We start from the raw sequence: 57671 nt of genomic DNA, 5'->3' as shown, positions 1-57671 counted from the left end.
GTCGATGGTCAGTTCGGTGATGCGCTCGCGCCCCAGCGCCGAGTCCAGCCAGGCAAAGAATTCGCACAGTGCTGCGCCGTCCTGTTCCATGGCCTGACGGATGTGTTCGGCATCGGCCAGGCTTTTTTGCGATTTGGCCAGGGTGGTCGGGTTCAGGCCTTCGATCAGTTTCACCCCGCTGTCGAGGTTGTCCAGCAACCCCGCCGTGACCCGCGCCGGATCGACTTGCAGGCTCGCACCGCTCGGTACGGCACGCAGTGCAGTAGCGACTTCACTGTAATCGCGCAAGGTCACCCCGTCCCGTTCGAGGATGGCGCGCAGTTCGGCGCTGACTTTGCTCAAGGCGACAAACAGCGTGGCCTGTTGTTGATTGATCAAGGCGAAAGAAACAAACACCGGGTTGAACGACACGTCGCCGCCACGCAGGTTGAACAGCCAGGCGATATCATCCAGGGTGGCGATGAAATGCCAGTCGGCACCCCGCGCCTGAAGGGTTTCACGTAGTTTGGCAAGTTTTTCGCCACGGCTGACGGTCGCCTGTGGTGGCAAGTGCTGATAGATCGGTTCGTTCGGCAGGCCTGGGCGGTCGCTCCAGACGCCGCTCAGCAGGTCGATGTCGGTGCGCAGGCGAGCGCCACGCTCTTCCAGTTTACCGCCCAGGGTCCGTGCCGAAGCCACGGCCATGACCGCGCCATCGACCGCGACAACGCCACCCTCGGGGGTTTGCTCGGCCAGCCATTCCAGTGGTCCGGGTTGACCCGGTTGCAGCTTGACCAGATCAATGCCGCTGCCGTTGAGTTCCTTGGTCGCCTGCTCCCAATAACGGCTGTCGGCCCAGACGCCGGCAAAATCCGGGGTCACGATCAGGGTGCCGACCGAACCATGGAAACCCGACAACCACTGGCGCCCCTGCCAGTAACCCGGCAGGTATTCGGACAGGTGCGGGTCGGCCGACGGCACCAGCAAGGCGTGAATGCCCTCCCGGCTCATCAGTTCGCGGGTTTGCGCCAGGCGCTGGGGCACCGATCCATTGATCGAAAGCTGCGTATTCATCGTGTCTCCTGCTAACCACTTCATCATTATTGTTGAGTGCCGATCAATGTCGGCGCTTCGTCGCCCTATTGCCAGAATGCCGGAGCACTGGCGCAGGCTGCCTTGATCAGTTGAACCGCCTGGTCGATGTCCTGCTCGGTGGTGAAACGCCCGAGGCTCAAGCGGATGGTGCGACCGGCCGAGCGGGCATCGTGCCCCAGGGCCAGCAGTACATGGGATGGGGTATTGCTCGCGGAATTGCAGGCCGAAGTCGCGGAAAACGCGATCGAGGCCAGCAACGCCGCCGGGTTGAACTCGCCTTCGTCGAAGGTCAGGCTCAGGGTATGGGGAATGCGCCGGGTCGGGCTACCGTTGAGACGCACGCCGGGAACGCTCTGCAATTGCTCGAGCAAACGTTCACGCAAACGCACGATGGTGGCTTTCTCTTCATCGAACGCAGCCGCCGCCAGTGCAAAGGCCGCGCCCATGGCCGCGATCTGATGGGTCGCCAGCGTGCCGGAGCGCAAACCGCCCTCATGCCCGCCGCCATGGATCTGCGCCTGCAAACGCTGTTGTGCACGCGGACCGACGTACAACGCGCCGATGCCCTTGGGGCCGTAGAGCTTGTGCGCGGAAAACGACATCAGGTCCACCGGCCACAGTGCGAGGTCGATCGCCACTTTGCCCGCGCCCTGTGCGGCGTCGACATGGAACAACGCCCCGCGATCACGCACGATCTGACCGATGGCGGGAATGTCGTTGAGGGTGCCCAGTTCGTTGTTGACCAGCATCAGCGACACCAGGAAGGTGTCTTCGCGCATGGCTTCGCTGACTGCTTGCGCCGTGATCAGGCCCTCGGCGTCCGGCACCAGGTAGGTCACCGCGACACCGGCATCCTCCAGTTGCCTGGCGGTATCGAGAATGGCCTTGTGTTCGATCTGGCTGGTGATGATATGGCCCCCGCCAATGCGGCGGGCCTGGGCCACGCCTTTGAGCGCGAGGTTGTTGGATTCGGTGGCGCCTGAGGTCCAGACGATCTGCCCGGGCGTCGCGCCGACCAGCTCGGCGACCTGGCGTCGCGCCTGTTCGACCGATTGCCGGGCCTGCTGGCCGAAAACGTGGGAACTGGAGGCAGGGTTGCCGAAATTGCCGGTAAAGCCCAGGCACTCGACCATCACCTTGATGACCCGCTCATCCACCGGCGTGGTGGCGGCGTAATCGAAATACAACGGACGTTTATTCATAAAAGACTCGCAGAGCGTGTTCCGGGATCAGGAAGCTCGTGACTGCAAACGGCAAAGCGCAGCCTTGTGAGCTGCGCGCGGTTTTCAGAACGTTACCAATACCTGATCGGATGCCGTTAAAGAAGAATTACTTCATTTAAAAGTGCGTAGGAACGCTCCTGAAAAGTCAGCTTAACAGGCATCGGGCAACCGGTTGAAGCAATGCGTCAGCTAAAGCTTTCGAGTATCAGCGGATACAGCGAACCCACAAGCAGCGCGGCCATGCCCCAATTGAACAGGCGCAGCCAGCGGCGATCCTTCAGAACATTGCGCAACAGCGTGCCGCAAGCGGCCCAGACACCCACGCTCGGCAGGTTGATGATCGCAAAGACGGCCGCGATCACGATCACATTCGTGAAGTATCCCTGCATCGGCGTGTAAGTGCTGATAGCGCCAATGGCCATGATCCAGGCCTTGGGATTGACCCACTGGAACGCGGCGGCACCCAGATAGCTGATCGGTTTCGCCTCGCCCTGCTGGCTCTCCGACATTGGCCCGGAATGGGCGATTTTCCACGCCAGATACAGCAAATACGCCGCCCCCACATAACGCAGCACGGTGTAGAGCAAAGGGTAGGTCTGGAACACCGCGCCAAGGCCAAAGCCGACCGCCACCACCAGTATGAAGAAGCCACAAGTGATGCCGAGCATGTGCGGAATCGTGCGGTTGAAGCCGAAGTTCACCCCGGAGGCCAGCAACATGGTGTTGTTCGGGCCGGGCGTGATCGAGGTGACGAGGGCAAACAGGGCGAAGCCCAGCAGCAGGTCGAGTGAGAGCGTCATGGGTGGCAGTCCGTCAGGGTCGGTCAGGTGTTGACCCTATCGCACACCTTCGGCGAAACCCATGGACAGTTACGCGAAACTTGGAGCAGTACAGTTTCGCCTCAGCTCGGACGACCGTGAAGCTGTACAGATCGCCCGACGTTCATTTCACCCTGGTTGTCGAAACCGAACGACTTTTGCGGCTGACCGAGCAGCTCGGCTTTTTTCGCGTGGTACTCGTCGAAGGACAATCCGCGGCGGTTCAGCGCTTCCAGCGCCAGTTCCTTGCTTTCTTCAGCCGTGTAAGGCCGAAGCTCAGGGGAAACATGGCTGGCACATCCGGCGAGTACGGAGACGGCGAGCATCAGCAAAGTGGCGATCATCGGTTTCATTTCTGGCGTCCTGGCGACTGGGTTCGAGGCAATGAACACAGGCTACCCGCGCCTCCCGGGCAGCAGAAATCAACGCTTTCAATAGTGGCTATCAAGAAATGGCGATCATTGCCCTTGTCAGCGCCAGCCCACCAGGCTGCAGTGCAATGCATTGTCGTGGCTGCGCTCCAGGCTGTGCAGGACCTGGAACGAGCCGAAGGTCACGGCCTTCGCCTGATGGGCGCGGATCAACTGCCAGAAATCCTCTTCGCCGTTTTCAAAGGACCGGAACGCAGCCTCCCCGGCTTCGCGGGTTTGCCATTGCAGATAATTGAGTACCCGCCGGCCATCATCGCTGGCCTGGATGCTGGCACTGAGAAAGCCGCGGTGCTGCCGGGCCAGATGTTCGGTCTGTGCCGACAATGCCAATACCAGCGCGGGTAGTTGATGCGGCTCGATCTGGAATTCGATCAGTTGGGTAAAGCTGCGATTCTTCTCTGAGGCTTGCATGAAATGTCCCCCACTCACATGTAAGGCGAATCTTGCGATCCGAAGGTGTGCAGGGTAAAACCTCAAGTTAACTAGAGGTCAAGAGGCAATTTTTAAATGATCACCCCGGAAAACCTGCACAAGGAACTTACCGTCGGCCAAGTCGCGGCGCGCAGCGGTGTGGCGGTCACGGCGCTGCACTTCTATGAGTCCAAGGGGCTGATCAGGAGCAACCGCAATCAAGGCAACCAGCGCCGCTATCCCAGGGAAGTGCTGCGACGGGTGGCCTTGATCAAGGTTGCCCAGCGCCTGGGAATTCCTTTGGCGGAGATCGGCGAAGCCCTCAAGTCGCTGCCCGACAACCGGGCACCGACGGCGGCGGACTGGAAAATGCTGTCGGCGCAATGGAGCCGGGAACTGGATGAACGCATCAACCAACTGACCCTGCTGCGCGATCGCCTCAACGGCTGTATCGGGTGTGGTTGCCTGTCGATGGAGGCTTGTCCATTGCGCAACGCAGGTGATGTGCTGGGAGAGCGCGGTCCGGGAGCGCACTGGTTGGAGCCAACTTGATGGCACTTGAATGGCGCTGCTGCTCGTCGGGCACTCGGTGAGGCGAAAGAGGCTGGCCTATATTTATTCGGTCGTACAACGGCACAGGTACTTTCCATTCACAAAACAACAACAGGGAGTTCCATCATGAGCGTCAAACCCATTCCAGAGGGGTATCACAGCGTCACCCCCTATCTGGGCATCAACAAAGCCGCCGAAGCCATCGCCTTCTACAAAAAAGCCTTCGGCGCCATTGAAATCATGCGACTGGACATGCCCGATGGTGGTGTCGGCCACGCGGAACTGCGTATCGGCGATTGCCCGATCATGCTGGGCACACCATGCGATCAAGGACCGCTGAGCAACCCGGACAATTCGCCGTCCGTGGGTCTGCATTTGTACGTGACGGATGTCGACAAGTCCTACAAACAGGCGATCGATGCCGGCGCAACCGTTGTATCGGAGGTCAAGGATCAGTTTTACGGCGACCGTTCAGGGACCTTGAAAGATCCCTACGGGCACCTGTGGTTCCTGGCCACGCACAAGGAAGACCTGACCCAGGAACAGATCGAACAACGGGCCAAGGAGATGTTTGCCCAGGGTTGAAATCCCTGGTGATGGAGCGGGCCTCTTCGCGAGCAGGCTCGCTCCCACAAGGGTCCCGTCTTCAGCAGCACCGCCGACATGCCAATCACTTGCGCAAGCAAGCCCGCCCGCGACCTGTCGACAATGAGAAACATTTTCTTTCATTTCCCCTTTCGGGATTTCCCCTGCTCATCCGTCCTACTTAGATGCAGTCCTTTCGCGTAGGCAAAAGCCACGACCGGACCTTCTGGGCGCTCATCCCTGCGAAGCCCGCAGCCGAGCTGCCTCTCATCCAGGCAAGACCTCCAACATGTCAAAGAAGTCCCGTTCAAAAATCTGGTTCCTGGTCCATAGCTGGCTGGCATTGCCGATCTGGTTTTTCGTGCTGATCGTCTGTGTAACCGGAACCCTGGCCGTCATCAGTCAGGAGATCGTCTGGCTGGCCAACCCGCCAATGCGCGCCAGTCAGCCCTCGGACGACGCCCCGCTACTCAGTTATCAGCAGGTCATCGAGGCCATCAACAAGGCCGAACCGCAGACCGTGGTGCAGAGCATCAGCCGCCCCGACGAGTCGCATTTCGCCCTGGATGTCGAAGTCAGCTACCCCGACGGGCGCTCGGTGGTGATTTATGTCAATCCGTACAGCGGCGTGATCCAGGGTGTCGCGCCGGAGTTCAACTTCCGCGCCTTCACCCGGGCGCTGCACGGCTGGTGGCTGGTGCCGTTCACCAACGGTTACAGCTGGGGCTGGTACCTGGTGTCGTTTCTCGGCTTGCCGCTACTGGCGTCGCTGGTCACCGGGCTGGTGGTCTACAAACGCTTCTGGAAAGGCTTTTTTCGGCCAACCCTGCGTATTCGCCACGGCGCGCGGATTTTCTGGGGCGACTTTCACCGCTTGAGCGGCATCTGGTCGATCTGGTTCATCGCGGTGATTTCCATCACCGGCACCTGGTTCCTGATCCAGGCATTGCTGTTCGATAACCAGATTTCCATTTCCACGGAAAAGATCATCCCGGCGATGTCCCGCGAATCGGTGCCGCTGTCAGCCGATGGCTCGCCCCCGCCGCGTATCGACCTTGATCGCGCAATTGAAATCGCCACGCAGAAAATCTCCGGGCTGGAGGCCAGCTTTGTCAGCTTGCCGGGCAATGCCTACAGCCACCTGGATGTCGGCGGACGCGGTTGGTATCCGTTGATGTTCCAGACCGCCACGATCAACCCGTACAACGGCGAAATCGCCGCCTCGCGCCTGATCTCGGACCGTTCGACCCTGGAGTTCGTCACCGAATCCATGCGCCCGCTGCACACCGGCGATTTCGGCGGCCTGTGGATCAAGCTGATCTGGGCATTCTTCGGCCTGTTGCTGAGCATGATGGTGCTCAGCGGTCTGCTGATCTGGACCAAACGCACGGCACTGGCCACGGCCAATGCCTTCAAGCGCAGCAACAAAAAACAGCGTGGCACCGCGGCGCAACCGGTCACGAACAACGAACCCTCGGAGGCCCACCTGTGAGCAAAGTCATTGCGGCCTCGCAACCCTCGCGCCTGCACGTGTTCTGGCACAAATGGCGCTTTCATCTGAACGTCCTGTTACTGCTGATTCCCCTGGGTTTCATGCCCAAGTACTTCGCCGACGAGGCATTGATGCGCGGCGACAGTGGCCTTGGCGAACGGGAGGTCGGCGAAGTCCGGGTCGGTCCCTGGAGCCTGCGCCTGGCGGAATTGCGCAACGCCGCGCCCATGCTCGACGGCCCGGCCGGTTACATGAAGGGTTTCAACGCCGCGTTGTGCGAGGCCTGCATCGGCCAGGTCAAGGCCACTTACCTGCGTATCGGCAAGCCCCGCAGCCTGCGCGCCGCCGGGGTGATTTTCTTCGGCACCCCGTACCGCATGGGCGCCTCGCTGCCCGTCCCGGAAAAGACCACGGCCGACGCCGAACTGTGGATCACCATGGAAGGCTGGGACGGCGCCATGCATCAGGCATCCATTCCTTTGAGCCAGGCCTCCCCCGCCACCATCGCCTGGCTGAACAAACAAGGAGGCAAACCATGATCACCCCTCTTCGCCCGCTCAACGCCGTGTTGCTGGTGCTCTGCGCCGGCTTCAGCGCCGCCGCCCTGGCCCACAATCCAATGTGCGAATGCAAGGCCATCGACGCGGAGCAGATCAAGTGCACCGGCGGTTTTTCCGACGGCAGCGGCGCTCCTGGCGTGACCCTCGATGTGATCGGCTACGACGAAACCATCCTGGTGCCGGGCAAGCTCGGGCCTGATTCGACCCTGACCTTCAAGAAGCCCGGCGCCGAGTTCTATGTACTGTTCGATGCCGGCCCCGGTCACGTCGTGGAAATCGACCAAGCGGACATCGAGGCACCATGAGCACTCCAACGACCCAAGTCGTGCGCCCGGCCGGGGCCGGTCACGAAACCCTCTATGTTCTGCTGCTGTGCCTGACGATCCTGGCGGTGGCCGGCTCGGTGGTGCTCTGGCGCGGTGAATCCCATGAGGTGAGCAGCGTCAGCAGCCATCAACTGGATGCGCGCCGTGACCTCAGTGCATCCGAGCAAGGTATCTACGCCGATTTGCGGGTGACGCTGGACGAGATCCATTTGCTGCGCCAGGAACAGCAAGCGCTGCCGACACCCGAGTTGCTGGCCGAGGAAGGGTTTGCCCCGTTTGCCCGGGACGCCAGCTCCGTCAGCCGGGGTGGCCATGCCTGGCAAATGCTCGACGCCAAGGCCTATTTCGGCCAGAGCCAGAAGCCGACGGTCGCCGGTTCGTTTCTGCTGCGCCTGAGCGCAACCGCCGACGCCGCACCGGACATCTGGCTCAACCGCGCCAGCACGCTCACGGCACCGGCCGACCTCAGCGACGTCGCGCTCGAAAGCGCCGGCTGGCAGCAGGTCATCGCGCAATTCGATGCCGGTGTGACCCGCCAGCACCGGCACTGAACCCTCGCCTTTTTCCGAGAGAAGACCGCTTTCCCATGCCCAATTCATCTCAATGTTCTTTTTTGCGCCTGCTGCTGGTCGGCTTGCTCGCCTGCCTGCTGCCATCCCTGGCCAGCGCCGACGAAGCCAAGCGCCTGCGTATCGGCATCACCCTGCATCCCTACTACAGCTACGTGGCGAACATCGTCGGCGACAAGGCCGAGGTGGTGCCGCTGATTCCGGCCGGGTTCAACCCACATGCCTACGAGCCCCGCGCCGAAGACATCAAGCGCATCAGCGGGCTGGACGTGATTGTGCTCAACGGTGTCGGCCATGACGACTTCGCCGACCGCATGATCGCCGCCAGCGAAACCCCGAACGTGCCGGTAATCGAAGCCAACGAGAACGTACCGCTACTGGCCGCCACCGGCGTGGCCGCACGCGGTGCCGGCAAGGTGGTGAACCCGCACACCTTCCTGTCGATCAGCGCCTCGATTGCCCAGGTCAACAACATTGCCCGGGAGCTAGGCAAGTTCGATCCCGCCAATGCCAAAACCTACACCGAGAACGCCCGCGCCTACGGCAAGCGCCTGCGCAAGATGCGCGCCGACGCCCTGGCCAAACTGACCCAGGCACCGAACGCGGAACTGCGGGTGGCCACGGTACACGCGGCCTACGACTATCTGCTGCGCGAATTCGGCCTCGAAGTCACGGCCGTGGTCGAGCCGGCCCACGGTATCGAGCCAAGCCCGAGCCAGCTGAAAAAAACCATCGATCAACTGCGTGAACTGGACGTGAAGGTGATCTTCTCGGAGATGGACTTTCCTTCCACTTACGTCGACACCATCCAGCGCGAATCCGGCGTGAAGCTGTATCCGCTGTCGCATATTTCCTACGGCGAATACACCGCCGACAAGTACGAAAAGGAAATGACCGGCAACCTCGACACTGTGGTGCGGGCGATTCAGGAGTCCGGCCAATGACATCGATAGAAACCATCCTGGCCGATGCAGAATCCCCACAGGTTTTGGGGCCGACGCTGGATTTTGCCGACGTCAGCCTGACCCTCGGGCGCACGACGATCCTCGACAACGTTACCTTTCAGGTCCGCCCCGGCAGTGTGCACGCACTGGTCGGCCCCAATGGCGGCGGCAAGAGTTCGCTGATCAAGACCCTGCTCGGGCAAATGCCTCACCAGGGCCGCTTGAGCCAGCATTGGCCAGCCGAGCCGGGGACCATCGGCTATGTGCCACAGGCACTGGAGTTCGACCGGGGCCTGCCAATGACCGTCGACGATTTCATGGCCGCCATGTGCCAGCGTCGCCCGGCCTTTCTCGGCTTGAGCAAACACTACGCGACGGCGATTGGCGAGGCGCTGGAGCGGGTCGGTATGCAGGACAAACGCAAGCGCCGCATGGGCGCGCTGTCCGGCGGCGAACGGCAACGGGTGTTGCTGGCCCAGGGGCTGATTCCGCCTCCGCAATTGCTGGTGCTCGACGAACCGATGTCGGCCCTCGATGAGGCCGGTATCCGGGTGTTCGAACGCTTGCTCGGCGACTGGCGAGCGGCGGGCATCACTGTACTGTGGATCGAGCACGACCTGGAAGCCGTCGGGCGCCTGGCCGATCACGTCACCGGGCTCAATCGCCGGGTGCTGTTCGACGCCACGCCGCAACAGGCGCTGACACCGGAGCGTCTGTTGAACCTGTTCTCGACCCACCCACGGAGCCTTGCCTGATGAGTTACGAAGCTTTTCGCCTGATGGTCCAGGGCTGGGCGTCGTCGGGTTATCTGCCCGAGGCGCTGGCCTATGGATTCGTGGTCAACGCCCTGCTCGCCGGCCTGTTGATCGGCCCGGTACTGGGAGGCCTGGGCACGTTGGTGGTGGTCAAGCGCTTCGCGTTTTTCTCCGAGGCGGTCGGTCACGCCGCCCTGACCGGCGTGGCCATCGGCATCCTGCTCGGCGAACCCTACACCGGCCCCTACGGCAGCCTGTTCGGCTACTGCCTGCTGTTCGGCATCCTGCTCAATTACCTGCGCAACCGTACCGGTCTGGCGCCAGATACCTTGATCGGCGTGTTTCTCTCGGTGTCGCTCGCCTTGGGCGCGAGCCTGCTGCTGATTCTGGCGGGCAAGATCAACGTACACATTCTGGAAAACGTGCTGTTCGGCTCGGTGCTGACGGTCAATGGCAATGACCTGCTGGTGCTGGCCATCGTCGGTTCGCTGGTCATGGCCCTGGCCTTGCCTTTGTACAACCGCATCATGCTCGCCAGTTTCAACCCGCAGTTGGCGGCGGTGCGCGGGGTGGCGGTGAAAACCCTGGATTATCTGTTCGTGATTCTGGTGACGCTGATCACCGTTGCCGCCGTGAAGGTCATCGGCGCGATTCTGGTGGGCGCCCTGCTGGTGATTCCGGCCGCCGCGGCACGCCTGCTCAGCCAATCGCTGAAGGGCTTTTTCTGGTGTTCGGTGCTGATCGCCACGGTCAGCACACTGTGCGGGATTCTTGCACCGATTGCCTTCGACCTGCCGATCCCGTCCGGCGCCGCGATCATCCTAGTGGCCGGTATCGCCTTCGCCCTGGCCGCCATCGCGCGCGGCGTCGTCCCCAGCCTGAAAGGGAACCTTGGATAAATGATTTTTTCACTGCGCCAACTGACCCTCGCCATCGCCCTGTGCGGGCTGGCGACAACGACCATGGCCGCCGACAACGGCAAACCGCTGCGTGTGCTGGCCTCCTTGCCGATTACCTATGGCCTGGGTGAGGTCTTGCTCAAGGGCACCGATGTCAGCCTCGAACGCGCGACTCCGGCCAACCTGCCCGGCAGCCGCCAGACCGCCTACTTCACCGGCCGTGGCGCCCCGGCGCTGGCCAAACTGGCAAGCGACGCCGATGCGGTGATCGGCCTGCGCTCACTGTGGCCGGATGACCCGCTGTACCCGATCGCCCGGCGCAGCAATATCCGCATCGTCGAAGTGGACGCCGCTCGCCCCGTGGACGGCGCCCTGCCCGGCATAGCCGTACAGCCCGACAACAAGGTTGACGGGCTGAACAGTCAGCCGTGGTTCTCCAGCAATAACATGGGACGCATGGCCGATGTGATGGCGGCGGACCTGGTGCGCCTGGCCCCCAATGCCAAGCCGAAGATCGACGCCAACCTGGCATCGCTCAAGCAGCGTTTGCTCAAGCTCAGTGCCGACAGCGAAGCGCGGTTGGCCAATGTGGACAACCTCAGTGTGATGAGTCTCAGCGATCACTTCGGCTACCTGATCGGCGGTCTCAATCTGGAGTTGATCGGCCAGGATGCACGCGCCGATGCCGAGTGGACACCGGAGGCGCTGAAGCAATTGGGCGCAACGCTCAAGGACAATGACGTGACGGTGGTGCTGCATCACCGGCAGCCGTCGGATGCGCTGAAAGCGGTGATTGCCGGGTCGGGGAGCCGGTTACTGGTGCTGAGTACCGATGCCGAAGATCCGGTCGCGGAACTGGAGGGGAATGTGGATTTGCTGATCAAGGGGTTGAGCGGCGCGTAATCCTGTAGGAGCTGGCTTGCCAGCGATGGACGTTAACGATGACGAGTACTTAATGGATGAACGCGGTGCCTATGAGTCCATCGCTGGCAAGCCAGCTCCTACAGGTTCTGCGTTACATACACATTTCCTGTGCACAAACTCCAGACCTGAAAAAAGCCCGCTGACTGTCACCAGTCCAGCGGGCTTCTTTTTGCATGACGGATCAGTGCGCCACAACCGCCTGCTCGTCCATTTTCTGCCGCAGGCTCAATGGACGCATGTCGGTCCAGGTTTCTTCGATGTAGGCCAGGCATTCCTTTTTCAGCCCGCTTTTACCCACGGTGCGCCAGCCTTGTGGCACGGCTTTGTAGTCGGGCCAGATCGAGTATTGCTCTTCGTGGTTGACCACGACCTGAAAGAGGATGTCCTCGCGGTCGAATACTGACGTCATGCTGTCTCTCCATCGTTTTCGGGCGGGTTGCGTTGTGCACGCAACCGTTATGTAGAAGGAACGATCCGCAGGGCGGAAAATTTAAGGATTGGCCGTGGCGGCGGCCAGGGCTCGCCCGAAAATCTCGGCCACGCGATCGATTTGCGCAGCGGTAATCACCAGTGGTGGCAGGAAGCGCACCACCGCGCCGTGACGGCCACCGAGTTCCAGGATCAAGCCACGCTTGAGGCATTCGCGCTGCACCAGTGGTGCCAGACGGGCGAACGCCGGTGGATGGCCTTGGGCATCCACCGCGCCCGTCGGGTCCACCAGTTCGACGCCGAGCATCAAGCCACGACCGCGAATGTCCCCCAGTTGCGGGAAGTCCCGCTGCAGGATGCGCAGGTGCTCGGCCAGACGCTCGCCCATCGCGGTGGCATGCTCGCAGACCTTGTGTTCGACCAGATAACGCATCACCGCGCAACCGGCGGCCATGGCCATCTGGTTGCCACGGAACGTCCCGGCATGGGCGCCCGGCAGCCAGGTGTCGAGCCAGTCGCGATAGACCACCACCGCCAGCGGCAGGCTGCCACCGATGGCCTTGGACATCACCACGACATCGGGAATGATCCCGGCATGCTCGAAGGCGAACATCTTGCCGGTGCGGGCGAAGCCACTCTGGATTTCGTCGACGATCAGCGCGACACCCGCCTGTTCAGTGATCCGCCGCACACCGCGCAACCAGTCCAGATCCGCCGGAATCACCCCGCCCTCGCCCTGCACCACTTCCACGATCACCGCCGCCGGCAATTGCACACCAGCCTCGGGATCATTGAGCAGGTTTTCCAGGTAACTCAGGTTGGCTTTGACCCCTTGCGGGCCGCCGAGCCCGAACGGGCAGCGGTAATCGTAGGGGTACGGCATGAACTGCACGCCGCTGCCAAGCAAGGCGCCCAAGGGCTTTTTCGGCCCCAGACTGCCCATCAGGCTCAACGCGCCCTGACTCATGCCGTGATAGCCACCCTGGAACGAGATCACGGTGCTGCGACCAGTGGCGGTACGCACCAGTTTCAGTGCCGCCTCCACGGCGTCGGTGCCGGTCGGGCCGCAAAACTGGATCTTCGCTTCAGCGGCCAGGGCAGGCGGCAGCAGCCCGAACAGATCCTGGACGAACCGGTCCTTGACCGGCGTGGTCAGGTCCAGGGTGTGCAGCGGCAGCTCATCGGCCAGCACTTGCTGGATGGCTTCGATCACCACCGGGTGGTTGTGCCCCAGGGCCAGGGTTCCGGCTCCGGCCAGGCAATCGATGAAGGTGCGGCCTTCGACATCTTCGACGTAGATGCCCTTGGCGCGCTTGAGTGCCAGGGGAATGCGTCGCGGATAGCTGCGGGCGTTGGATTCCTGCTGGCTCTGACGGGCGAGCAATGGCGATTCGTTGAATTGATAAAGCGTCTCGGCGGACGTCGCCGGCTGCTCTTCGATAAGGTTGGTAGCGACTGACATCTCTCGACCCCTCAATAAGGTTTTCCTGTTCTGGAAACGCATCAGCGCTTGAGGGATTTAGGCGGTAACACGGAAACCTTTGCAGGAGCGAGCTCTGCTCGCGATGGACTCAAGAACACCGCGTGCATTCACAAAGCACACGTTATCGTTATCGACCATCGCGAGCAGAGCTCGCTCCTACAGGGGGGTCAGACCGGTTGCAGCGGCATTGTCAGCTCAACCCGCAAGCCGTCCGGTCGGCTATCGAAATGCAGCGTGCAACCGCAACGCTGAACGATGGCCTGCACAATCGCCAGCCCCAGACCACAACCGGTGCTCTGACCGTTGCGCCAGAAGCGCTGGGTCAGGTGTTGCAGATCTTCTTCGGCAATCCCCGGTCCATGGTCGCGCACCACAAACTGCACACGATTGCCGGTGGTTTCCAGGCTCAACTCCACTGCTTTGTCGGCGGGGGTATGGCGCAGTGCGTTGTCGAGCAAGTTGCGCAGCGCGGCAATCGACAGCACGGCGGGCATTTGTACCGGCGCGGCGGAAACCTTGCCCGGCGCCAGAAACCTGATGCGCTGGCGATCGCCGCTTGCCGCGTCCTGAATCGCCAGTTTCGCCACTTGTTCGGCATTGCATTGCACACCGTCGTCGAATGACAGACTGCCCTCGACGCGCGCCAGCAACAGTAATTGTTCGAGGGTCCGGTGCATGCGGTCGGCGCCCTCTTCGGCCCGGGCCAGGGACTGGTCCCGGGCGCTGCCTTGCGTCATCCGCGCCACTTGCAGGTGGGTCTTGATCGCGGTCAGCGGGCTGCGCAGTTCGTGGGCCGCGTCTCCGGTCAGGCGACGTTCGCGCTCGATGGTCTTACCGATGCGCTGGAGCAACTGGTTCTGGGTTTCCAGCAAGGGTTGCAGCTCGCTGGGCAGTGGCTGGATCTGCAAGGGTTCAAGGGAGTCGGCGCTGCGGCGCATCAAGGCATCGCGCATGCGGTTGAGCGGCGCCAGCCCCTGGCCGATGCCCAGCCAGAGTAAACACAGGCAACCGAGCAGCGCCACGCCCACCGGCACCGAAGCGGCCAGCAGGATCGACATGTTCAACGCCTCACGCTCGATCTGCCGGTCAGCGGTGGTGATGCGCAGATCGCCCCGGGCCAACGTGAAACTGCGCCACGGCGCGCCGTCGATCATCTGATCGTGAAACCCGAGTTTCTCGGCCTCCAGGGTCTGCTGCGGATCGGAGTGACTGCGGGCAAGGATTTCACCGCGCAACGAGCTGACCTGGCACGCCATGCCACCCGGAATGTTCAGCTGTTCGGCACTGAAGTGGGTGCCCTCGCCCTTGCTCGGCACGGGCGGCAGTTGCTCCATCAGGCCGGCGACCATGCGTGCCGAGGCCACCAGGCGCTGGTCGAGGGAAAACATCATTTGATTGCGCAGATCGCTGAGCATCCAGGCCGCGGCCAGGGCCCAGATCAAGGCAAATGCGGCGCCGAGCGTCAGACTCAGGCGCAAACGCAGACTCATCACTTCGATTTTTCTCCGCCATCAGCCGGCCCCAGGCGATAGCCCAGGCCGCGCACGGTCTCGACAATGCCGTTGCCGAGCTTGCGCCGCAGGTGATGGATATGGACGTTAAGGGCGTTGCTTTCCAGTTCGTCGTTGAAACCGTAGACGCTGTCCTTGAGTTGCTCGGTGGACAACACACGGCCACGGTTATGCAGCAAGGCTTGCAGCAATGACTGTTCACGGCGCGACAGGTCCACCGGTTGCCCCGCGAGCGTGGTTTCGCGGCTGCTCGGGTCGTAGGTCAGGGCACCATGCTCGATCAGGTTGACGCTGCGCCCCGCCACTCGCCGCAACAGCGTGTGCAAGCGTGCAGCGAGTTCGCGCAAGTCGAACGGTTTGAGCAGATAGTCGTCGGCTCCGGCTTGCAGGCCATCGACGCGATCAGTGACCGAGTCCCGGGCGGTGAGGATCAAAACCGGCAACTCCAGCCCTTGATGGCGCAACTGCTGCAGCAGCTTGAGGCCATCCTCGTCCGGCAACCCAAGGTCGAGCACCATCACGTCGAACTCCGCCACCTTGAGCATCGCCCGGGCGGCGGACGCCGTGGCGACGTGTTCCACGGTCAGGCCCTGGGCGGTCAGGCCGGCGACGATACCGCTGGCGATCAATTCATCGTCTTCGCAAACCAGTACGTGCATGGGAAGCCTCGTAGAAATAAAGCCTATTAAGCCGTTGACCGATTAAGTCGACATTATGCCGCAAGCGCCACCGCCACAAGGCCGGGGCGGTTAATCATCGGTTAATCGCCACCCGCCACTGTGCACCTCATTAGCACAGGACAAAGGCTTATCCATGCGTCGTCTGTTTTTACTTTTTACTCTCTTGATCGTGGGCCTGGCCCAGGCGGGAACCAATCCGTTCGACACCAAACCTGAATTCCTCCCGGTTGATAAAGCCTTCGCGTTTACCTCTGAACGCCTGGAATCCGGTGAAACCCAGCTCTATTGGCAGATCACCGACGGCTATTACCTGTATCAGAAACGCTTGAAGTTCGATGGCTTGCCTGCCGACCAGCATCCTGTGCTACCGGAAGGTGAAGCCCACAGCGACGAGTTTTTCGGTGAACAGCAAGTCTACCGTCAGGGCCTGGAACTGAAAATTCCGGCGGGTGCCAGCGGTCAGGTCAAGGTCAGTTACCAGGGCTGCGCCGATGCCGGTTTGTGTTATCCGCCACAAACCAGAGTCGTGGACCTGGGCAATACCAATGCATTGAATGCGGCCACTGAAGCGCCGGACCAGGCGCTGGCCAGCAGCCTGCAGCAACGGGCGCTGGGCTGGAGCCTTCTGGTGTTCTTCGGCCTGGGCCTGTTGCTGGCCTTCGCGCCATGTTCATTACCGATGCTGCCGATTCTGGCCGGGTTGATCGTCGGCAGTGGCGCCACGCCCAGACGCGGATTCGCCCTGGCCAGCAGTTATGTAGTCAGCATGGCGCTGGTGTATGCGGCGATGGGTGTCCTGGCCGCCTCCCTCGGGGCGAACCTGCAAGCCTGGTTGCAGAACCCTTGGCTGCTGGGCAGTTTCGCGGCGATTTTCGTGCTGCTGGCGCTGCCGATGTTCGGTTTCTTCGAACTGCAACTGCCGGTGGCCGTGCGTGATCGCCTGGAAAACGTCTCGCGCAATCAACGCGGCGGCAGTCTGATCGGCGCCGGGGTGCTGGGGGCGCTGTCCGGTCTGCTGGTTGGTCCCTGCATGACCGCGCCACTGGCCGGCGCCCTGCTCTACATCGCGCAAAGCGGTAACGCGCTGCATGGCGGATTGATTCTGTTTGCCATGGGCATCGGCATCGGTGTGCCTCTGCTGGTGTTGGTGACTGTCGGCAATCGCTTCATGCCCAAGCCTGGCGCCTGGATGAATCTGGTCAAAGGCATTTTCGGCTTCCTGTTCCTCGCCACCGCATTGTTGATGCTGCGTCCGGTGCTCGACGAATCCCTGTGGGTCGGCTTGTGCGGTGCGCTGCTGTTGATCGCGGCCTACAGCGCCTGGAAACAGTCGGAAGGTTTTGGCCGTATCGCGCACCTGTTTGGCGCCAGTTCGTTACTGCTCGGTTTATGGGGTGGCCTGTTGGTGATCGGTGCAGCCGGTGGCGGCGATGATCCGTTCAAGCCATTGCAGGTCTACCGCGCCTCGAACCAGGCTGTGGCCGCCGCGCCGGTTGGCCACGATGCCTTCATCACCATCAAGGATCCGCAGGCACTGCAACGGGAACTCGACGCCGCACAGGCTCAGGGCCAGTGGGTGCTGCTGGACTACTACGCCGACTGGTGCGTGTCGTGCAAGGTCATGGAAAAACAGGTCTTCGGCAAAACCCGTGTCCTCGAAGCCTTGAGCGATGTGCGCTTGCTGCGACTGGACGTCACCGCCGACAATGCCGCCAGCCGTGAACTGCTCGGCCGTTACCAAGTGCCAGGGCCACCGAGCCTGCTGTGGATTGGCGTGGACGGTGAAGAGCGGCGCAGCCAGCGCATCACCGGCGAGGTCGATGCCGATACATTCCTGCAACGCTGGACCACCACCCGAGACGCCCGTTAATGCTGACTTTCACCCTCGGCACCTTTGCCATCGCGCTCAATCACCTGCTGTTGATCAGTGCGCTGGCGCTGGCCACTTTTGTCGGCTGGCGGGTCGCCAAGCGTGGTGGTGAAAACCCTGAGTCGGTGCTGTTCAGCCTGTTTCTGATGGGCATGCTGGCAGCCAGAATCAGTTTCGTGGCGGCCTATTGGGTGCACTATCGCAACGATCCGTGGCAGGTCATCGACCTGCGCGATGGCGGTTTCCTCGCCTGGCCGGGGGTCGTGGTCGTTTTGCTCGCCACGCTGTATCGCGGCTGGCGTCGCCCGGGTCTGCGCCGTCCATTGGGCTTTGGCGTGGCCAGTGGCCTGGCGTTCTGGCTGTTGGCGACGTTCTCCCTGTCGATTTATGAACAAGGCACACGCCTGCCGGAAATCACCCTGCGCAACGCCGCCGGCGAAACCGTGCAACTGGCCGACTACAAGGGAGGCCCGTTGGTGATCAATCTCTGGGCCACCTGGTGCCCGCCGTGCCGCCGGGAAATGCCGGTGCTGGAAAACGCCCAGCAACAACGGCCGGACCTGACGTTCCTGTTCGTCAATCAGTCAGAAAGCATGCAAAGCGTCGCGATCTTTCTGGAAACCCAGGGCCTGAGCCTGTCCAACGTGCTGTTCGACGGCAGTGGGCGTCTGAGCCAGGCCGTCGGTTCCATGGCATTGCCGACTACGCTGTTCTACAACCCCGAGGGTCGCCTGCTGGGCAGCCATCTGGGCGAGTTGTCGGAAGCCAGCCTGGCCCGCGCGCTGGAAAACTTCGACACCGTACCCGCCACCTCTTCAAGGAAACTGCCATGCCCCGCCTCCGCCACCTGCTGACCCTGAGCCTTGGTGCTGCCCTGTTGCACCTGCCATCGGTGCAGGCCGAAGAGTTGCCCGATGCCATCAAGAAAATCGAGGCCAAAGGCGCGAAAATCGTCGGCCAGTTCGACGCCCCCGACGGCTTGCGTGGTTATGCCGCGCAATACCAGAACCGCGGCATGGCGCTGTACCTGACCCCGGATGGCAAACACGTGTTGCTGGGCAACCTGTATGACGCCGAGGGCAATGACCTGAGCAGCGCACCTTTGCAGAAACTGGTGTATGCGCCGATGGCCAAGGAAGTCTGGGCCAAGTTCGAAACCAGCAACTGGATCGGCGACGGCAAGAAGGATGCGCCGCGCGTGGTGTACCTGTTCAGTGACCCGAACTGCCCGTACTGCAACATGTTCTGGGAACAGGCCCGACCGTGGGTCAAGGCCGGCAAAGTGCAGTTGCGCCACATCATGGTGGGCATCATCCGCGAAGACAGCCCCGGAAAATCCGCCGCGCTGCTCGCCGCCAAAGACCCGGAAAAAGCTCTGCAGGATCACGAAGCCGCTGGCAAGGAGAGTTCGCTCAAGGCCTTGAAGGAAGTGCCGCCGGCGATTCAGGCAAAGTTCGCGGCCAACATGCAATTGATGGAAGAGCTGGAGTTGCAGGCGACGCCGGCGATTTTCTACATGGATGACAAGGGCAATCTGCAACAGCAGCAAGGCGCGCCGTCGCCGGACAAACTGGCGAAGATTCTCGGGCCGAAGTGAGTTCAGCGCCCCCATCGCGAGCAAGCTCGCTCCTACAGGGGAAGGTGATCACCTGTGGGAGCGAGCTTGCTCGCGATGGCGTCGGTAGATTCGACTAATTTCTGTCGGCCAAAAATGCCAACAAGGTTTCAGTCACAAACCCTGGGTTCTCCAGATTGGAAATATGCCCCGCCTCCGGCACCAGCACCCACGGGCAGCCAATCAGCTCAGCCATTTCACGGGCTTCACCCGGTGGCCGAGGCTTGTCCTGATCGCCGCACATCACCAGCGTGGTCGCTGCGTCCAGTTCGCCCAGACGCGATAACTGGTCATCGCGCCCAAATGTAATCCGCCCCATCGGCGCGATGCTTTCACGCAGGCGATCCGCGGGTAGAGCCGCGAGGGAAGCACGAAAATTCCGGTAGAGCGCCGACTGCGGATCAATGCCCGGCCGGAAGAAAATCGGCACCACGATATCCAGCAGCGCTGGCGTGATGACACCCGCCTCTTCGATCTGCTTCAACAGTGAAAAGTAGTACTGGCGAGTCGGCTCCGGTTCGGCGCCGGCGTAGGTGTCCATCAGCACCAGTCCGTTGATCCGCTGCGCTGCCGATAAGGCCAGGCGCGCGCCCCACATGCCGCCGACCGACAGGCCGACCAGCGTGACCCGCTCGATGTCCAGATGATCGAGCAGGACCAGGGCCTGACGCGCCAGGTCATCCAGCGACGTCGTACCGACAGGCAACGGCCCGGATTGGCCGTGTCCCCACAGGTCCAGGGCTATCACACGATACTGTTGCGACAGCGCGGCAATCTGCGGCGCCCACATGGCCTGGTCCCACAGGTAACTACCGGCCAGCAGTACCGCCGGGCCGGTACCTTGATCGATGTAGTGGAGGGCTTGTCCGTCTATCGTTACGAAGGGCATCGACTGTCTCCGCGAGCACAAAGGGAGCCCGAAGACTGAGCGGCTGACGGATCGCAGTCAATCGCGAGAATGTATGCGTTTGTACAACCGCCTACGCGGGCAAACCCGCTCCCACAGGGATTTATGCTGATCACAAATGATGTGTTCACCACCACCCACTGTGGGAGCGAGCTTGCTCGCGATGGGGTCAGTACTGACGCCAGGGAATCAAAGCCCCTCCAGCTCCGCCATCAGGTCATTCAAGCGATCCACTTTCTCCTCGGTGAGCTCGCTGGCCGTCAACCCGTCGATGTACCGGGCCAGTTCTTCCACCGTGCTGCATTCGAACATCGCCCGCAGCGGCACATCCCGTTGCAGGGTTTTCTGCACCCGTGACGCGATTTGCGTGGCCAGCAGCGAATGCCCGCCCAACTCGAAGAAGTTGTCGCGAACGCCCACCTTCTCGACCTTCAATACCTCGGCCCAAATGTCTGCCAGGGTCTGCTCCAGCTCATTGCGCGGCGCCTGGTAATCCTGGCTTTGCAATTGACCGATCTCCAGCGTCGGCAGGGCCTTGCGGTCCAGTTTACCGTTGGCGTTGAGCGGCAGCTTGTCCAGCCATAACCAGTGCAGCGGCACCATGTATTCCGGCAACTCGACACGCAGGCGTTGCTTGATGCACTCCAGGCGTTCAGCCGGATCGAGCGCAACATCCGCCGCGACCAGATAGCCCACCAGGTGCTTGCCGTTCGCCCCTTCCTGCACACCCACCGCCGCATCGCGGACTTGCGGTTGTTCGTGCAGGCGAGCTTCGATTTCACCGAGCTCGATGCGGTAACCGCGGATCTTCACCTGATGGTCGACCCGGCCGACATATTCCAGAACGCCGTCACTGCGACGGCGGGCCAGGTCGCCGGTGCGATACAGGCGCTCACCCGGTGCGCCGAACGGGTTCGGCACAAACACCGGTGCCGTGCGCAGCGGATCGCTGACATAGCCGCGACCGACCCCGGTCCCCGCCACGCACAGTTCACCCACCGCACCCAGCGGCACCAGTTCCAGCGCTCCGTCGAGCAGGTACAATTTGTTGTTGTCAGTCGGCGTACCAATCGGCAGGTAACTGCCGCGAGTCGACGCCATATCGACGCGGAAGAACGCCACGTCATCCGAGCACTCCGCCGGGCCATAGGCGTTGACCAGACCGATCTGCGGATAGCGCAGCAACCATTGATGCGCCAGTTCCGGCGGCATCGCCTCCCCCGTCGGCAACATCCAGCGCAAGCCGTCGAGGCTCATGCGTTCCTGGGCGAGCATGCCCTGGATCAGCGAAGGCACGCTTTCCAGCACGGTGATGCCCTGGCTTTGCACATGGGCCAGCAAACCCTGGGGATCGTGGGCAATGGTGTTCGGCACGATGTCCACCCGTGCGCCGAATAACGGCGCGGCGAGGAACTGCCAGACTGAAATATCGAAGCTTTGCGAAGCGGTTTGCGCGATCACGTCGGCGTCGCTCAGGTTCAGGTACGGCACCTTGCTCAATTGGTTGTTGAGCATGCCGCGCTGTTCGACCATCACACCTTTTGGCAAACCGGTGGAGCCAGAGGTGTAGATCACATAGGCGAGGTTGTCCGGACCACTGTAGACACCAGGATTGTCCGCCGACAGCGCAAGGGCCTGGACTTCCTCCCAGACCAGCAGCCGTGGCCGGCTGGAGCAGCCGAACTCCTCGAGCAAGGCTTGCGCCTGCTCACGACAGGCTTGCGTGCACACCAGCAATGGCGTGCGGCTCAGATCGATGATCCGGCTCAGACGCTGACTCGGCAAACCCGGATCCAGCGGCAGGTAGCCCGCCCCTGCCTTGAAGCTGCCGATGATCATGCCCAGCAAGTCGAGGCTGCGTTCGGCCAGCAAGGCCACCGGTTGATCGCGCCCGACACCGGCGGCGATCAATGCATGAGCGAGGCGGTTGCTGCGCTGGTTCAGCTCCAGATAACTGTATTGCCGGTCCAGACAACTGGCGGCAATTCGCAGTGGGTGCCGGGCGACCTGCGTTTCGAACAATGAAACGTAGCTCTGCTCCAGCGGGTAATCGTGTTCGCTCTGGTTGCAGCCATGGATGAGGAAGTCCTGCTCCTCAGTCCCCAGCAACGGCAGGTCGGCCATGTCGCCATGGAAACCTTCCACCAATGCCAGCAGCAGACGCTTGAACTCAGCGAGCATGCGCTCGACCGTGGCCTCATCGAAGTAGCGTTGGTCGTAGGACAGGTGCAAGCCCAGGTCATCGCCCGGATAGCACACGGCCGTGAGCGGGAAGTTGGTATGGGTTCGGCCCGAGTCCGAGGTCGCGTTGAGGCTCTGCGCACGGTCGAGCACCGAGACTTCCACCGGGGCGTTTTCGAACACGAACAGGCTGTCGAACAGCGGCTGGCCTTTGGGCAGTTCGCTTTGCTCCTGGATGTTCACCAGTGGCAGGTATTCGTATTCACGCAGTTGCATATTGTTGTCGAGCAGACCGGTGAGCCACTGGCGCACGCTGCATCGCTGGCCGTCCTCAGGCATTTTCACCCGCAGCGCGATGCTGTTGATGAACAGGCCAACGGTGCGCTGCATCTGCGGCATGTCCACCGGACGCCCGGCCACGGTGACGCCGAACAGCACGTCGCGATCACCGCTCAAGCGCCGCAGCACCAGCGCCCACGCCGCCTGGGCAAAGGTGTTGATGGTCAACTGATGGGCCTGGGCCAGTTCGCGCAATTGCGCACCGTCACGGGCATCGAGCCTTGCATAGCGGTCGCCGACGATCATGCCGCCGCTGTCGCCGGCATGTTCACGCAGCAATGGCCGGTCGCTCGGGATCGGCGTGGTCCGTTCGAAACCCTGCAGGTTGGTTTTCCACCACTGCCGTGCTTCGGCCAGGCTCTGATGCTGCAGCCAACCGATGTAGTCGCGATAACGTGGTGGCACCTCCAGCTGCGCTTCCCGGCCTTCGCCGAGGGCGCTGTAGATCTCGAAGAAATCATTCATCAGCAGCGAACGGCACCAGGCATCGATGAGGATGTGGTGGTTGCTCATCATGAACCAGTAGCGCGCCGCGCCCACACGGATCAATCGCAAGTGGAACGGCGCCTGGTTGAGCAGATCGAACCCGGCCTCGCGTTCGGTCTTGAGCAGGGTTTGCAGCTTCGGCTCTTGCTCGACTTCGGCGAGATTGCTCCAGTCGAGGTATTCGATCGGCGTGCTGCCCGGTTTGTGGATCACTTGCAGCATGTCTTCGCCGACGTTCCAGCAGAACGACGCGCGCAATGCTTCGTGGCGGGCGATCACTGCTTGCCAGGCCTGGGCGAAACGCTGCGGGTCCAGTTCGCTGTTGATGCGGTAGCGGTCCTGCATGTAGTACAGGCCGGTGCCCGGCTCCAGCAAGGTGTGCAACAGCATGCCTTCCTGCATCGGGGTCAGCGGGTAGACGTCTTCGATGACGGCGGCCGGGACCGGCAGCGCATCCAGTTGAGTCTGGCTGAGATTCGCCAGCGGGAAGTCCGACGGCGTCAGGCCACCCGCGTCGTCGCGCAGGCAATGCTCGATCAGGCTGTTCAACTCACCGAGGTAGGCATCGGCCAACTCGTCGATGGTTTGCCCATCGAAGCGTTCGGCGCTGAAAGTCCAGCGCAGTACCAGTTCACCGCCATACACCTGACCGTCGACGCTCAGCTCGTTGGGCAACGGGGCATTGGCATCGTGGGCCGCGCCAATGGCTTCATCCAGTGGATGGAACAGCGCGTCTGCCCCGAAGCTCTGGTCGAACTGGCCGAGGTAGTTGAAGGTGATCGGCGCCACCGGCAACTGCGCCATGCTGTGACGGCTCAGGTCATCGGCCAGGTAACGCAGCACGCCATAGCCCAGGCCTTTGTGCGGCACGGCACGCAATTGCTCCTTGATCGCCTTGATCGACACGTCCTGCCCGGCGGCTTCTTCGATGTTCAGCGGCGTCAGGCGCAGTGGGTAGGCGCTGGTGAACCAGCCGACGGTGCGGGTCAGGTCGATCTCGTCGAACAGCGCTTCGCGGCCGTGGCCTTCCAGCTGAATCAGCGCCGATGGCTGACCGCTCCAGCGGCACAGCACGCGGGCCAATGCGGTCAGCAGCAAGTCGTTGACCTGGGTGCGATAGGCACTCGGTGCCTGTTGCAGCAACTGCCGGGTACGCTCGCTGTCGAGGCGCACGCTGACGGTTTGCGCATGACGATTCTGCCGCCCGCCAGCGGGGTGATCACAGGGCAAATCGGCAGTGGGCCCGGCCAGGTGCGCCTGCCACCAGCCCAGTTCTTCGCGCAGGGACTCACTGCCGGCGTAGGCTTGCAGCCGTGCGGCCCAGTCCTTGAAGGCGCTGGTTTTCGCCGGCAGTTTCACCGACTGCTGCGCGTCCAGTTGGCGGTACACGGTTTGCAGGTCGTCCAGCAATACGCGCCATGAAACACCGTCGACGACCAAGTGGTGAATCGCGATGAACAGCCGTTGCTGGCCCTCGGGACCATCGACCAGCAACACGCGTATTAGCGGTCCCTCTTCGAGGTCGAGGCTGCGCTGGGCATCGGCGAACAAGGCCGCGCATTTGTCCATCGACGAAACGCGTACCTGCCACAGCACCGGCGCCTCGGAAATCGGCTGATGCTGTGCTTGCCACTGACCGGCGACCTTGCTGAAGCGCAGACGCAAGGCGTCGTGCTGTTCGATTACCGCCAGCAGCGCTTGCTCCAGTCGATGGGGCTCCAGAGGTGCGGTCGGTTGCAGCAACAACGCCTGGTTCCAGTGCTGGCGCTGTGGGATATCGGTGTCGAAGAACCAGTGCTGGATCGGCGTCAGACGCGACTCACCCATGATCAAGCCCTGCTCGGCGCTGACCTGCTCGCTGCGGCTGGCCACGGCGGCGAGGGTCTGCACGGTCTGGTGCTGGAACAGGTCGCGAGGGCTGAAGTGAATGCCCTGCTGCCGTGCCCGGCTGACCACCTGGATCGACAGGATCGAGTCACCGCCCAACTCGAAGAAGTTGTCGTTGAGGCCGACCTGTCCGATGTTCAGCACTTCGCACCAGATCTGCGCGAGGCTGACTTCAAGCTCGTTGCTCGGCGCTACGTAGTGATGGCGATTCAGCTCCGGGTCCGGCGCAGGGAGAGCGCGGCGGTCGAGTTTGCCATTGGCGGTCAGCGGCATGCTGCCCAGCAGGATCAGGTGCGTGGGCACCATGTAGTCTGGCAGTTGCGATTTCAGATGCGCCTTGAGGGCCTCGCGCAAGACCGATTGCTGTGCTTCGTTCTGTTCGGCGACGTCAGTCACCAGATAGCCGACCAGTTGCTTGCCACTCGGTGCATCGAGCGCCAGCACAACGGCTTCACGAATCGATTCGTGCTCCAGCAGACGGGTTTCGATCTCGCCCAGTTCGATGCGGAAACCACGAATCTTCACTTGATGGTCGATGCGTCCGAGGTATTCCACCAGGCCGTCGGCGCGCTGGCGCACCAGGTCGCCGGTGCGGTAGATACGTCCGCCGTTGGCGGCAAACGGATCGGCCACAAAGCGCTCCGCGGTCATGCCCGGACGCTGGTGATAACCCTGGGCCAGACCCGCGCCACCGACGTACAACTCGCCCGTCGCGCCTTGCGGCACCAACGCCAGGTCGGCGTCGAGAATGTAGGCCACGCGGTCGCCGATGATGCTGCCGATCGGCACACTGCCGGCGCCCTCTTCCAGCACTTCGGGGGCGAGACTGGCCAGCGGCATGACCACGGTTTCGGTCGGGCCGTAGGCGTTGAAGAACAGGCTCGGCTTGAAGGCTGCGCGAATGCGCGCCAGGTGTTCACCGGTCAGTGCTTCGCCGCCGGTAATGATCATGCGCACCGCCAGGGTTTCATTTTGCGTTGCCAGCCATTGCGCCAACTGGCTGCCATAGCTCGGCGTGAATCCGAGGACGTTGATCTGATGACGACGGATCAGGTCACAGATTTCTTCCGCGTCCCACTGCCCTTGAGCCCGCAGCACCACTTGCGCACCGCTGAGCAGCGGCACCAGCAAACGCTCGGTGGCGGCGTCGAAGTTGATCGAATAGAAGTGCAGTTCGCAATCGTCAGGGCGCATGGTGAAACGCTCGATCACCGCGCGGCAGTGCATGGCGATTTCGCCGTGGGATACCACCACGCCTTTCGGTTTGCCGGTCGAGCCCGAGGTGTAAATCAGGTAGGCCTGATGCTGCGGCAGGCTGATCAACGGCAATTCGGTGGCCGGGTAATTGGCCAGTGCAGCGGCGTCTTCTTCAAGACACCAGCGGCCGACGGTCGCCGGCAACTCGCCCAGGGCCTTGAACATCGCTGCATCGCTGAGCAGCAAACCGATGCCGCTGTCTTTAATCATGTAATGCAAGCGGTCCAGCGGGTATTCCGGATCCAGCGGCACATAGGCGCCGCCAGCCTTGAGGATCGCCAGCAGGCCGACGACCATCTCCAGCGAGCGCTCCAGTGCCAGCCCCACACGAACCTGCGGTCCGACGCCACGCTCGCGCAGCATCCAGGCCAGGCGATTGGCCCGGCCGTCGAGTTCGGCATAGCTCAGGGTTTGCCCGGCGAAGGTCAGGGCCGGAGCGTCCTGGCGCATCAAGGCTTGCTCGGCGAACAGGTGATGGATGCACTGGTCCATCCGATGCTCGCCCGGCTCGACGCCGAGGCTGTCGAGCAGATGTTGTTGTTCGCCACACGTCAGCAGCGGCAGTTCGCTCAAGCGCTGCTGCGGATCGGCAATCAGCGCCTCCAGCAGGTTGCGCCAATGCCCGGCCATGCGCGCAATGCGCGGCTCGTCGAACAGATCGGTGCTGTAGGTCAGGCAGCAACCCAGGCGATGGTCCAGGTCGGTGACTTCCAGGTTGAGGTCGAACTTGGTCGCGCGGGCATCGTTGGCCAGGTACTCGACCGTCATGCCGGCCAGGGTGCGGCTTTGCTGGAACTCCCAGCGCTGCACGTTGCACATCACCTGGAACAATGGGTTGTAGGCCGCGCTGCGGGGTGGTTGCAAGGCTTCCACCAGATGATCGAACGGCAGGTCCTGATGGGACTGTCCTTCGATCACCGTGTGGCGCACCTGCTCGAACAATTCGCCCACGGACATCTGCCCGTCGAGCTGGCAGCGCAGCACCTGTGTGTTGAGGAACGCGCCGATCAGCCCTTCGCTTTCCGGGCGAATGCGGTTGGCCACCGGCGCGCCGATGCGCAGATCGGTCTGGCCGCTGTAGCGGTACAGCAGCGTAGCCAGGGCGGCGGTCATGGTCATGAACAGGGTCAGGCCGTGTCGCGCATTGAAGGCGCGGACCCGTGCCGCGAGGTCGTCGCTCAGGTCAAAGCGATACAACTCACCCTGATGGCTTTGCACCGGCGGACGCGGACGGTCGGCCGGCAACTCCAGCAGCGGGTGTTCGCGGCCCAGTTGCGTTGTCCAGTAATCGAGCTGGCGCTGACGCTCGCCGGACTCCAGCCACTGACGCTGCCACACGCTGTAATCCAGGTACTGCACCGGCAACGGCGCCAGCGGTGATTCACGGTCATCGACGAACGCTTCGTACAGCGCGCTGAGCTCCCGGGCAAAAATGTCCATCGCCCAGCCTTCGGTGACGATGTGGTGCAGGGTCAGAACGAAGTAGTGGTCCTGTTCGGCGGTCTTGACCAGGCAGGCGCGCAGCAGGGGTCCGGTCTCCAGATCGAACGGCTGGTGCGCTTCGTCGTCGACCAGTTGCTGGACCTGCCACTCGCGGACCTCGGCATCCAGCGCAGTGAAATCCTTCCACGCCATGCGCACGCCGGTTTGCGCGTGTACTTGCTGGCGGGCGACGCCGTCGATGCTCGGGAACGTGGTGCGCAGGGTTTCGTGACGCAGGATCAGGGCTTGCATCGCGGCCTCGAAACGCGCCACGTCGAGCACGCCACGCAGCCGCGCCATGCCGCCGACGTTGTAGGCCGGACTGTCGGGCTCCATCTGCCAGAGGAACCACATGCGCTGCTGGGAATAGGACAGCGGCACCGCCTGCCCACGGTCGACTTTTTCAATCGGCGGCTGTTTGTTGGTGCTGCCACTGGCCTGGATCAGGCGAACCTGTTCGGCAAACGCACCGAGTTCGCTGTGCTCGAACAGCGCCCGCAGCGGCAACTCGACGTCGCAGACCTGGCGGGTGCGGGAGATGATTTGCGTGGCCAGCAGCGAGTGACCGCCGAGGGCAAAAAAATCATCGCGCAAACCGACTTGCGTCAAACCCAGCACTTCGCGCCAGATGCCGGCGATGTGTTGTTCCAGTTCTGTCACAGGCTCGACGTGCTCGCGAACCTGCCACTGCGGTTCCGGCAACGCGCGGCGGTCGAGCTTGCCGCTCGGGCCGAGGGGCATTTGGTCCAGGCGCATCAGCTGCGTCGGCACCATGTATTCCGGCAGTTCGGCGGCCAATGCGCTTTTCAGGCGCGCGGTTTGTTCGACCTCGTCCCCGGCATTGTCCGCAGCGGTGTAGTAACCGATCAACTGCGCCCCGGCCACGGTGTCGCGCACTAGCACCACGGCTTGCGCAACGCCATCCTGGGCCAGCAGCCGTGCCTGGATCTCCTCCGGCTCGACCCGGAACCCGCGCAACTTGACCTGTTGATCGAGACGGCCGAGGTATTCGATCACGCCATCCGCCGTCCAGCGTGCCCGGTCGCCGGTGCGATACAGGCGTGCGCCCGGCTCGCCCAACGGATCGACCACGAATCGTTCGGCGGTCAACGCCGGGCGACCGAGGTAACCACGGGCCAAGCCAATGCCGCTGATGCACAACTCACCCGGCACACCGACCGGAACGGGATGCAGGTCGCTGTCGAGCACGCGGCAGATCACATTGCCCAGCGGCCGGCCAATCGGCGAGCGTTCGCCATCGGCGCTGGAGCATTGCCAGTGGGTGACGTTGATCGCGGTTTCGGTCGGTCCGTAACGGTTGTGCAGTTGCACCGCCGGCAGCTGCGCCAGCACCCGATTGCGCAGCTCCGCGGGCAAGGCTTCGCCCCCGGAGAACAGCCGGCGCAGGCTGGTGCATTCAGCACTGAGCGGTTCGTCGATGAACAGCGAAAGCAGCGGCGGCACGAAGTGCAACGTGGTCACGCCGTACGCTTGTACCAGCTGTGCGATGCGATGTGGATCGCGGTGTTCGCCGGGACCGGCGATCAACAGACGTGCGCCTGTGATCAGCGGCCAGAAGCACTCCCACACCGACACGTCGAAACTGATCGGCGCCTTTTGCATCAGCACGTCGGTTTCGTTCAGGCGATAAGTGTCCTGCATCCATTGCAGGCGCTCGGCCAGCGCCGCGTGGGTGTTGCCGACGCCTTTGGGCTGGCCGGTGGAACCGGAGGTATAAATCACATAGGCAAGATTGTCGCCGTGCAGATGCAGCCCCGGCGCATGGCTTGGCCAACTGTCCAGGTGCAGGGTGTCCATGGCGATCGAACTGACACCCTCGCTGGCCGGCAAGCGCTCGAGCAGTCGGGTGTGCGTCAGCAGCAATTGAACACCGCTGTCGCTGAGCATGTAGGCCAGGCGTTCGGCGGGATAGTCCGGGTCCAGCGGCACGTAGGCGCCACCGGCCTTGATGATCGCCAGCAGGCCGATCAGCAGTTGCGGCGAACGCTCGCAGGCGATGGCCACGCAGACGTCCGGGCCGACGCCTTTGTCGCGCAGGTAATGGGCCAGACGGTTGGCCTGGGTGTGGAGTTCGGCGAAATCCATCTGGCCGCCCTCCCAGATCAACGCCGGGCGCCCAGGTGTCAGCCGGGCTTGTTGGTTGAGCGATTCGGGCAGCCATTGACTGGCCGCTGCGCAGGGTGCGCTGGCCCAGTCCGATTGCTGATGCTGCTCGGCGGCCGTCAACAGCGGCAGGTCACCGATGGCGATGTCCGTTTGCTCGCAGACAGCCCGCAGCAGGTTGCTGAAATGGTCGGCCAGGCGCTCGATGGTCGCGGCGTCGAACAGTTCGTTGGCGTAGTCGAAGGACAAGGTCAGGCGACCGTTGCGGTCTTCTTCGCTGTGCAGCTGCACATCGAACTTGGCTTCGCGGCTATGCCACGGCAACTCTTCGGCCAACAGCCCCGGCAGGCGCTTCAAGGCGCCAAGGTCGCGTTGCTGATGGTTGAACATGACCTGGAACAGGCCCTGTTCACGGGCCTGCGGGAAGGCTTCGAGCAGTTGCTCGAACGGCAGGTCCTGATGCGCTTGCGCACCCAACGCCGCCTGACGGGTCTGCGCGAGCAACTCAACGAATGGCAGACTTGAGTCCACTTCGGCACGCAGCACCTGGGTATTGATGAAGAAGCCGATCAGACCCTGGGTTTCCAGGCGCGGACGGTTGGCATTGGGCACACCGATGCGGATATCTCGTTGGCCGCTGTAGCGGTGCAACAAGGTCTGGAACGCAGCCAGCAACAACATGAAGACGGTCGATTCATGGGCCTGGGCGGTCTGACGAATCGCATCGCTCAGGGGAGCGCCCAGACGCACGGTGTGGCGAGCGGCGCTGTGCAGTTGTTGTGCTGAGCGTGGATGGTCGGTGGCCAGGCTCAGGGTTGGATGTTCATCACCCAAGCGGTCTTTCCAATAAGCCAGTTGCCGCTCGCCTTCCCCTTGCGCCAGCCATTGCCGTTGCCAACTGCCGTAGTCGGCGTACTGCGTCGGCAATGGCGCCAGCACCGCTTGCTGGCCCTGGGAGGCGGTCGCATACAGGCGCGAGAACTCGTCGATCAGCACATTCAGCGACCAGCCGTCAGCGATGATGTGGTGCAGGGTCACCAACAATTGATGGTCTTCGTCGTCGAGGCGCACCAGCGTCACCCACATCAACGGGCCTTTCTCCAGATCGAACCGGGTCCGCGCTTCGTCCTCGCGGATTTGCTGCGCCCGGGCCTCACGCTCGGCGGCCGGCAGGTCGCTGATATCGATCAGTTGCAGGTTGAACTCACCCGCCGGATCGACCTGTTGCAGCGCCACGCCATCACGCTCGAAGAATCGTGTGCGCAGGGATTCGTGGCGCTCGATCAACTGCTGGAAACTGGCGCGCAAGGCGTCCTCATCCAGCTCGCCGCGCAGGCGCAAGCCGCCAGGAATGTTGTAGGCGCTGCTGTGTGGGTCGAGTTGCCAAGTGATCCACAGGCGGTTTTGTGCCAGGGATTGCGGCATCGGTTGCTGGCGCGACAGTGCCGTGATCGCGCCCTGGGCCAGACCACCGTCCTGTTGCAGACGGGTCACGACATCGGCGAATGCGCCGAGCGTCGGCGCTTCGAACAGCAGGCGCAGGCTCAACTCCAGACCCAACTCTTCCCGCAGACGCGCCACCACTTGCGTCGCTGCAATGGAGTTGCCGCCAAGCAGGAAGAAATGATCGTCGGCGCCCACCTGCGCCACTTGCAACTGCTCACACCAGATACGTGCGATCAAGCTTTGCAGCTCCGATCCCAACTCGCTATTGCCCGTGCTTTCGTTGCTGGCCGACGGGAACACCGCGTAGCTGTCGAGGCTGCCGTCCGCCAGGCGATTGCGACACGCCGAGCGCTGCAATTTACCGCTGGACGTTTTGGGCAGCGCACCCGGATTGAGCAGCACCACCACGCTCGGTGCCTCCTGATACGCCTCGGCGACGGTCTGGCGAATGGCGTTGATCAAGGATTCAGGCGGCAGGATTTTCTGCACGCTGCGGCTGATTTCAGCGGCGATGCCGATGCCTTCCTGACCGTCAACCGTGACGGCGAAGGCGGCGACGCGTCCTTTGCGCACCACTTCCACTTCACGCTCGACAGTCTGCTCGATGTCCTGCGGGTACAGGTTGTGCCCGCGCACGATCAGCATGTCCTTCAGGCGCCCGGTGATAAACAGTTCGCCGTTGCGCAGAAAACCCAGGTCACCGGTGCGCAACCAGGTCTGCCCGGCGTGCTGGACGAAGGTCTTGGCGGACGCCTCGGGGTTGCGCCAGTAGCCTGAGGCGATGCTCGGCCCGCTGGCCCAGACTTCGCCGACGACGTTGTCGGCCTGTTCGCTGAGCGAGACAGGATCGAAGATCAACACCGCGTGCGCCGGCTGGCTGATACCGCAACTTATGATCGGGCTGCCCTCGCCCGCTTCGATGCGGTTCTGCGCCAGGGCCTGATCGTCAACCCGCAGGTTGCCGATGCCCTGGCCGCGCGCTGTGCCGGCAACGAACAAGGTGGCTTCGGCCAGACCGTAGGAGGCCATGAAACTGTCCGCGGTGAAGCCGCAGGTCGCGAACTTCCCGGCGAAGCGCTCCAGGGTGTCGAGGCGAATCGGTTCGGAACCGGAATACGCCACGCGCCAGCCACTCAGATCGAGCCGTTCCAGGGCCGACTCGCTGACCCGCTCACTGCACAAGCGATAGGCAAAATCCGGCCCGCCGCTGATGGTGCCGCCGTATTCGCTGATCGCCTCCAGCCAGCGCAATGGCCGACCGAGAAAATACGCCGGGGACATCAACACGCAAGGCACGCCGCTGAAAATCGGCTGCAGCAAGCCGCCGATCAGGCCCATGTCGTGATACAGCGGCAGCCAGCTGACGATGACGTCGTCGGGGTTCAGGTCAATGCCGAAACCGTGGCGAATCAGCAATTCGTTGGCCACCAGATTGCCGTGGCTGACTTGCACGCCTTTGGGCAGCGCGGTGGAGCCAGAGGTGTATTGCAGGAAGGCGATATGATCGTCCTGCAAGTCCACCGCGACCCAGCGCTCGGCCAGTGCATCGTCGAGGGTATCGACACACAGCAGCGGCGGCGCGCCTTCGATCTGCTGCAACCCATCGCGCAGTCCGGCGCTGGTCAACAGCAAGCGCGGCTGGGCATCGCTGATGATCGACAACAGGCGCTCCTGGTGATGACGGCGTGTCGACTCCGGCGGGTAGGCTGGCACCGCGATCACCCCGGCGTACAGGCAACCGAAGAACGCCGCAACGTAATCCGGGCCACTGGGGAACAGCAACACCGCGCGGTCGCCAACATCCGTCTGGGCCTGCAACGCGCCGGCAATCGTCCGTGCCCGCAGATCCAGTTCGCGATAGCTGAGCACCACAGCCTGGTCCGGGGTCTCGGCGAGAAAGCGCAGGGCCACCCGATCCGGCGTCAGCGCCGCGCGGCGCTGAAGGGCTTGGACCATTGTGCTGGGGAGTTCGAACGCGTCGGTCATGAGGTTTCCTGCCTGAATTCGGCTTGGTAGGAGCGAGCCTGCTCGCGAAAATCCGGAGAACGCCGCGGGGTGTCAGGCGCCCATCGTTGACGACCATCGCGAGCGAGCTCGCTCCTACAGGGTGATGAGGGTTGCGCTGTGCAATTCACCAATGAGAACGGATGACGTCTGGAAATAATTAGTCGCCAGGCTGGAACGCAAAGCAGACTGAAGTGAGTCAGCGTGTCGCAGTTCTCACTCTTTACCTTTGTAACGCATTAGTTCTTTTTCTCATTTGACAATCATTATCATTAAGCCTAATTTGTCGCTCGATGTGTAGGACGGCCCCCCGGCTCATTCGCCGTCCCACTAACCTTTTGGCAGCAAGGTGATTTCCATGATGGAACCAGTATCCACAAGCAGGTGCGATACACCGCTACTTCAGGCATTCGTCGACAATCGATTGATTCTGGTGAAGATCGCAGCCCGAATTACCGGTTGCCGCTCACGTGCCGAAGATGTTGTGCAGGATGCATTCTTCCGGCTGCAATCGGCCCCGCCCATCACCAGTTCGATCAAGGCTCAGCTCAGCTACCTGTTCCAGATCGTGCGCAACCTGGCGATCGACCACTACCGCAAACAGGCGCTGGAGCAGAAGTATTCCGGCCCTGAAGAGGAAGGGCTGAATGTGGTGATCCAGGGTGCGTCACCGGAAACGTCGCACATCAATTTCTCGACGCTGGAGCACATCGCCGATGCGTTGACCGAGTTGCCGAGCCGCACCCGCTACGCCTTCGAGATGTACCGTCTGCACGGCGTACCGCAAAAAGACATCGCCAAGGAACTCGGCGTCTCGCCGACCCTGGTGAACTTCATGATCCGTGATGCGCTGGTGCACTGCCGCAAGGTGTCGGGCAAGCGTGGCGATATGGCTGCTCGCCAATAAGATCCGAGATCTGCATCGCTTCCTTCGCGAGCAAGCCCGCTCCCACAGGGTCCTGCGAACACAGGAAAAATGTGGGAGCGGGCTTGCTCGCGAAGGCGCACTCAAGACCGCAACGAATCTTGACCCTCAAGCCTCAGGCCAGTGCGCACCGATCAAAAAACCGCTCCCGCCCCAACACCATCAGGGCCGCGCGCTTGTGCGGAAAGTCGAACTCTTTCTCGCAGTGAAAGCGCTGCTCTTGCATGTATCCGATCATCTTCGCGTTATCGGCACGAGGCTCGGCAACCACGCGCTGCGTGCGCGGGTCATCGAGAAACAGATAATGCACCAGCGCCGATAACCAACTCGCCACCTTGTGCGGACCGCGGTGATTTTCTTCGCCCACCAGCATGTGGATGCCACGGTCGTAATCGCCGGCCTCGTAGAACGGCGCGATGCGATCTTCCCTGGCCCAGTAGGCTTCGAAATAAGCGAAGGGCTGATCGTCGAAACAACCGATCAGCGTCAGCGTGTGCGGGTCGGCTTCGAGTTTGCTCAGGTATTGGCGATGCTGTTCGAGGCTGCCCTCCTCCTGCCAGAAACTCGCGACACGCGGGCTGTTCTGCCAGCGGTTGAAGCGTGCCAGGTCTTGCTCGATGTCCAGCGTGCGCAGGGAAACCCGGGCACCCAGCCGCGCATCGAAGCGTTGATACACTTCACCACGGGGTTTGACCGGCCGCCGTGGATGACGCTTGCCGTCGGTGATGAGCATTTGCTGCGGGTAGCTGCCGGTCAGGGAATGCCCCAGCCAAGGCTGCGGCAACTGCCAGAACAAGGTGCGCTCGCAGTGATACTGACCGTTGACGGGAGTCGTAATCAGCAGACCGCTGAGCACGGCTTCGTCCGGCACCTCTTGCAGTTGCCAGACCAGGCGCTGACAGTCGGGGTTGCGAGCGAACAGCCAGTAACAGGCCACCCACAATGACTGTCCTTCAGGGCGACTGAAACGCTGCTCCAGTTGCACGTGCAACTCGGGGCCACGATTCAGCCGCAGGGCAAGCAACGGTTGCCCTTCCAGGCTGAGGCTCAGGCGGCAATCGGTTTCATCGGCGGCAAGACGACTGCCTGTCGGCAGACACAGGGCAGTCAGGTCATTCAGATTGGGCATGGGTCGGGCTCACGATAATCGTCGACAGTTCAACGAGGTGACGTCAGCCACAGCGGGAAATTTAGGAAAAGACCATCATTTGGCGACTTGTGATGCCGGTTCGTTGTGCGGGACCGGCACAAGCGCAATCTTGTACGGATCGAAAATCTTCAACATCTGGCCGTTGTCCCGCAAGCCTTGCAGCACCTTGGCGAATGCCTCGCCGCTGATGGGAGCCGTCGGGCGCAGGATGGCGTAATGGTGATAGACCTGATCGATGCGTTGGGACGCCAGCAACTCGCTGGCAACTTTTTCATTGCGCAAGAAGTAGTCGCTCAGGTACGAACGCGTGACCAGCGCGATGTCGGCGCGACCGCGCAACACCATCAGCAGATTGCTGTCATGGGAATAGGTCAGCGTAGCGTTGTAGTTTTTCGCCAGGTACAGGGGGTCGGCATTGAAGTTGGCGAACTCGTAGTGATAGCCGCTGAACAGTGCCAGACGCTTGCCGCTCAGGTCGGCAAAATAGCTCTGCTGCCGATCGGGCAGGCGTTGCGCAACAAAAATCTCGGCGTCCTCCAGCCCCATGTCGACGGCCGTGTGGGGGAACTTTTCCCAACCCCAGGCGGGATTTTCAAAGATGGCCATGTCGATCCGGCCCTGCTCGAAGTCACCAAAACGCCGGGGAACGGACGTGGGTACCAGGACAAACTGGTAGTCGCTTTGCGATGCGTTCATCGCCTCGACCAGTTGCGGCAGCAACCCGGTATCGGCCCCGGATTCCGGGCGCACGGTGTACGGCGGAAAGTGCGCGGCACCAATGCGCACCAGTTGTGCAGCCTGGGACGGCATCATCGTTGACGCCGCAAGCATCGTCAGCAAAAGCCGCGAGGCTGATCGAATTGGCGAACCCATCAAAACGTCCCCACTCCCCTAATAAAACGGTACCAATGCATTCAAGCTAGGCGGTTTTGTCCAGTTAGCCAGTTTAATGCTGGCCAACACAAGCTTATTGCCGGTCTTCCAGCACCAGAATCAACGCCTCATCGGCCAACTGATCGAGACTCATGCTGCCATCGGCGCGAAACCAGGTGGTGGTCCAGGACAATGCGCCAGTCAGGAAGCGTCGGGTGATGAACACATCGCCGCGGATAAACCCGGCGGTCTTGGCTTCGCCCAGTACTTGCAGCCAGATGTCTTCGTAGATGTCCCGCAGCGCCAGGACCTTGGCCTGGCCCTCTTCGGACAGCGAGCGCCATTCGTAGACCAGCACGGCCATGGCCTCGCCGCTTCCGCCCATGATTGACTGCAATTCACACCGGATCAGCGCCAGCACCTGCTCACGCACATTGCCGGCCTCGGCGATGGCCGCACGCATCAACGCAGTGTTGTAGCGTATGGTTTCTTCCATCACGGCGCGCAGGATTTCGTCCTTGCTCTTGAAGTGATGGAAAATGCTCCCGGACTGAATGCCCACGGCGCCGGCCAGGTCGCGCACGGTCGTGCGCTCATAGCCTTTATTGCGGAACAGGTGGGCCGCCACTTGCAGCAATTTGCCACGGGCGCTGTCCGGGTCGGTCAATTGGCCGTCGTCCACCAATTGGCGCATCACCCTCAGGGCTTTTTGCTCGTCCACCCGTTCTCTCCTACAGTCGTTCAATCAATAACGCCGATCCCCCCGAAAACAGCGGGGTTGCGCGGGCAATTTAAGCGCATGGATGCAACCAAGCAAGCGCTTGGGCAGAAGATAATCAAGTCATTTACAAACCAAGCGCTTGCTTGGTAATGTCGACGCACTTCGGTTGGAGGTGGCTATGGAATGGACTGCGCCTGAAACAATTCGCATCGGTTGTGCCAGCGCCTTCTGGGGCGATACCTCGACCGCTGCCGCGCAACTGGTGGAACACGGGCATCTGGACTATCTGGTCTTCGATTACCTGGCCGAAATCACCCTGTCGATCATGGCCGGCGCGCGGATGAAAGATCCCCAGGCCGGCTATGCGGGCGACTTCATCGAAGTCCTCGCCCCCTTGCTGCCGCAGCTCGCGCAGCACAACATCCGGGTCATCAGCAATGCCGGTGGCGTCAATCCCCAGGCCTGCGCCGCCGCCCTGCAAGCGGCCTGCGACAAGGCCGGGGTGGCCTTGAAGATCGCCGTGCTGCTGGGTGACGACCTTCAACCGCAATTCAAACAACTGGGCAGCCTGGGCATTCATGAAATGTTCAGCGGCGCGCCCCTGCCACCGCTGTGCGTCTCGACCAATGCCTACCTCGGCGCACCCGGCATCGTCGAAGCCCTGCGCCTGGGGGCGGACATCGTGATCACCGGGCGCGTGGTCGACAGTGCGGTGGTCAGCGCTGCGCTGGTGCATGAGTTCGGCTGGTCGTGGCACGACTACGACAAGCTTGCCCAGGCGGCACTGGCCGGGCACATCATCGAATGCGGCGCCCAGTGCACGGGCGGCAACTTCACCGATTGGCGCGACGTCCCCGACTACGAGCACATCGGTTTTCCCATCGTCGAAGTCAGCGCCGACAGCCAGTTCATCGTCAGCAAACCCGAAGGTACCGGCGGACTGGTCACGCCGCTGTCGGTGGGCGAACAGATGCTGTACGAAATCGGTGACCCGCGCGCGTATCTGCTGCCCGACGTGGTGTGCGATTTCACTCAGGTCAAACTGCTGCAACAAGGCAAGAACGCGGTGCAGGTGCACGGCGCCAAAGGCCTGCCGCCGACCGCTCAATACAAGGTCAGCGCCACGTACCCCGATGGTTTTCGCTGCACCGCCAGTTGCCTGATTGCCGGTATCGATGCCGTCGACAAGGCGCGACGAGTCAGCGCGGCGATCATCAACAAGACCTCGGAAATGTTCCGCCAACGCGGCTGGGCGCCATACAGAGAGGTGAATATCGAGTTGCTGGGCAGCGAGGCCACCTACGGCCCCCACGGCCAGCGTCAGGACAGTCGCGAAGTGGTGATCAAACTCGCGGTGCGCCATCCGGACAAGCAGGCATTGGTCGTGTTCTCCCGGGAAATCGCCCAGGCCGCCACCGGCATGGCGCCGGGGCTGACCGGCATTGTCGGTGGCCGGCCGACGGTGTATCCGCTGATCCGGCTGTTCTCGTTCCTGATCGACAAAACCGCCTGCACGCTGGACATTGATTTCATGGGCCAGCGCCACCCGTGTGCCCTGCCCGCCCTCGATGTGCTCGACCCGCTGGACCTGCCAGCCCCGCTCGCCCCGCCGAAACCGCTTGGTCTGGCCGACGCCAGCGTGGCCCTGGTCAAACTGGCGGTCGCCCGCTCGGGCGACAAGGGCAACCACAGCAACATCGGCGTCATGGCCCGCGAGCCGGAATTCCTGCCATGGATTGCAGAAGCCTTGACCCCGGAAGTGATCGTCGACTGGATGGGCCACGTCCTCGATCCAATCCACGGACGGGTTGAGCGCTGGTACTTGCCCGCCAGCCACAGCCTGAATTTCCTGCTGGAAAACGCCCTCGGCGGCGGCGGTGTCGCCAGCCTGCGAATCGATCCGCAAGGCAAGGCCTTCGCCCAGCAGCTGCTGGAAATCCAGATCCCGGTGCCGCAGCGCATCGCCGACCAGTTCAACTAGAGGATTGCCGCCATGGCCTACGATTCGATTTTCAAAGCCGATTTGTTTGCTGGCCAAAACATCATCGTCACCGGTGGCGGCAGTGGCATCGGCCGCTGTACTGCCCACGAACTGGCGGCCCTCGGCGCCCATGTGCTGCTGGTCGGGCGCAAGGCCGACAAGCTGAAAACCGTTGCGGCGGAGATCGCCGACGACGGCGGCAAGGCCGACTGGAGCACCTGTGATATCCGCGAGGAAGAAGCGGTGACGCATCTGGTCAGCGAGCTTATCCGCAAGCACGGTCCGATCCACGGCCTGGTCAACAATGCTGGCGGGCAATACCCCTCGCCCCTGGCCTCGATTAATCAGAAGGGTTTCGAAACCGTGATGCGTACCAATCTGGTGGGCGGCTTCCTGATGGCCCGGGAAGTGTTCAACCAGTCCATGAGCAAGCACGGCGGGGCCATCGTCAACATGCTCGCCGACATGTGGGGCGGCATGCCCGGTATGGGCCACTCCGGCGCGGCACGTTCGGGCATGGACAACCTGACCAAGACCGCCGCGTACGAATGGGGTCATGCCGGGGTGCGGGTCAATGCCGTGGCGCCGGGCTGGATTGCCTCCAGCGGCATGGACACCTACGAAGGCGCCTTCAAGGCGGTGATCCCGACCCTGCGCGAACACGTGCCGCTCAAGCGCATCGGCACCGAATCGGAAGTCAGCGCGGCGATAGTTTTCCTGCTCAGCCCGGCAGCGGCGTTTGTCAGCGGCAGCACCTTGCGCATCGACGGCGCCGCCAGCCTCGGCGGCCGCGCCTGGCCGATCCACAAGGCGACCAACAGCGAGTCGTACAACGGTTTCCACCGCGCCTACATACCAGACGTATTGAAGGACAAGGAATAACCCATGCCGGTGATTCAGTCGCAACTCGACCCCCACAGCGAGTCGTTCGCCCAGAACCGTGCGGCGATGCTGAGTGCCATCGAGCAAGTTCACGTGCTCGAACAGGACCTGCTGAACAAGGCTGCCGAAGCCAGGCCGAAGTTCGAAAAACGCGGCCAGTTGCTGCCTCGAGAGCGCCTCAACCTGCTGCTGGACCCCGGCGCACCGTTTCTCGAACTGGCCAGCCTGGCCGGCTACAAGCTGCACGACGACAAGGATGGCAGCTCCGCCGGTGGCGGCTTGATCGCCGGTATCGGCTACGTGTCCGGCGTGCGCGTGCTGGTGGTGGCGAACAACAGCGCGATCAGGGGCGGGACCATCTCCCCCAGCGGCTTGAAGAAATCCCTGCGCCTGCAACAGATCGCCATGGAAAACAAACTGCCAGTGATCACCCTCGCCGAAAGCGGCGGCGCCAACCTCAATTACGCGGCGGAAATTTTCGTCGAAGGCGCGCGCAGCTTTGCCAATCAGGCGCGGATGTCGGCCATGGGGTTGCCACAGGTCACCGTGGTGCATGGCTCCGCCACGGCGGGTGGCGCCTATCAGCCGGGGCTGTCGGATTACGTGGTGGTGGTGCGTGGCAAGGCCAAGCTGTTTCTCGCAGGTCCCCCACTGCTCAAAGCCGCCACCGGCGAAGTCGCCACCGATGAAGAATTGGGCGGTGCCGAGATGCACGCACAAACCGCCGGCACCGCCGAATACCTGGCTGAAAACGACGCCGATGGCGTGCGACAGGTACGCGAGATTATCAGCCTGCTGCCGTGGAACGAGCAGTTGCCTCCACTACCCGAACGTCGCTGGGAGGAGCCGCTCTACCCCATCGACGAACTGCTGGGCCTGATCCCGGATGATCCGAAAAAACCCTACGACGCGCGCGAAATCATCGCCCGCCTCGCCGACGCTTCGAACTTTCTTGAATTCAAGGGCGAATTCGATCAGCAGACTCTGTGCGGTCATCTGAAAATTCAGGGCCGCGCCTGTGGCTTCATCGGCAACAACGGCCCGATCACGCCAAAAGGCGCGAGCAAGGCCGCCCAGTTCATCCAGCTGTGCGACCAGAGCCAGACGCCGCTACTGTTTTTCCACAACACCACCGGGTTCATGGTCGGCACCGAATCGGAACAGCAAGGCGTGATCAAGCACGGCGCGAAGATGATTCAGGCGGTGGCCAACGCCCGGGTGCCGAAGCTGACCATCGTGGTTGGCGGCTCCTACGGCGCGGGCAACTATGCGATGTGCGGTCGCGGTCTTGACCCGCGTTTCATCTTCGCCTGGCCCAACAGCCGTACCGCCGTGATGGGCGGCGCGCAAGCGGGCAAGGTGCTGCGCATCGTCACCGAGGCCAAACAGGCCAAGGACGGCCTGGTGCCCGATCCGAAAATGCTCGACATGCTCGAACAGGTCACCGCGCAGAAACTCGACAGCCAGTCCACGGCGCTCTATGGCAGCGCCAACCTCTGGGACGATGGCTTGATCGACCCGCGCGATACCCGGACCTTGCTGGGTTACTTGCTGGATATCTGTCATGAGGCCGAGGTGCGGCCATTGCAAGCCAACAGTTTCGGTGTGGCGCGGTTCTAAGCCGACTATCAGGAGAACAATAAAAATGATCTTCACCCAGGAACACGAAGCACTGCGCCGCACCGTTCGCCAGTTCGTCGAGCACGAGATCAACCCGCATGTCGAGGAATGGGAAAAGGCCGGGCGCTTCCCCATCCACGATATCTTCCGCAAGGCCGGCGACCTCGGATTGCTGGGTATTTCGAAACCGGAAAAGTTCGGCGGCATGGGGCTCGACTACAGCTATTCGATCGTCGCCGCCGAAGAGTTCGGCACCATCCATTGCGGCGGCATTCCGATGTCCATCGGCGTGCAGACCGACATGTGCACGCCTGCGCTGGCCCGGTTCGGTTCCGATGAACTGCGCGAGGAATTCCTGCGCCCGGCCATCAGCGGTGAGCAGGTCGGCTGCATCGGCGTCTCCGAAGTCGGCGCCGGCTCTGACGTCGCCGGGCTGAAAACCACCGCGCGCAAAGACGGCGACGATTACGTGATCAACGGCAGCAAGATGTGGATCACCAACTCGCCGAGCGCCGACTTCATCTGCCTGCTGGCCAACACCTCGGACGACAAACCGCACATCAACAAGTCGCTGATCATGGTGCCGATGAACACACCGGGCATCAGCTTGAGCTCGCACCTGGACAAGCTCGGCATGCGCAGCTCGGAAACCGCCCAGGTGTTTTTCGACAACGTGCGCGTACCGCAGCGCAACCGCATCGGCCATGAAGGCGCGGGGTTCATGATGCAGATGCTGCAGTTCCAGGAGGAACGCCTGTTCGGCGCGGCCAACATGATCAAAGGCCTGGAGTACTGCGTCGACAGCACCATCGAATACTGCAAGGAGCGCAAAACCTTCGGCAACGCGCTGATCGACAATCAGGTGATCCACTTCCGTCTGGCGGAATTGCAAACCGAGATCGAATGCCTGCGGGCGCTGGTCTATCAGGCCACCGAGCAATACATCAAAGGCCAGGACGTCACGCGCCTGGCCTCCATGGCCAAGCTCAAGGCCGGGCGGCTGGGCCGCGAAGTCAGTGACAGTTGCCTGCAATACTGGGGCGGCATGGGCTTCATGTGGGACAACCCGGTAGCCCGGGCTTACCGCGATGTACGGCTGGTGTCGATCGGCGGCGGCGCCGACGAAATCATGCTGGGAATCATCTGCAAACTCATGGGCATTCTGCCGGGGAAAAAGAAATGAACAGCCTGCCGGTTTGCCAGACTTTGCTGCTGGAGCTGCACAACGGCGTGTTGCACATCACCCTCAACCGCCCCGAAAGCCGCAATGCGATGAGCTTGCAAATGGTCGCCGAGTTGCGCTCGGTGCTGGCCGCGGTAAGCGATAAACCAGGGGTTCGCGCACTGGTGATCGGCGGCGTCGGCGGGCACTTCTGTGCCGGCGGTGACATCAAGGACATGGCCAACGCCCGCGCTCAAGGCCCAACTGCGCACCGGGATCTGAACCGGGTGTTCGGCGCGCTATTGCAAGAAGTGCAACACGCTCCGCAAGTGGTGATTACCGTGCTGCAGGGCGCGGTGCTCGGCGGCGGTCTCGGCCTGGCCTGTGTCAGCGATATCGCCCTGGCCGATCACCAGGCGCAATTCGGCCTGCCGGAAACCAGTCTCGGCCTGTTGCCGGCCCAGATCGTACCGTTCGTGGTGCAACGCATCGGCTTGACCCAGACCCGGCGCCTGGCCCTGACGGCGGCGCGTTTTGATGGCCACCAGGCACGGCGCATGGGCCTGGTGCATTTTGTCGAACATGATCCGCAGGCCCTGGCCGAACGTCTCGATGAGGTGTTGGCCCATGTGTTGTGTTGCGCGCCGGGGGCGAATGCGGCGACCAAGAAACTCTTGTTGGCGAGTGCCGGACAACCGTCGGATGCCCTGCTGGATCAGGCTGCCGAATGGTTCAGCGAAGCGGTGACCGGAGCCGAAGGCATCGAGGGAACGATGGCCTTCGTGCAAAAACGCAAACCGGGGTGGGCCTCCTGAAAAGCATCGCGAGCAAGCTCGCTCCCACCTTGGATTTATGTCGTTCATAAACCCTGTGGGAGCGAGCTTGCTCGCGATGAGGCCCGACCAGACACCGCTAAAAATCAGAGAGCCTACCCATGCCCGGACTCAAAAAAATCCTCATCGCCAACCGCGGTGAAATCGCCTGCCGCATCCAGCGCACGGCCCAGGCGCTGGGCTATCGCACGGTCGCCGTGTTCAGCGACGCTGACGCCGATGCACTGCACGTGCGGATAGCCGACGAGGCGGTCAACATCGGTCCGGCCCCGGTGCAACAGTCTTACCTGAACATCCAGGCGATCCTCGACGCAGCCCGGCGCACGGGCGCGGATGCGATCCATCCGGGCTACGGTTTCCTCTCGGAAAACGCCGGGTTTGCCCTCGCGTGCAGGGACGCTGGCATCACCTTCATCGGCCCCAGCCCCGAGGCTATTGAGCTGATGGGCAGCAAGCGCCTGTCGAAAATCGCCATGATCGAAGCCGGTGTGCCGTGCATCAACGGCTATCAAGGCGCCGGGCAGGACGATGCCACCCTGGGCCGTGAAGCCGAGCGCATCGGCTATCCGTTGATGATCAAGGCCAGCGCCGGCGGCGGGGGACGCGGTATGCGCCTGGTGCACGACGCCAGCGACTTGCTGGAGCAGATTCGCACCGCGCGCTCCGAAGCCCTGAACGGTTTTGGCAGCGGTGAACTGATCCTCGAACAGGCACTGGTCGAACCCCGTCACGTCGAGGTCCAGCTGTTCGGTGACCGGCATGGCAACCTGATTTACCTCGGCGAGCGCGATTGTTCAGTGCAGCGCCGGCATCAGAAAGTCATCGAGGAAGCGCCCTGCCCGGTGATGACCGCCGAGCTGCGCCAGGCCATGGGCGAAGCGGCGCTCAAGGCCGGGCGAGCGGTAAAGTACGTCGGCGCGGGCACCGTGGAGTTTCTGCTGGATGCGCGCGGGCAGTTCTACTTCCTGGAGATGAACACCCGGCTGCAAGTGGAGCACCCGGTGACCGAACTGATCACCGGGCTGGATCTGGTGGCCTGGCAGTTGAGCATCGCCGAAGGGCAACCGCTGCCTTTGCGCCAGGAACAGGTGCAACTCACGGGCCACGCCATGGAAGTGCGCCTGTATGCCGAAGACCCGGCCCAGGGTTTCCTGCCGCAAACCGGGCGCGTCGTGGCCTGGGAACCGGCATTGCAGGACGGCGTGCGGATCGACCACGGCCTGATCGAAGGCCAGGTCATCAGCCCCTTCTACGACCCGATGCTCGGCAAGCTCATCGCTCACGGTGCCACCCGCGAAGAAGCCCGTCGCAAATTGTTGCGGGCAGTCCAAGACAGCGTGCTGCTGGGGCTGAAAAGCAATCAACGCCTGCTTGCCAGCCTGCTGGAACATCCGCAGTTCGCCAGCGGTGATTTCAGTACCGGGTTCATCGCGCAGCACTTCACCGATCACACCTGCCTGCGTCCCGAAACCCCTGGCGCGCACCACTTGGCCATCGCCGCCGCCCTGTTCTATCAGGCTGCGGCGCAGGCTCACCTGCCCCCGCTTGGCGGTTGGCGCAACAACGCCAGCGTGCCGCTGCACTATCGCATCGGCCTTGAGGATCAGGACTGGCCGGTAGCGTTGCAGGCGATCCCGGGTGAGCCGTTGCGCATTCAGGTCGCCGAGCGCAGCCTCGAACTGAAGATCATCCACAGCGACGGACGCTGGGCCACCCTGGAAATCGAAGGCGTTCGCCAACGCCACGCTTATCGTCTGGAGGCCGGACGTCTCTGGCTGTTTACCCGACCGGGAAGTCTGCAGTTCGTGGATCGCACTCAGGCGCAGGTTACCGGCCAGGCCAGTGTCAGCTCCGGCACCCTCAAGGCACCGATGGACGGGGCGATTGTCGACGTCCTGGTCAACGAAGGCAGCCAGGTGACCAAGGGCCAACTGCTGGTGGTACTGGAGGCGATGAAAATGGAGCACCCATTGAAATCGGGCATCGACGGTGTTCTCAAGCGCTTGCAAGTGAAAGTCGGGGATCAGGTGAAAAACCGGCAGATTCTATTGGAGGTCGAATAAGGCGCTAGGCGGAACCGCCGGGTTTGGCTACGCTCAAAGCTATCAGGATGCGGATACCAGGAACCCTGCAATGCCTCATTGGCTGGTCATTGATCTGGAGGCCACCACCGATGAGGGTGGATGGCCCGTAACAGATATGGAAATCATTGAAATCGGCGCCACTCTGGTGGACCGCAAGGGGCGTGAACTGGACCAGTTCCAGCGCTTCGTCCGCCCTGTTCGGCGGCCGTTGCTGACGCCGTTTTGCCGCGAGCTGACGCACATCACCCAAGCCAACATCGATGCCGCGCAACCGCTGGGCGAAGTCTGGCCGGCGTTCGAACGTTGGCTCGGCCAACACCACACGCGACTTGAGGGCTGGGCCAGTTGGGGCGATTACGATCGCAAACAACTGCTTCAGGATTGGCAGCAACTGGGACTCGCCAGCATGCTGGCCAACGTACCGCACATGAACCTCAAACAGCGTTTTGCCAAGGCCAGGCGCCTGGAACGTCCGTTGGGATTAAACGGCGCGTTGCAACTGGCCGGCTTGCAGTTCAACGGCCAACAACACCGGGCGCTGGAAGATGCGCGCAATACCGCACGCCTGCTGCCGCTGGTTCTGCCGCTTTAGACAGGTGACGACGCCAAGGGCCTTGTGCATACTGGCCGGCCCTTTTCAGCCCTTTTCGAGGAATCGCCCATGTTTAAAGTCAACGAGTACTTCGACGGCACCGTCAAGTCGATCGCCTTTGGCACCGCAGAAGGTCCAGCGACCATCGGCGTCATGGCTCCGGGCGAGTACGAATTCGGCACCAGCCAGCGTGAAATCATGCACGTGGTCAGCGGCGCATTGACCGTCAAACTGCCCGACAGCAGCGACTGGGAAACTTTCGCCGCCGGCAGCCAGTTCAACGTGCCGGCCAACAGCAAGTTCCAGCTGAAAGTCGCCGTCGACACCGCTTACCTGTGCGAATACCGCGGCTAAAACCCGCAGGCTTCACTGCAATAAAAAATGCCCGTGTTTTTCGACACGGGCATTTTTCGTTCTGCGCAAAATTACTCGAGGATCTCCACCGGCATGCCGACTTCGAGTCGTCCGTTGCCGTCGTTGACCAGATTCTGGCCGAACATTGCACCGTCTGCCTGCGAGCGATACTTCTGCAAGGTGGCCAAGGGTTCGCGATCGTCGCTGCGCTCCCCGGTTTGCGGGTCAATGGTGGTCAGGATGCAGCGTGAACAGGACTTGACCACGCGGAACTCGACCTCGCCGATACGGATACGCTTCCAGCCGTCCTCGGCGAAGGCTGCACTGCCTTCGATCACCAGGTTCGGCCGGAAACGCAGCATCTCCAACGGACGCCCGACCCGTTGCGACAAGTCCTCGAGGGAGGCCTGGCCAATCAGCAACAGCGGATAGCCGTCGGCGAACGCCACCTGGTCGTCATCCTTGCCGTAACCCGCCTCGGTTGTACGCGCACGCTCCAGTGGCACTTGCACCAGACGCGTCGGTTTACCGATGAACTCACTGACCCAGGCACCTGCTTCATCGCCTGCATCGGGGACTCGCAAGGTATCGCGCCAGATGGTCACGCCACGCAGTTCTGCATCGCTGCCGGGCAACGCGATATCGATCGGTGAGCGACCGGGAGCATTCAGGGTCAGGCCACCTTCGGCATTCCACAGCGCCGACAACTGGCTCATCTGCGCCACCGCACGCTGGGTCAGGAAACGACCGCTGGCCTCATCCACCAGCATCCAGCGTCGATCGCCGTCCAGCCCCAGCTTGTCGAGGCCGACTTGCTGCAAGACCTCGCCCTTGCCGGATTTCAACGGATAACGATACAGCGCGCTCAGACGCAACATGGCCAGCTCCCTGGTAGGTAAAAACGCCACCCTATACGAGCTTGGTCAGCGAATCAAAGTGCAAAAACCCTGCAGGAGCGAGCTCGCTCGCGAAAAACCCAAGGACGCCGCCGGGCTCCGGTTTACGCGTTATCGTTCAAGACCATCGCGAGCGAGCTCGCTCCTACATCCTACAGGTTGACCATGGCCTGATCAGGCCGGTACTTCGTCAAGCATCAGGCGCTGGCGCACTACGTCGACGAGTTTGTCCGGCTGGAATTTGGAGAGGAAATTGTCGCAGCCGACCTTCTTCACCATCGAGTCGTTGAAGCTGCCGGACAGCGAGGTGTGCAGCACCACGTACAAGCCGCGCAGGCGCGGGTCGTTACGGATCTCGGTGGTCAGGCGATAGCCATCCATTTCCGGCATTTCCGCATCGGTGAAGACCATCAGCAGTTTTTCGGTCATGTCCACGCCGGTATCAGCCCAGGCCTTGAGCATGTTCAAGGCCTTCAACCCGTCGCTGGCAATATGCATCTTCACGCCCAGCTGTCCCAGGGTATCGCGCAATTGCGCCAGGGCCACGTTCGAGTCATCCACCAGCAGCACCTCACGGCCACGGGCACGTTCCAGTACCGGATCTTCGAGCTTGTCGCGGGAGACTTTGGCGTTGTACGGGACGATTTCGGCCAGAACCTTTTCGACGTCGATGATTTCCACCAGTTGATCATCGACCTTGCTGATGGCCGTCAGGTAATGCTGGCGGCCGGCGCTGCTCGGGGGCGGCAGGATGGCTTCCCAGTTCATGTTGACGATCCGGTCCACGCCACCGACCAGGAAGGCCTGAACCGAACGGTTGTATTCGGTGACGATAATCGTGCTGCCAGGCCCCGGCACCAGCGGGCGCATGCCAATGGCCTGGGAAAGGTCGATCACCGGCAGGGTCTGGCCACGCAGGTTGACCACGCCGCACACAAAAGGATGCCGCTGCGGCATCAGTGTCAACTTTGGCAGCTGCAGGACTTCCTGTACTTTAAAGACGTTGATCGCGAACAATTGCCGTCCGGCGAGCCGGAACATGAGAATTTCCAGGCGATTCTCACCCACCAGTTGCGTGCGTTGGTCTACCGTGTCGAGAATGCCGGCCATCAATGACTCCAGGTCTTGTTCGGATGAATTCACTCAAGGAAGGTTATCGGCTGTTTTTGCCGAAGCTTGACCCTCTCTAAAATGCCACGCCCGGCCATTGATGTCACATTAACATCATGCTTTACTGGCGCGGTGATTACATCTGCTGCACTTCTGCGCCCCGCGACCACTGTTCGAGCGAAAGGTTCCCCTGCGTAAGGGATTCCCCTATCAATAATCAGGCGCAACCTGATATTCGCAATATCCGATAGCCATTAATGTGACGCCATTCTCATTGCATGAACGGAGTCAGGCTTTTGTGTGCGATCGCAAGTCAGTGGCCACCCACCCTCTCGTGTTCCCCAGCCTGCTTCCGGGCCAGCCGCTACTCGTTCATCCGACGACTCGGTAATGCCGGAGTTCCGACCGCCCTCGTCGACACACACGATATCCCCTCATTTGACATGACGTTGTGGAGATAAGTATGCCGAACGACCGTAAAGAGTGGGCCCAGCGTCTCACGGGGTTTCTTGTCGAGGCTGAAACACTCCTGGCTAAAACCGAGGAATGCCTGAGTCATCTGCAGTTGATCAGCAATGACAAGGACGCCATCGACTGTTTGCTCAGCACACTGCTCAAGCTGGCCAACAAGGCTGATGCCCTGGCGTTGGCGGCCGTGTCTGAATTTTCTCTGCATATTCATGGCCTGCTCAACCACGCACAGAACACCATGAGTCTGCACGACGAGGCGCTGAGTGCCCTGAAAGACTGCCTGACCCTGGTTGCCTGGCAACTCGAACTCATCGACCAGACCACCGGACAGCTCAGTCTCGACGACAGCGAACAGGTCACCCTGATCGAAGCCTTTGCCTTTCAGGTCGGGCAAAGCCGGTTTCAACCACCTGTCAACTCCAGGCCCTTCACCCTCGTATCCTATTCAGAGCGACAGGCCTGAACTTGCCAAACCATGCCGCATGGCGTGTTTTGGTTATCAATACCGCGCTGTAACTTGAGTGCGCACATGTCGCAAATGAATATTTCGTAGCTATAAGCGACACTTTTAAACAACCGGTATTTTGCGACGGCAACAACCAACTTGTTCCATTATGGAAGCATCGTCAAAACGACTGGATTCCTGACTTTTCGGACATACATACGGACGCGACCAACGGTATCTTAGGTGCTACTATGCCGCCTGTTAGTTGACGCCAATTAATGGCAGTGTGATCGCAGCCGAATACAGGTCGCTGCAGTTCGCAGCTGAACTCGTCGGCGCTCCACATAAAAAAACAGGGGCCTGTCAGCCAGCATGACCGGTCAGCCCGCAGCGAACATCCATTGGCTCCATCCGCTATGCACGCCAGCCTCAAGTCAATCGCCACGTGGCCACCCTCCCGAGCAAATGCACGCCTATTCACGCTGTTGCTATGTGCCTGCTCGACCCTCGGCAGTTTGCTGGTCCATGGCTTGTCCATTCCGTTGCCCCTGTCATTGCTGGTGCTCAACGTTGCCGCGCTGACCAGTGTTGCCGTGCAGTACTGCCTCTCGCGCAAATCGATCAAATTCCAGCCTCAGGAACTGGCGGACCGGTTGTTGCAGGTCCAGGAAAACGAGCGTCACCGGCTGAGCCGCGAACTGCATGACGACATCGGTCAATTGCTGACCGCCGCCAAACTGCAAAGCGACTGGCTCAAACGCCGGATGCCCGAAGAGCTCCAGGGACAATGCACGGTCCTCTGCGACACGCTGGAAGAAACCCTGGCCAAAGTTCGTGACGTATCCGCCATTCTCAATCCCCGGCAGTTGACCAGCCTTGGACTGGAAGCCAGTCTGCGGGCACACCTGCTCAAGACCCTGGCCAACACCCCGGTGCACTGGAGCCTGGAATGCCAGCAGCGCCTGACCGGCATACCGGAGGAAATGGCAGTGGCGGCTTTCCGTATTACCCAGGAAGCGGTCACCAACATCCTGCGACATGCCCAGGCCAAGAACCTTCTGGTATGCCTGCAGCGCCTGCCCCAAGGCCTGAAGTTGCAGATCAGCGATGATGGTCAGGGTTTCGCGCCCGCAACAGACCCAGGTCGTGAAGGGCAGCGCGGTATGGCCGGGATGTCGGAACGGATCGATCAACTGGGCGGCACACTGTCCGTTACCAGCGAGCCGGGCAAAGGCACTCAAATCGAAGCTCTTTTTCCCTGGGCGCCCCGTGCGCTCGAACGGGCCAGTTCGAATAAGGTTATGCATTGACTTGTAATTTACTACTGGTGGATGACCACTCGCTGATCAGGGCTGGCGTGCGCGCCCTGGTAATGGATCTGCCCGGCTATGCCGTCATCGGTGAGGCCAGTGACGGCTCGCAGTTGCTCGAAATGGTTGGGCGTCTGTCCCCGGATATTATCCTGCTGGATATTTCGATGCGCCAGACCGGCGGCCTAGAAGCCTTGCAGCAACTCAAGCGGGTGCGCCCGCAGAGCAAGGTCCTGATCCTCTCGATGCACACCGACCCTGCCCTGATCATGCAGGCGCTGGAATCCGGAGCCCATGGCTACCTGCTCAAGGACACCACGGCGACCGAACTCGAGCACGCGCTGGAAGCCTTGCGCAACAACGAGCGCTATCTGAGCCCGGCCATTGCCCACACGGTGATCACTCAGGCACTGACCCGAAACCAGAAGCACCCACCCGAACCTGCCGACTCGCACAACCTGACGGCACGCCAGCTGGAAATCCTGCGGTTGATCGTTCGCGGAAAATCCACCCGAGAGATCGCCAACGGCCTGGGGTTGAGCGTCAAGACCGTCGAAACCCACCGCTCGCAGATCATGAAGCGCTTGCAGATCTACGATGTGGCCGGCCTGGTGTTGTTTGCCGTGCGTGAACAAATCATCAGCCTCGATGACTAGGCACTTCACTGTCGCGTAACAACGGCGAATTCTCAGGCAGATGCACGAGTAACGCCGCCGGGCGAACCGAGAAACGCAGGCTGTCCCCTTCCAGCGGTTCACCATCAAGGTTGATGTACAGCCCTTCCGAAACCTTGATCTCGACCCAGGGCAGGCGCGCCCGAACAAACATGCTGTCGATGCCAAAGCCTTCGGTCAGCAGGTTTTTCAAAGTGCCGACCACTTCCTGCGGTGTCGGCAGGATGCTGATATCCAGCAAACCGTCATCAACCAGTGCCTGCGGGCACAATTCCCGCCCGCCTCCGGCCTGCCGACCATTGCCGATGCCCAGGGCCAGCAGATCGCCGCGCCAGTGAAAGTCCGGCCCCTGCAATTCACCGTACGCGGTATGCAGCTCATTGAAGCGTGACAAGCCGGTGAACAGATACGCCGCACCGCCGAGGATTTTCTTCAGATCCTCCGGGGTGTTCGCTGTGACATGACTGCCGAACCCACCGGTCGCCATGTTCAGGAATATCTGCCCATCAACCTCCCCCAGATCAATGGCAGTCGGCACGCTATCGAGCAGCTCCAGCGCCTGATCGGGTTCCAGGGACACACCCGCCGCACGCGCAAAATCATTGGCGGTACCTAGCGGCATCAATACCAGGCTGGCTTTTATCGAATGCTGCGCCATAGCCTCGGCAATATCGCGCAAGGTGCCATCGCCACCGCCGGCAATGATGTATCGATACCCGGCCGCCAACGCTTCGCCCACCAGCCTTTGCGCATCGCCGGCTTCCCAGGTCAATCGAACAGCCAGCTCCCGACCTCGCTCACGCTGGCTTTCGACGGCGGTGCGAACCGCCTCGTTGAGCGCTTGCTTGCCATGCAGAATCAATAGCGCCTTGCGATCGCTCATTACTCACTCCCGGTTTGAATGGCATCTGGGAGATGTTGACCGCGAAGGCTCCGGTAAAAGTCGCCAGAAATCGAATTATTTCCAGTCGGAAAGTCTTGGCCCCCACACGGCAGGACTTTTCTTACAAAACGTTAGGAATCGGCTCAATTGACCGAAAATCTGAATTGGTAGACTTTGAGGATCCAGCTGGACATCACAAGGACGTGCCATGCAACACCAAAACCTCGCATCACCGGCCATCCTGGTCTTGCCGCTCGCAGATAACAAAAATACAGGCCATCGAGCTGAATGCCGCAATAGCACAAAAGCCACGGGAGAAATTGATATGGAACCTCGCGTCACCGAGCTGGAAACACACCTCAAGTGCATACGCCGGGACATTGAAGAAACCCGGGACGACGTCAAATCCATCAGGCACCGGCTTGTCTATTCCGCCTGCGGAACAGCTGTGATCCTCTGTCTCCTTGGCTGGATCGCCAATAGCCGTTTCGAGCAGGTCATTTCATTGCTTCTGGCCCATTGAGTGGCCCCCCCACACAAGACCCGACTCAATCAACCGGGTCTTGTGTGACAACGCCGCTGAAGCTATCAGCTCAGGACTTCGCTCAACGGAATGAAGAAAACGCTATCGCCCTGAACCAGCGTGCGACCTTCCAGGACCTCTACCAGTCCATCAGCCCAGGCAGCGCTGCGCAGAACACCGGAACTCTGGTTTTTGTAGATCGTCGCCCTGCCGCTTTCCAGCCGTCCGCGCAAATACTCACGCCGATTGCCTGGCTGGAGCCAGTCAAACCCTGCCGGCACCTGCACCTTCAGCGGCTCAACGTCCATTACCCCCTGACGGCGCAAGAGATAGGGCCTGGTCAACAGGGCAAAGGTCACGAGGGTCGATGCGGGATTGCCCGGCAAGCCAATCACCGGCACACCGCGAAAATGCCCGAACGTCAGCGGTTTACCGGGCTTGATGGCGAGTTTCCAAAGCGTCAGTTCGCCCTCCTCGCGCAAGGCGATGCCCAGAAAATCGGCTTCCCCCACCGATACGCCACCGGTCGAGAGGATCAGGTCGACATCTTTCAACTCACCTAATCGGGTGCGAGTGGTTTCCAGATTGTCCGGCAGAATTCCCGCGTCGACGACCTCACACCCCAAACGCTGCAACCAGCTGCACAACAACACCCGGTTACTGTTGTAGATCTGTCCTGGCCCCAGGGTCTGCCCCGGCTCAATCAACTCGTCGCCGGTAGACAGCACCGCCACGCGCACCTTTCGAACCACCTCCAGCTCAGCGCATCCCAGGGAGGCAGCCAATCCTTGCTCGATCGGCCCCATCTGCGTACCTGCTGGCAGAATCAGCTCACCGACAGTGGTTTCCTGGCCTTGCGGACGGATGTTCTGGCCTTGGGTCAAGGCTTGAGTGAAACGTACTCGCTCATCGGCCTGAACCTCGGCGTTCTCCTGCATCTCGACGCAATCGGCACCGGCGGGAACAGGCGCTCCGGTGAAAATGCGCGCACAGGTTCCTGGCTGCAACGGATCGGGGGCCTGGCCGGCAAACACCTTCTGACTGACCGGCAACGGCTCTCCCGTCCAGTCGACCATGCGCAAGGCATAACCATCCATGGCACTGTTAGGCCAAGGCGGCAGATCAAGCGTCGATACCAGATCTTGCGCCAGTACACGCCCCTGTACCTGCGCCAACGGCAAGCGTTCACGCTCGACAATCCTTGAAGCCTCGGCCATTTCCAGCAAGCGCGCCAACGCCTGCTCGACAGGCATCAGGCTGCCAGACTTGCCAGGCTTACCCACGGGATTCACAAGGCGCGGCCTGTTTCAAATGAGGCACGAAATTGCACGGCCGATGCCGCGCATCCAGCTGCTCGGCCAAAATGCCGTCCCAAGCGGTGCGCACGGCATTGGTCGAGCCCGGCAAGCAGCAAACCAGCGTGCCGTTGGCCAGACCGGCCAACGCCCGGGACTGAACGGTCGAGGTACCGATATCGGCAACCGAGATCTGACGGAACAGCTCGCCAAATCCATCGACCTGTTTGTCCAGCAGGCACGCGACGGCTTCCGGCGTGCTGTCACGTCCGGTAAAACCGGTGCCGCCGGTGATCAGCACCACCTGCACGACATCGTCGGCAATCCAGTTGGCGACTTGCGCGCGAATTTTGTAGAGGTCATCTTTGAGCAACACCCGGGCGGCCAGGTAATGACCGGCAGCGGTCAAGCCATCGACAAAGACCTGACCTGAGGTGTCGGTTTCCAGCGTGCGGGTATCGCTGACAGTCAACACTGCAATATTCAGCGGTGCGAAAGGTACATCAGCCTTGGCTTTCATAGGCTCGTCCAGTTGTAGGAGAAACAGCCCGGTGTTATATCACAGCGCTCCGTTTTTTCGCCGCCCCCATGGAGGCTTGCCATGACCACGAATTCACAATTGCCACCCTGCTCCATTCTGCTCCTGGCGGGCGGCCGCGGCCAACGTATGGGTGGGCGGGATAAAGGGTTGCTGGACTGGCACGGCGAACCGCTGATTGTGCATCTGCATCGCAAGACCCGCCCGCTGACCGATGACCTGATCATCTCCTGCAATCGTAACCCTGAGAAGTACGCCCCCTACGCCGACCAGTTGGTCCACGATGATGAAGGTGACTTCCCCGGGCCGCTGGCCGGTATTCGCGCAGGCCTGAAAGCTGCTCGCCATACCCATCTGCTGGTCATGCCCTGTGACGTTCCGGGCATTGATGCGGCGCTGATCGGCAATATGCGCGCGGCCGCCAACCTGCATCCGGACAAGCCGCTGATGGTGCGGCATGATCACCACTGGGAGCCGTTGTTGTGTGTGATTCCCGTGCTACACAGGGCAGCATTCGAAAATGCCTGGAACGAGGGTGAGCGCAGCCCTGGCCGGTTGATGCGCAATCTCGGCGCGACCGCGCTGCAATGCCCCGACAACGACCCTCGGCTGGCAAATCTCAACACGCCGGAACTTTTAAGCGGTCATGACACTGTGTCAGACTGATATCGATCAGGAACTTGCGCGGACGCTGCACGTCTCAAGTTCAGCAACCACAGAATTCTTATTCGGAGACACAACTCATGACTCAACGGACCCTCGCCACTTTCATGCTCGCACTGGGCCTTGCCACCCTCGCCGGTTGTGCATCGCCTACAGTGATCACCTTGAATGACGGTCGCGAAATCCAGGCCGTCGACACGCCGCAATTCGACAAGGATTCCGGTTTCTACGAATTCGAACAGCTCGACGGCAAGCAGACCCGCATCAACAAAGATCAGGTGCGGACCGTCAAGGAACTGTAATCCCGACGCCGCCGGATACACAAAAGCCCGCTTGATGCGGGCTTTTTCATGCCTGGAGAACAGCGCTTCAGGATCGCGTCCCGATCACCATTGCAGGGTGATTTCACTCTCGAACTCACGCGCCTGGCCCGTGACCGGATCGATAAACTTCAGCCCCTGAGCCAGCAACTTCAAAGGATTGGCGTAGTCATCCTGCGCATCCTTGAGCACTTCGGGGTAAAACGGGTCGTTGCAGATAGCGGCTCCCAACGCCGCCATATGTACCCGTAGCTGATGTTTCTTGCCCGTCACCGGATAAAGACCATAACGCCAGAGCTCCCCCAGTTTCTCCCTGACTTCGACCGCCGTCTCTGTATTGCTGGCACCCGGGCCTTCCTGCATGCGGAAGAACGGTTCGCCATCGACCAGTCGGCTTTTATGCACCAACGGAAAAGCCAGGCCGGGCAGCGCCTTTGCGATGGCCTCGTAGCGCTTTTCGATCTGCCGGGTTGGAAACAACGCCTGATAAGCCGAACGGGTCTGCGGATTGGCGGAAAACAGCACCAGCCCCGCGGTGTGCCGGTCGATGCGATGCAATGGCACCAGGTGCGGATTGTCCAGGCGACGGATCAAGCGCCGGAGCAGCGTTTGTTCGACGTATTCGCCAGCCGGGGTCACCGGCAGGAAATGCGGCTTGTCGGCGACCACCAGGTGCTCATCCGCGTACAGAATCGACTCGATCACCGGGATCGGTTTTTCATCCGGCACTTCGCGAAAGTAATGAATCCGCAAACCTTCCCTGTAGGCCAGGTCGAGGGCAATCGGCATGCCCTGCCCATCGAGGACCCGGCCACGGGCAATTCTGTCCAGCCATTGTTCACGACCGATGGCGCTGAAATGCTCGCACAGGCAATCGACAACGGTCTGCCACGGGCCAGGTGGCAAGTAGAGCGTACTGGCCTGACTGTGTGCCGCGGAAAAAGAAGAAGTGGACATACGAAAGCTCTAACCTCAGTGCAGAGCGGCATTATCCAACAGCAAGGGGAATGAACCTAGGGGCCGTTCTCAATTAGTTTTCCCGGCGCGGCGTGAAAACTAATTGAGAACGCCCCCTAAGATTCCTCAAGCCGTGATCTGCGCGCGCGCCACCGCTTCGGTGTACTCCTTGAGCCAGCGCAGTACATCGACCGCCTCCCAGCGGGCGGGATCATACAGGGCGTACAACAATCCCTGATAACCCACGACATCGAGTTGCCGGTGATAACCCGCGCGTTGAAACAAGGCTTCGATTTCTGCGAAACAGGTATTGAAATGCGTTTTGTTGAAGGGCGTTTTCCCCTCGGTCACCAGACCATCCAGGCGCAACTCAAGGACAGCCTCGCGCACGACGTCCGCAGACATCCGGTTCACGCTATTCTTCAACTGTTCGACATTGACCACGATTCATCCCTCTCACGCCCGGGCTTGCCTGCTCACTCCCGAAAATCAGGACCGGCAAGACAGGCACTTCGAATAACTGTATACACATACAGTATCCGATCAACGCCGAATAAGCCAAGGGGATCAATCGTAAAGTTCGACAGGCGGGACATGCCACCAACGCAAAAACCGCTCAACCCAGGAACGCCACCACCTGATCGGCACTGAAAGGCCAGCCCAGTTCAGCACCGGTATCGACGCGCCGCAGCACCGGAATACGCAGGCTGTAAGCTGCGAACCAGCTTTCATCGTCAGCGATATCCACCAGTTCCACCAGCAGGCCGCGCTCGACGAACTCCATCAACATGGCTTCGGCTACTTCACAGAGATGGCATCCAAGGGTGCCGAACAGCTGACATTCGGGAAGCATGAGCGCTCAACCAGAAAATGAAGTGATCATTCTAGGCCTGCCCCGAAAAACCGTCGAGCCATTGCGGCCCCTGCCATGATGCCGCAGGCCATGAAAAGACCTGAATCAGTCCTGGCTCACGGCGCCGATCTTGTGGATCGACAGGTCCGCGCCGTAATACTCTTCTTCCTGACTCAGGCGCAATCCATGCAGCGCCTTGATCACGCCATACACCGCAAACCCGCCGGCCAGTGCCACAGTGATGCCCAGCGCAGTGCCGATCAACTGGCTGATCAGGCTGACCCCGCCCAAC

At 61.6% G+C, this 57671-nt stretch carries 50 protein-coding genes and 1 pseudogene (1 of these 51 running past the window's edge); 28 read left to right on the top strand and 23 right to left on the bottom strand.

Annotated features, from left to right (window positions below):
• The 5 genes from KGA98_RS22575 to KGA98_RS22555 all read right to left on the bottom strand — a co-directional run.
• Nucleotides 1–1053 carry the 5' portion of an aminopeptidase P family protein gene (locus tag KGA98_RS22575; RefSeq protein WP_223503915.1) on the bottom strand. Its footprint begins 756 nt before the window's first position, so 1053 of the gene's 1809 nt are visible here — the first part of the coding sequence; it begins with the start codon at nt 1051–1053; its stop codon lies beyond the left edge, outside the window.
• A 65-nt stretch (nt 1054–1118) separates the two neighbouring features.
• Nucleotides 1119–2276, bottom strand: a complete 1158-nt coding sequence (locus KGA98_RS22570) for a cysteine desulfurase family protein (RefSeq protein ID WP_223503912.1) — start codon at nt 2274–2276, stop codon at nt 1119–1121.
• A gap of 206 nt (nt 2277–2482) precedes the next feature.
• On the bottom strand, nt 2483–3097 hold the full coding sequence (locus KGA98_RS22565) for a LysE family translocator (protein ID WP_090456994.1): 615 nt from the start codon (nt 3095–3097) through the stop codon (nt 2483–2485).
• 101 nt (nt 3098–3198) lie between these two features.
• Nucleotides 3199–3468, bottom strand: coding sequence for a hypothetical protein (locus KGA98_RS22560; RefSeq protein ID WP_057713880.1), 270 nt, complete (start codon nt 3466–3468; stop codon nt 3199–3201).
• 117 nt (nt 3469–3585) lie between these two features.
• The gene (locus tag KGA98_RS22555; protein ID WP_218494491.1) at nt 3586–3957 is read right to left on the bottom strand and encodes an antibiotic biosynthesis monooxygenase; all 372 of its coding nucleotides are present in this window, start codon (nt 3955–3957) and stop codon (nt 3586–3588) included.
• Nucleotides 3958–4053: 96 nt separating this feature from the next.
• Between KGA98_RS22555 and soxR the strand changes: the two genes are divergently transcribed.
• From soxR to KGA98_RS22505, 10 genes are all read left to right on the top strand, one after another.
• Nucleotides 4054–4509 (top strand): redox-sensitive transcriptional activator SoxR, encoded by a 456-nt coding sequence (gene soxR, locus KGA98_RS22550; protein ID WP_223503910.1) that lies wholly within the window; start codon nt 4054–4056, stop codon nt 4507–4509.
• 126 nt (nt 4510–4635) lie between these two features.
• On the top strand, nt 4636–5094 hold the full coding sequence (locus tag KGA98_RS22545) for a VOC family protein (protein ID WP_057713877.1): 459 nt from the start codon (nt 4636–4638) through the stop codon (nt 5092–5094).
• 289 nt (nt 5095–5383) lie between these two features.
• The gene (locus tag KGA98_RS22540) at nt 5384–6586 is read left to right on the top strand and encodes a PepSY-associated TM helix domain-containing protein (protein ID WP_223503908.1); all 1203 of its coding nucleotides are present in this window, start codon (nt 5384–5386) and stop codon (nt 6584–6586) included.
• Nucleotides 6583–7125, top strand: coding sequence for a thiamine pyrophosphate-binding protein (locus tag KGA98_RS22535; protein ID WP_154860210.1), 543 nt, complete (start codon nt 6583–6585; stop codon nt 7123–7125). Before KGA98_RS22540 ends, KGA98_RS22535 begins: the two co-directional genes overlap by 4 nt.
• Nucleotides 7122–7451 carry a hypothetical protein gene (locus KGA98_RS22530; RefSeq protein ID WP_057713874.1) on the top strand — a complete coding sequence of 110 codons (330 nt, stop codon included), beginning with the start codon at nt 7122–7124 and terminating at the stop codon, nt 7449–7451. The genes KGA98_RS22535 and KGA98_RS22530 overlap by 4 nt, the downstream gene beginning before the upstream one ends.
• A complete protein-coding gene (locus KGA98_RS22525) occupies nt 7448–8023 on the top strand; it encodes a DUF6162 family protein (protein ID WP_223503906.1) in 576 nt (191 codons plus the stop codon). The genes KGA98_RS22530 and KGA98_RS22525 overlap by 4 nt, the downstream gene beginning before the upstream one ends.
• A gap of 35 nt (nt 8024–8058) precedes the next feature.
• On the top strand, nt 8059–8985 hold the full coding sequence (locus KGA98_RS22520) for a metal ABC transporter substrate-binding protein (protein ID WP_223503904.1): 927 nt from the start codon (nt 8059–8061) through the stop codon (nt 8983–8985).
• Nucleotides 8982–9740 (top strand): metal ABC transporter ATP-binding protein, encoded by a 759-nt coding sequence (locus tag KGA98_RS22515; RefSeq protein WP_223503902.1) that lies wholly within the window; start codon nt 8982–8984, stop codon nt 9738–9740. The genes KGA98_RS22520 and KGA98_RS22515 overlap by 4 nt, the downstream gene beginning before the upstream one ends.
• Nucleotides 9740–10639, top strand: a complete 900-nt coding sequence (locus KGA98_RS22510) for a metal ABC transporter permease (protein WP_223503900.1) — start codon at nt 9740–9742, stop codon at nt 10637–10639. Before KGA98_RS22515 ends, KGA98_RS22510 begins: the two co-directional genes overlap by 1 nt.
• Nucleotides 10640–11542, top strand: a complete 903-nt coding sequence (locus KGA98_RS22505) for a metal ABC transporter substrate-binding protein (protein WP_223503897.1) — start codon at nt 10640–10642, stop codon at nt 11540–11542.
• 202 nt (nt 11543–11744) lie between these two features.
• Here KGA98_RS22505 and KGA98_RS22500 read toward each other — a convergent pair whose 3' ends face one another.
• The 4 genes from KGA98_RS22500 to KGA98_RS22485 all read right to left on the bottom strand — a co-directional run bounded on the left by KGA98_RS22500 (nt 11745) and on the right by KGA98_RS22485 (nt 15645).
• On the bottom strand, nt 11745–11972 hold the full coding sequence (locus tag KGA98_RS22500; RefSeq protein WP_218494486.1) for an MbtH family protein: 228 nt from the start codon (nt 11970–11972) through the stop codon (nt 11745–11747).
• An 81-nt stretch (nt 11973–12053) separates the two neighbouring features.
• The gene (locus KGA98_RS22495) at nt 12054–13454 is read right to left on the bottom strand and encodes an aspartate aminotransferase family protein (RefSeq protein WP_223503895.1); all 1401 of its coding nucleotides are present in this window, start codon (nt 13452–13454) and stop codon (nt 12054–12056) included.
• Nucleotides 13455–13642: 188 nt separating this feature from the next.
• Nucleotides 13643–14968 carry an ATP-binding protein gene (locus tag KGA98_RS22490; RefSeq protein WP_223503893.1) on the bottom strand — a complete coding sequence of 442 codons (1326 nt, stop codon included), beginning with the start codon at nt 14966–14968 and terminating at the stop codon, nt 13643–13645.
• Nucleotides 14965–15645 carry a response regulator gene (locus KGA98_RS22485; protein WP_057713866.1) on the bottom strand — a complete coding sequence of 227 codons (681 nt, stop codon included), beginning with the start codon at nt 15643–15645 and terminating at the stop codon, nt 14965–14967. Before KGA98_RS22485 ends, KGA98_RS22490 begins: the two co-directional genes overlap by 4 nt.
• Before the next feature lie 154 nt (nt 15646–15799).
• Here KGA98_RS22485 and dsbD point away from each other — a divergent pair, with 154 nt between their 5' ends.
• Genes dsbD through dsbG form a run of 3 tightly spaced genes read left to right on the top strand, consistent with a single transcriptional unit; the run spans nt 15800 to nt 19133 of the window.
• Nucleotides 15800–17536 (top strand): protein-disulfide reductase DsbD, encoded by a 1737-nt coding sequence (dsbD, locus tag KGA98_RS22480; protein ID WP_223503891.1) that lies wholly within the window; start codon nt 15800–15802, stop codon nt 17534–17536.
• Nucleotides 17536–18390 (top strand): TlpA disulfide reductase family protein, encoded by an 855-nt coding sequence (locus KGA98_RS22475; RefSeq protein ID WP_090457015.1) that lies wholly within the window; start codon nt 17536–17538, stop codon nt 18388–18390. The genes dsbD and KGA98_RS22475 overlap by 1 nt, the downstream gene beginning before the upstream one ends.
• Nucleotides 18366–19133 (top strand): thiol:disulfide interchange protein DsbG, encoded by a 768-nt coding sequence (gene dsbG / locus KGA98_RS22470; protein ID WP_057713862.1) that lies wholly within the window; start codon nt 18366–18368, stop codon nt 19131–19133. Before KGA98_RS22475 ends, dsbG begins: the two co-directional genes overlap by 25 nt.
• 94 nt (nt 19134–19227) lie before the next feature.
• Here the strand turns inward: dsbG and KGA98_RS22465 are convergent, their stop codons facing one another.
• Nucleotides 19228–20040, bottom strand: coding sequence for an alpha/beta fold hydrolase (locus KGA98_RS22465; RefSeq protein ID WP_223503889.1), 813 nt, complete (start codon nt 20038–20040; stop codon nt 19228–19230).
• A gap of 207 nt (nt 20041–20247) precedes the next feature.
• Nucleotides 20248–33246, bottom strand: coding sequence for a non-ribosomal peptide synthetase (locus KGA98_RS22460; protein ID WP_223503887.1), 12999 nt, complete (start codon nt 33244–33246; stop codon nt 20248–20250).
• Between the two features lie 376 nt (nt 33247–33622).
• Here KGA98_RS22460 and KGA98_RS22455 point away from each other — a divergent pair, with 376 nt between their 5' ends.
• A complete protein-coding gene (locus tag KGA98_RS22455) occupies nt 33623–34171 on the top strand; it encodes an RNA polymerase factor sigma-70 (RefSeq protein WP_046040580.1) in 549 nt (182 codons plus the stop codon).
• A 133-nt stretch (nt 34172–34304) separates the two neighbouring features.
• On the opposite strand, the gene KGA98_RS22450 is transcribed toward KGA98_RS22455, so the two are convergent.
• The 3 genes from KGA98_RS22450 to KGA98_RS22440 form a co-directional block, all read right to left on the bottom strand.
• Entirely contained in the window at nt 34305–35318 is a 1014-nt protein-coding gene (locus KGA98_RS22450; RefSeq protein WP_223503885.1) for a GNAT family N-acetyltransferase, read from the bottom strand.
• A gap of 75 nt (nt 35319–35393) precedes the next feature.
• Complete coding sequence (locus KGA98_RS22445) at nt 35394–36212, bottom strand: substrate-binding periplasmic protein (RefSeq protein ID WP_223503883.1); 819 nt, start codon at nt 36210–36212, stop codon at nt 35394–35396.
• A 94-nt stretch (nt 36213–36306) separates the two neighbouring features.
• Entirely contained in the window at nt 36307–36933 is a 627-nt protein-coding gene (locus tag KGA98_RS22440) for a TetR/AcrR family transcriptional regulator (protein ID WP_218494478.1), read from the bottom strand.
• Nucleotides 36934–37111: 178 nt separating this feature from the next.
• On the opposite strand from KGA98_RS22440, the gene KGA98_RS22435 reads away from it, so the two are divergent.
• The 8 genes from KGA98_RS22435 (at nt 37112) to KGA98_RS22400 (ending at nt 46441) form a co-directional block, all read left to right on the top strand.
• Nucleotides 37112–38914, top strand: coding sequence for an acyclic terpene utilization AtuA family protein (locus KGA98_RS22435; protein ID WP_223503880.1), 1803 nt, complete (start codon nt 37112–37114; stop codon nt 38912–38914).
• 12 nt (nt 38915–38926) lie between these two features.
• Nucleotides 38927–39796 carry an SDR family oxidoreductase gene (locus KGA98_RS22430; protein WP_223503878.1) on the top strand — a complete coding sequence of 290 codons (870 nt, stop codon included), beginning with the start codon at nt 38927–38929 and terminating at the stop codon, nt 39794–39796.
• Nucleotides 39797–39799: 3 nt separating this feature from the next.
• Nucleotides 39800–41416 (top strand): geranyl-CoA carboxylase subunit beta, encoded by a 1617-nt coding sequence (atuC, locus tag KGA98_RS22425; protein ID WP_223503876.1) that lies wholly within the window; start codon nt 39800–39802, stop codon nt 41414–41416.
• A 25-nt stretch (nt 41417–41441) separates the two neighbouring features.
• Nucleotides 41442–42599: a citronellyl-CoA dehydrogenase gene (gene atuD, locus KGA98_RS22420; protein ID WP_057713852.1), complete on the top strand. Its 1158-nt coding sequence runs from the start codon at nt 41442–41444 to the stop codon at nt 42597–42599.
• Nucleotides 42596–43393 carry an enoyl-CoA hydratase/isomerase family protein gene (locus KGA98_RS22415; protein ID WP_223503875.1) on the top strand — a complete coding sequence of 266 codons (798 nt, stop codon included), beginning with the start codon at nt 42596–42598 and terminating at the stop codon, nt 43391–43393. Before atuD ends, KGA98_RS22415 begins: the two co-directional genes overlap by 4 nt.
• 119 nt (nt 43394–43512) lie before the next feature.
• A complete protein-coding gene (locus KGA98_RS22410) occupies nt 43513–45474 on the top strand; it encodes an acetyl/propionyl/methylcrotonyl-CoA carboxylase subunit alpha (protein ID WP_223503873.1) in 1962 nt (653 codons plus the stop codon).
• 70 nt (nt 45475–45544) lie between these two features.
• Complete coding sequence (locus tag KGA98_RS22405; protein ID WP_057713849.1) at nt 45545–46087, top strand: exonuclease domain-containing protein; 543 nt, start codon at nt 45545–45547, stop codon at nt 46085–46087.
• A gap of 69 nt (nt 46088–46156) precedes the next feature.
• Nucleotides 46157–46441 carry a pyrimidine/purine nucleoside phosphorylase gene (locus tag KGA98_RS22400; RefSeq protein WP_007940055.1) on the top strand — a complete coding sequence of 95 codons (285 nt, stop codon included), beginning with the start codon at nt 46157–46159 and terminating at the stop codon, nt 46439–46441.
• A 71-nt stretch (nt 46442–46512) separates the two neighbouring features.
• Here KGA98_RS22400 and KGA98_RS22395 read toward each other — a convergent pair whose 3' ends face one another.
• Together KGA98_RS22395 and KGA98_RS22390 are read right to left on the bottom strand one after the other, a co-directional pair.
• A complete protein-coding gene (locus KGA98_RS22395; protein ID WP_223503871.1) occupies nt 46513–47319 on the bottom strand; it encodes an MOSC domain-containing protein in 807 nt (268 codons plus the stop codon).
• A gap of 192 nt (nt 47320–47511) precedes the next feature.
• Nucleotides 47512–48447 carry a chemotaxis protein CheV gene (locus tag KGA98_RS22390; protein WP_007973464.1) on the bottom strand — a complete coding sequence of 312 codons (936 nt, stop codon included), beginning with the start codon at nt 48445–48447 and terminating at the stop codon, nt 47512–47514.
• Nucleotides 48448–48910: 463 nt separating this feature from the next.
• On the opposite strand from KGA98_RS22390, the gene KGA98_RS22385 reads away from it, so the two are divergent.
• The 3 genes from KGA98_RS22385 (at nt 48911) to KGA98_RS22375 (ending at nt 51329) form a co-directional block, all read left to right on the top strand.
• Entirely contained in the window at nt 48911–49381 is a 471-nt protein-coding gene (locus tag KGA98_RS22385; protein WP_154860227.1) for a hypothetical protein, read from the top strand.
• A 398-nt stretch (nt 49382–49779) separates the two neighbouring features.
• Nucleotides 49780–50673 carry a sensor histidine kinase gene (locus KGA98_RS22380; protein WP_223503917.1) on the top strand — a complete coding sequence of 298 codons (894 nt, stop codon included), beginning with the start codon at nt 49780–49782 and terminating at the stop codon, nt 50671–50673.
• On the top strand, nt 50670–51329 hold the full coding sequence (locus tag KGA98_RS22375) for a response regulator transcription factor (RefSeq protein ID WP_150812306.1): 660 nt from the start codon (nt 50670–50672) through the stop codon (nt 51327–51329). The genes KGA98_RS22380 and KGA98_RS22375 overlap by 4 nt, the downstream gene beginning before the upstream one ends.
• Here the strand turns inward: KGA98_RS22375 and yegS are convergent.
• Nucleotides 51313–52230, bottom strand: a complete 918-nt coding sequence (gene yegS, locus KGA98_RS22370; protein WP_223503869.1) for a lipid kinase YegS — start codon at nt 52228–52230, stop codon at nt 51313–51315. The two genes, KGA98_RS22375 and yegS, sit on opposite strands and share 17 nt — an antisense overlap.
• Before the next feature lie 208 nt (nt 52231–52438).
• Here yegS and KGA98_RS22365 point away from each other — a divergent pair, with 208 nt between their 5' ends.
• Entirely contained in the window at nt 52439–52753 is a 315-nt protein-coding gene (locus KGA98_RS22365; protein ID WP_223503867.1) for a hypothetical protein, read from the top strand.
• 65 nt (nt 52754–52818) lie between these two features.
• Here the strand turns inward: KGA98_RS22365 and glp are convergent, their stop codons facing one another.
• Nucleotides 52819–54045, bottom strand: a complete 1227-nt coding sequence (gene glp, locus KGA98_RS22360; RefSeq protein WP_090457036.1) for a gephyrin-like molybdotransferase Glp — start codon at nt 54043–54045, stop codon at nt 52819–52821.
• Complete coding sequence (gene moaB / locus KGA98_RS22355; RefSeq protein WP_090457038.1) at nt 54029–54568, bottom strand: molybdenum cofactor biosynthesis protein B; 540 nt, start codon at nt 54566–54568, stop codon at nt 54029–54031. The genes glp and moaB overlap by 17 nt, the downstream gene beginning before the upstream one ends.
• A gap of 81 nt (nt 54569–54649) precedes the next feature.
• Here moaB and mobA point away from each other — a divergent pair, with 81 nt between their 5' ends.
• Nucleotides 54650–55252 (top strand): molybdenum cofactor guanylyltransferase MobA, encoded by a 603-nt coding sequence (gene mobA, locus KGA98_RS22350; protein ID WP_223503865.1) that lies wholly within the window; start codon nt 54650–54652, stop codon nt 55250–55252.
• A 77-nt stretch (nt 55253–55329) separates the two neighbouring features.
• On the top strand, nt 55330–55551 hold the full coding sequence (locus tag KGA98_RS22345; RefSeq protein ID WP_007994800.1) for a YgdI/YgdR family lipoprotein: 222 nt from the start codon (nt 55330–55332) through the stop codon (nt 55549–55551).
• Between the two features lie 84 nt (nt 55552–55635).
• On the opposite strand, the gene KGA98_RS22340 is transcribed toward KGA98_RS22345, so the two are convergent.
• The 4 genes and pseudogenes from KGA98_RS22340 to KGA98_RS22325 all read right to left on the bottom strand — a co-directional run.
• Nucleotides 55636–56526 carry a pseudouridine synthase gene (locus KGA98_RS22340; RefSeq protein WP_218494470.1) on the bottom strand — a complete coding sequence of 297 codons (891 nt, stop codon included), beginning with the start codon at nt 56524–56526 and terminating at the stop codon, nt 55636–55638.
• Nucleotides 56527–56652: 126 nt separating this feature from the next.
• Nucleotides 56653–56970: a transcriptional regulator gene (locus KGA98_RS22335; RefSeq protein WP_154860232.1), complete on the bottom strand. Its 318-nt coding sequence runs from the start codon at nt 56968–56970 to the stop codon at nt 56653–56655.
• A gap of 172 nt (nt 56971–57142) precedes the next feature.
• A complete protein-coding gene (locus tag KGA98_RS22330; RefSeq protein WP_223503863.1) occupies nt 57143–57379 on the bottom strand; it encodes a glutaredoxin family protein in 237 nt (78 codons plus the stop codon).
• A gap of 105 nt (nt 57380–57484) precedes the next feature.
• Nucleotides 57485–57671 (bottom strand): annotated as a pseudogene (locus KGA98_RS22325) (ammonium transporter); the annotation flags it as partial.

Origin of the sequence: Pseudomonas sp. BF-R-24, assembly GCF_019947335.1 — a bacterium.
GTDB lineage: Bacteria > Pseudomonadota > Gammaproteobacteria > Pseudomonadales > Pseudomonadaceae > Aquipseudomonas > Aquipseudomonas jessenii.
Note: the sequence above shows the minus strand (reverse complement) of the source record. Positions and strands in the feature narration are given on the sequence as shown.

What these genes read in the sequence shown, in the direction of transcription:
- KGA98_RS22400 (WP_007940055.1), top strand. Translation starts at nt 46,157, where the DNA reads ATGTTTAAAGTCAACGAGTACTTCGACGGCACCGTCAAGTCGATCGCC.
- yegS (WP_223503869.1), bottom strand. Translation starts at nt 52,230, where the DNA reads ATGAGCGATCGCAAGGCGCTATTGATTCTGCATGGCAAGCAAGCGCTC.
- KGA98_RS22415 (WP_223503875.1), top strand. Translation starts at nt 42,596, where the DNA reads ATGAACAGCCTGCCGGTTTGCCAGACTTTGCTGCTGGAGCTGCACAAC.
- atuC (WP_223503876.1), top strand. Translation starts at nt 39,800, where the DNA reads ATGCCGGTGATTCAGTCGCAACTCGACCCCCACAGCGAGTCGTTCGCC.
- KGA98_RS22540 (WP_223503908.1), top strand. Translation starts at nt 5,384, where the DNA reads ATGTCAAAGAAGTCCCGTTCAAAAATCTGGTTCCTGGTCCATAGCTGG.
- KGA98_RS22570 (WP_223503912.1), bottom strand. Translation starts at nt 2,276, where the DNA reads ATGAATAAACGTCCGTTGTATTTCGATTACGCCGCCACCACGCCGGTG.
- KGA98_RS22515 (WP_223503902.1), top strand. Translation starts at nt 8,982, where the DNA reads ATGACATCGATAGAAACCATCCTGGCCGATGCAGAATCCCCACAGGTT.
- KGA98_RS22525 (WP_223503906.1), top strand. Translation starts at nt 7,448, where the DNA reads ATGAGCACTCCAACGACCCAAGTCGTGCGCCCGGCCGGGGCCGGTCAC.
- KGA98_RS22430 (WP_223503878.1), top strand. Translation starts at nt 38,927, where the DNA reads ATGGCCTACGATTCGATTTTCAAAGCCGATTTGTTTGCTGGCCAAAAC.
- moaB (WP_090457038.1), bottom strand. Translation starts at nt 54,568, where the DNA reads ATGAAAGCCAAGGCTGATGTACCTTTCGCACCGCTGAATATTGCAGTG.
- KGA98_RS22510 (WP_223503900.1), top strand. Translation starts at nt 9,740, where the DNA reads ATGAGTTACGAAGCTTTTCGCCTGATGGTCCAGGGCTGGGCGTCGTCG.
- dsbG (WP_057713862.1), top strand. Translation starts at nt 18,366, where the DNA reads ATGCCCCGCCTCCGCCACCTGCTGACCCTGAGCCTTGGTGCTGCCCTG.
- KGA98_RS22485 (WP_057713866.1), bottom strand. Translation starts at nt 15,645, where the DNA reads ATGCACGTACTGGTTTGCGAAGACGATGAATTGATCGCCAGCGGTATC.
- KGA98_RS22380 (WP_223503917.1), top strand. Translation starts at nt 49,780, where the DNA reads ATGCACGCCAGCCTCAAGTCAATCGCCACGTGGCCACCCTCCCGAGCA.
- KGA98_RS22455 (WP_046040580.1), top strand. Translation starts at nt 33,623, where the DNA reads ATGATGGAACCAGTATCCACAAGCAGGTGCGATACACCGCTACTTCAG.
- dsbD (WP_223503891.1), top strand. Translation starts at nt 15,800, where the DNA reads ATGCGTCGTCTGTTTTTACTTTTTACTCTCTTGATCGTGGGCCTGGCC.
- atuD (WP_057713852.1), top strand. Translation starts at nt 41,442, where the DNA reads ATGATCTTCACCCAGGAACACGAAGCACTGCGCCGCACCGTTCGCCAG.
- KGA98_RS22520 (WP_223503904.1), top strand. Translation starts at nt 8,059, where the DNA reads ATGCCCAATTCATCTCAATGTTCTTTTTTGCGCCTGCTGCTGGTCGGC.
- KGA98_RS22530 (WP_057713874.1), top strand. Translation starts at nt 7,122, where the DNA reads ATGATCACCCCTCTTCGCCCGCTCAACGCCGTGTTGCTGGTGCTCTGC.
- KGA98_RS22390 (WP_007973464.1), bottom strand. Translation starts at nt 48,447, where the DNA reads ATGGCCGGCATTCTCGACACGGTAGACCAACGCACGCAACTGGTGGGT.
- KGA98_RS22475 (WP_090457015.1), top strand. Translation starts at nt 17,536, where the DNA reads ATGCTGACTTTCACCCTCGGCACCTTTGCCATCGCGCTCAATCACCTG.
- KGA98_RS22505 (WP_223503897.1), top strand. Translation starts at nt 10,640, where the DNA reads ATGATTTTTTCACTGCGCCAACTGACCCTCGCCATCGCCCTGTGCGGG.
- KGA98_RS22365 (WP_223503867.1), top strand. Translation starts at nt 52,439, where the DNA reads ATGCAACACCAAAACCTCGCATCACCGGCCATCCTGGTCTTGCCGCTC.
- soxR (WP_223503910.1), top strand. Translation starts at nt 4,054, where the DNA reads ATGATCACCCCGGAAAACCTGCACAAGGAACTTACCGTCGGCCAAGTC.
- KGA98_RS22405 (WP_057713849.1), top strand. Translation starts at nt 45,545, where the DNA reads ATGCCTCATTGGCTGGTCATTGATCTGGAGGCCACCACCGATGAGGGT.
- KGA98_RS22555 (WP_218494491.1), bottom strand. Translation starts at nt 3,957, where the DNA reads ATGCAAGCCTCAGAGAAGAATCGCAGCTTTACCCAACTGATCGAATTC.
- KGA98_RS22565 (WP_090456994.1), bottom strand. Translation starts at nt 3,097, where the DNA reads ATGACGCTCTCACTCGACCTGCTGCTGGGCTTCGCCCTGTTTGCCCTC.
- KGA98_RS22445 (WP_223503883.1), bottom strand. Translation starts at nt 36,212, where the DNA reads ATGGGTTCGCCAATTCGATCAGCCTCGCGGCTTTTGCTGACGATGCTT.
- KGA98_RS22500 (WP_218494486.1), bottom strand. Translation starts at nt 11,972, where the DNA reads ATGACGTCAGTATTCGACCGCGAGGACATCCTCTTTCAGGTCGTGGTC.
- mobA (WP_223503865.1), top strand. Translation starts at nt 54,650, where the DNA reads ATGACCACGAATTCACAATTGCCACCCTGCTCCATTCTGCTCCTGGCG.
- KGA98_RS22345 (WP_007994800.1), top strand. Translation starts at nt 55,330, where the DNA reads ATGACTCAACGGACCCTCGCCACTTTCATGCTCGCACTGGGCCTTGCC.
- KGA98_RS22545 (WP_057713877.1), top strand. Translation starts at nt 4,636, where the DNA reads ATGAGCGTCAAACCCATTCCAGAGGGGTATCACAGCGTCACCCCCTAT.
- KGA98_RS22385 (WP_154860227.1), top strand. Translation starts at nt 48,911, where the DNA reads ATGCCGAACGACCGTAAAGAGTGGGCCCAGCGTCTCACGGGGTTTCTT.
- KGA98_RS22450 (WP_223503885.1), bottom strand. Translation starts at nt 35,318, where the DNA reads ATGCCCAATCTGAATGACCTGACTGCCCTGTGTCTGCCGACAGGCAGT.
- KGA98_RS22395 (WP_223503871.1), bottom strand. Translation starts at nt 47,319, where the DNA reads ATGTTGCGTCTGAGCGCGCTGTATCGTTATCCGTTGAAATCCGGCAAG.
- KGA98_RS22330 (WP_223503863.1), bottom strand. Translation starts at nt 57,379, where the DNA reads ATGCTTCCCGAATGTCAGCTGTTCGGCACCCTTGGATGCCATCTCTGT.
- KGA98_RS22560 (WP_057713880.1), bottom strand. Translation starts at nt 3,468, where the DNA reads ATGAAACCGATGATCGCCACTTTGCTGATGCTCGCCGTCTCCGTACTC.
- KGA98_RS22410 (WP_223503873.1), top strand. Translation starts at nt 43,513, where the DNA reads ATGCCCGGACTCAAAAAAATCCTCATCGCCAACCGCGGTGAAATCGCC.
- KGA98_RS22495 (WP_223503895.1), bottom strand. Translation starts at nt 13,454, where the DNA reads ATGTCAGTCGCTACCAACCTTATCGAAGAGCAGCCGGCGACGTCCGCC.
- KGA98_RS22465 (WP_223503889.1), bottom strand. Translation starts at nt 20,040, where the DNA reads ATGCCCTTCGTAACGATAGACGGACAAGCCCTCCACTACATCGATCAA.
- KGA98_RS22435 (WP_223503880.1), top strand. Translation starts at nt 37,112, where the DNA reads ATGGAATGGACTGCGCCTGAAACAATTCGCATCGGTTGTGCCAGCGCC.
- KGA98_RS22460 (WP_223503887.1), bottom strand. Translation starts at nt 33,246, where the DNA reads ATGACCGACGCGTTCGAACTCCCCAGCACAATGGTCCAAGCCCTTCAG.
- KGA98_RS22340 (WP_218494470.1), bottom strand. Translation starts at nt 56,526, where the DNA reads ATGTCCACTTCTTCTTTTTCCGCGGCACACAGTCAGGCCAGTACGCTC.